The organism is Klebsiella sp. GG_Kp175 (genome assembly GCF_040062325.1).
Taxonomy (GTDB): domain Bacteria; phylum Pseudomonadota; class Gammaproteobacteria; order Enterobacterales; family Enterobacteriaceae; genus Klebsiella; species Klebsiella quasipneumoniae.
The window spans coordinates 279,019-334,421 of sequence record NZ_JBEAFX010000004.1 but is presented as its reverse complement, the minus strand read 5'-3'; the positions used below and the strand labels follow the sequence as shown (position 1 = coordinate 334,421).

Sequence of the window (55,403 nt, the reverse complement as noted above, 5' to 3'; positions counted from 1 at the left end):
GGCTTCAGCGGCTTCTTTGGCTTCACGATGAGATTTTGCCTCGCCATTCAGAGAGGAGATTTTCCCAACGGCCTGCACAGCATCAAAACCAACTTCCTGGCCGTCATCGTGGACGTAGACGGGTAAGCCGCTGGAATCGACTTCTGCATAGCTTTTGCCGTTAACTTCGACTGTTTTCAGTTTCATGTGGTTACCTTTTCGGTGGTCATCCGACCGTTGCACCGCTCACCATCCGGATCACGGCAATAAAAAAGGCCGCCCGGAGGCAGCCTGATTGAAGACTTAAAAAGCTTTAAAGTCTGGCGTTGCGGAACGCCTGAGCATCCAGGTTACTAAGTTGCTCCAGAGTCAGCCATTCGCCCTTGTCGTTGTAGAAGTCATCGGGCGACATGCCGCCGTCACGAATCAGCCGGGCCCGGGTTACGCCAACGATCTGGGACTGTCGAGTGAACGACTGGCGTGAGAACCAGCCCTGATAATCGGTATCCGAAGGCACCTGCCCGTCCATGCTGGCACGTGAGCTATCTGATATTTGCCCAACAGCAATACCGAGCTCATCAGACGATTTCAGGATGTAGGTTTCGACGCTGCGACAGCAGAAATGGATTTTCCCGGGTCCCTGCAGATACGGCACCTTATGGCCGATCGGCTTGTTATCCAGTGTGTACTTGAGGCGGTCGCGAATCCGACAGTCTTTTGATGTACGGTTATCCAAAGTGGATAACCACTGCTTACCCTTCAAAATGTCATCGTTCGCATCTGCAAAGCTTTTCCTGGCCGTAGAAGCAAGATGCCCCACAGCCGTTTTTGCAATACTGCCGGCATTGGTTCGGCTCATCTGCAGCGCGCCATCTTGATAACCACGGTTAGCATGACCTCGGACCTTTCTGGCGATTTGCTCATGCGTATCGCCCAGGAGAAAACCCTGCCGCACTGTATTGGAAATTCTTGCCATCCTGTCAGCTTCAAGGTTATCTGCCCACTCCGAAAGCAGGCGCCCCTGAAACGGCTGTGCCATCGTAGCTGCGTAAATGGCATCAGGTGAAATGCCCACCAGTGGATGAAGCAATAGAACATCATCAGGGATCGCAAACTGGAACAGGCTCAGCTGAAAGCCTGCTTCGTGCTGAGCGAGTTGCTGCAGCTCATCAGATAGTCCCGCGTACATTGACTGCACAGCCTCGCGATTGAGAGCTCTGACACTAACGAGCAGCGCTTCCAGTCGCGACACGGTAAAGCTGTCAGCATCCAGGCTATCCATCGCTACCAGCAATCTGGCTGTCAGTTCCGCATCGCTGTCATTCAGGATTTTTATCATCCTGTTTGCAACACTGGTGCTGTACCGCGCTATCCATATCGCATGCGCTATCGATTCATCCTGAAGCTTGTCATTCGCCGTTGCCATTTGCACCATCCGGGTTACTCAGTCCGCCGGCCAGCGTGACCTGCTGATTTCGCAGCTCGTCGATTACCTCTTCGGGCTTCGCATCCGGATCGATAAATTTTAGGGCCTGCAAAACGCGAACAGCATCGACCTGACGTATATCACCACCCTGGCGGAGCGACTGAACAGCTGTTGCAGCTGCGGCATCAAACGTCTGGGCTGAAACATCCAGTTCGGTGCGTACATCGACATTGCCGCCTTCTTTCTCGCCCAGCCATTCCGCCATAATCTGCAGGATATTATCGAGCGCATCCTCAAGCGAACTTGCCATGGTGTAGAGAGGTGAATTCTCCTGCATCCGCTCTTCGTGAGTCTGGTCTAAGGATTTAGTCGATGTGTTTTCCGCGCGCAGCAGTTTTGCGCCGGCCTGACGCATCTGGTTTTCCAGATCCTCAAGGGAAATCTTACCGGCTTCAATCGCAGCCCCGGTATGCTCGACATATTCCAGTCCCTGCCGCTGTCGGTCATCGAAACGAGTCGCAGAGGAAGAACCTATCATCAACGTTTCGCCATCAGCCAGACCGTAAGCCACCAGCAACGGCACGCGAGCGACATGAAGAATGTTGTCCTGTTCACTCTGACTCTGCCAGTGCTTGATATTCAGTAAGGCGAGATTAAGCAGTGGCGGTGAACCGCGCATAAAGCCTGTGCGTTTCGTGTAAAGCGTCACCAGGGGAATATCATCGCGACTGGTTTCCCACTCGTCGTGAATCTGCCACTGGCTTTCGCCGTTTTCACCTTTATTTCGGCGATAAATTTCAACCTTGCCCGGCATGATATGGCGTATTTGCTCAACTTTTGTTTGCCCATAATCATCCCCATCAACAATGATGACCTCTCTGATACGCAGATCGGTCAGCACCACTTTCCCTTTAACCACTTTCGATTTCCAGCCGATGACCTGGCGAGGATTAAGCATCGTGGCATACGGGCGGGATCCCGCGGCTTTTTCGTCGGCTTTAGTTTTTACTGCCTCCCGGTCAATTTTCGGGAAATCCACCAGCGCATGTACCAGACCATACTGGAATCCGATGCTGAAAAATTGCTGTGCCCAGACATCGAGCCGGTTTCCTTCCATATCAATATCTGGCGACAGCTCCCGTATTTGTTCAGGAGAATCCTCACTCAATACCGTCGGCTCAGCAAACACTCGCCCGATGTTTTGTTTAATGGCCTCTTCATAGGCAGGGAGTAACGTTGCCGAAGCCAAACGCTCCTTATAACTTTCAGGATCTTCGTTCGGCCATTTCGGGAGATACTTCTTACCCTGCCGGCGCATTTCCAGCGTACCGCCCATCAGCGCATCATTAATATCCCATGCCTCAACCATGTCGTTATAGTCGAGGTTGGGCGTTGAAATATCAGGCATGGTTTTACATCCGCAGTTGGGTGACTTTTCCAGTCGGTTTGATAATCGGGAATTGCTTCACAATGAAATACCCACCGGCATCGTTGGGGTGATCGTTATCCGCCGTTTTATCCGGCTCACCGTTTTCGCCCCAAACCTGTTGCTCAAGCGATTCGGTGTACACCGGGCACCGCTTTACATTCACTTTGTAGCGACGTTCACCGTTACCATTGCAGAACATGGCATTCATCGCGTTGATGCGGTCTTTCACTGGCGGGTTTGATGCATTAACAACCACATTGAAGCCGGCCTGCTTAAGCTGAGCGATATCCGTGGCGCTGGCATTGCTGGATTTGCGGGAATCGCCGGAAGCGTCCGGGTAAATATAGATTTCCCGCACCTTGCGATAATCGTTGCCGTCGTACAGCCAGAACCGTTCTTTGATGATGCGGATCATGTCAGGGGTGTCGTAAGCCTTCACAATTTCATTCACCGCAAACGGAAGCCCCAGACGTAACACATGAACAACCCCGGCCATCTTCCCGACGTTGAAATCCATACCGATATACAGCGGCTCACCGGGTTGTTCTTCCTCCCGGCAGTTATTCAGCTTACGGTCAAACTGATGGTAAATCGTCCCGCTGGTAAGGTTGGTGAACTGGCCACGGAGATAAGCCTTGATCAGCTCCGGCGGGTATGACTCCATCAGCGACGGGATATAGTCCGGCGGCAGATTCTTTTCGTTGTCGAACGTCGAGGCCTGCACCAGGCCGTACAGCGTTGAGAGAGAAGGCTTATCGCGTACAGCCTTTGCGAACTGCTGATAAACGAATTTAAACCCTTCCGGCGTCGTGGTGACGTCGATCCCGTTACGAAGACCGGCCACGTTGTAACGCATACGAGCAATGATTTTTCGCCAGGCTAACTGCGCCTTTTTGGCGGGCATTACGTCCAGCTCATCAATCAGCGCATTACCGATTTTAAAACCAACAATGGTTTGCGGTTTCTCCATCGAGCGGCAAATCGTCGTTCCTCGGTACTGGCGCCCGGCGTAGAAGTGAACCTCTTTGTTTCCCTCGTTGATTTTGACATTCAGCCCCCAGTCGTGGGCCACCTCCTCAACAGTGGGATAAAAGATGTCACGGATCTGCGGATACGTTGGCGCAAAGTAACCCTGGTTGATTTTGGGGTGTTCCCACATCCCTTTGCAGATACCACCACAACCGACCCACGTCTTACCGGAACCGAAGCCGGCGACATAGGCCTTAAATTTGTACTGCATCGCAAGGAATTTGGCCTGAGGGATGTTAAGCGTCGGTGCTATCGCCATCCTCTTCCCTCACTCGTGCATCGACTACGTTGATATTGATTGCAACTGGCGTTGGTTCGTCATCCTCCGGGTCAGCAGCCAGCTCTTTGCGTAATTTTTCAACCTCCAGCTGCCGGTGCTCAATTTCAATCAGCTGCAGACGCTGGGCGAACTCGCTATCAGCCAGGCCGAGCCGTTTCATCACCGCCTCGTACATGCGCTCGCGGCTAATAGCTGTAATCTCTACGCCATTCTTCCCAAGCTTCACACCTGAATAGGCAAGCGCAGCATCAGGCGCCAGTTTGCGCGTATCGGCGAAGAAAGGCTGGCCGATGCCGTCACCATTGCATCGAGGGCATTCAGAGTTAGGTGCGCTGGTGTGGTCGTAACCGTAGCCGCCATCATCCAAAGGCTCTCGACGTTTCCGCTCAAGCGCTTCGAGTCGCTTCTCTTCGTACTCAACAGCGTCACGCCATTGATACTGGTGACCGAAGCCCCAGCAGTAACGACAGCTTCCGCGACGATACTGCGATAGCTGGTTGGCATCAAAGGTGGCCAGACGCCACATCTGCTCAAGCACTTCATCAGCACTTCCAAGCGTGCGCACAATGGATGCTTTCTGCTGCTGCGCAACAGCCTGCGCAACTGAAGTTTTCTGAAGCAGCTGATAACCAATTTGTTCAGCAGTCTTCTTGCTATACCCGGCTCGAATGGCGGCCTGCGTGGCGTTGTTGTCCTTCAGGTATTCCGCGACAAATGAACGTTGTTGATCGGTGAGGCCATCATCATCCACCAACTCTTCTGCGCACTTTTCCTTTTGCGCAGTGCGCAGTTTCTTCTGCGCAGGTTTTTGCGCAGTGGGTTTCTTGATGTATCGGCGGGCGGTAGCGTAATTCAGTCCCTGCGCTTCACACCAATCCTTCGGTGATACGCCGGTTGCGGCATGATCGGACAGGAACCGTTGCTGAAGCTCGCCCCAGTCCGGTTTTGCCATGGATTATTCCTATTTAACGTGAGGGAGAAAAAGGAATTACTGATTCTCCATAAAATATTCACTTTTATGTTTTGGAATTAAGGCTCTTTAGTTCAGGAGTTATTATGAAAAGAATTATGCTTGCTGTTTTTGTGATCTGTGGTGCGCTGTCACTTTCAGGATGTATCCTTCCCCCTGGTCCCCATGGAGGCGGACATGGTGGAGATCACTTCCATGGTCCTGAGCATCGTTAATCGCCTGAGGGCTTTCATTTTACAAATGATGAAAAAGGCCGCAAAAATATGCGGCCTTTAGTTACTACCAGCTAGCGTATAAAGAATCTCTCAGGAGCCACCCGGGAGAGGTTCATCTATACGGCTAACTGACCTCTGCCGTTCTGGTGTTGGCAGGCAGAGACGTTATGAGAGTAGTGAGTATTTCAAAATTCACCGGGATAAACAGACAATGATGTCAGTTACCCCGTGTAACTGGTAATTGGTGATTGATTGAACTGTCAGCTCAGACGATTTGTCTGATGGTCATTATCACAGGCACTCTATGAACGCCTGCTGTAATGCCTTAGCTGACCTGCTCAGCGGCAGTATCAAACAGCGCCAGCGCTTCGGTCGCTTCCTGGATTGCCTTACGGGTCTTCGAGACAATCTCACTTTCCGTGAAAACACGATCGAAAGAGTCAGCGAATAGCTCAGACTTCAGATAGCTGTCGCCTACCCAGTCAATGGCTAACTTCGCCGCTGCAGTGTCGTAATTCACTTTCTTGATAATATCCAGGCGGATTTGCTCAGATGCGGTGATCTCTGACATGTCTTACCTCTTTGATAAATAATACATACAGAAAGGCCCTGTATTAACAGGGCCTTTTATCGTCAAACTTTAGGGAACCAACGCTACAAGCCAGGTAAAGTAATGACACCCTGACTTTATACTAAAAAGTGACTCATATTAGAGCTAATGGTGATCATCCATAAAACCAGCCTGCGACACCAAGGAACATAGCTGACAGAAAACAACAAATTGCAGTTTTATGCATCAATACACCGTAAAAGGCGCAAGATATCACGACAAGAAGTACAATAAGGACAGGCCACATACTAAACAAAAGAATAGCATATGACTCTGAATTATTATAAATATTATTTTGCACTAGCATCATAATCCTTCTACGGTGTTTGAAAGCATTGCAATGATGCTAATTTTAAATTCCAACAGCGAATTTATAATAAGTAGAAATCACCAAACCAACGAAAAATCACTCTTACCAAACAAAAATCATTATCAAGAAGATTCAACTACAACCCAAATATTCAACCCCTGTATATAACGCTGCACCGGAACACAAACAAATACACCTTCATTTAAACTTACTGACTTTATTATACTACCCGCAGGAGGAAAAACATCCCCACTCCCAGGCAACTTGTTAATTTGTTCAGTACCATATCGATAATACTCTGGAAGTTGTGGAAGTTTGCACTCAGTCATAATTAGCAGCTCATTTTATAAGAACTCAATGTAGCATACATGATGAACTAAAAAACCCACATTGCAAACAATATATTTCGTTAAAGTGAAAAACATTGCTTCGCGAGGAGATTTTTTTGTTCACAGCTTCTCTTACCCTCTAAATTCCCTAAGGTTTTACCTAATATCTTAATTTTGAAATGGTAGAAATATTATGAAAGTTACAGACGTACAATCCATGAAGCATACACTCGCTACGCTTGTTATATCCGAAATGTTATCTAAACTAACTTATGACTTTGCTCTGCCATGACAAAGTCCACTGTTCTACCCGTGAGCTCAGGGATGAGCCACTTCCTATAGTGTCAGACCATCCATTTTTTCTCAAAACCAGTAGAAAAACACCTCGAAATCTGACTAAACTCCGACATTGGCTGCCCCTGCAGCGCCCCGTCAATTTGTCGGATTTACTCCACGGGTTTTTTTATCACCTGAAGCTGCTGGGCAAAGGCTCCAAGAATCCAGCCCACCAGCGGTACACATTCCCAGCATCCAGAAGCAGGATACCTGAGAGATGTTATATCCTTCGAACATATGAGGAATGTATCGTAAGTAGTTCTATTCAAAGGTGAGTTCATCAAGCCTTAATGGTTTTCTTATAAAAGCCTTTTGGCATTCGATTATGAGTATCTGCCCCTCGCACAATGAGCAAAACACAGGAGAGGATTTACCGGAATCACCATTTCCACAGGTGAGCTCCTAACCCCATAAATAGTGCGCCCAACCGTGTTATCTCTGATAAATTACATAAAAGACCTTGCGTTTACTTACCCGTGGACCTCAAGGATGAAGCCATTTATTTAACTCAATGAGCAGAGGTAATGCTACGGCAGTTGGCTTGCACTGCTTTGTTGTGCGCCAGAATGTCGCGCTTGGTCTGCATATCCAGCACGTCGATATCGTGGTCGGTCAAGTAGATGACCCTCACCCAGTTGCACGCCGTATCAACGACTACCGGGGCGGGTGAAGTGCTCGCGCAGCTCCCGATCAACATTGTTATCAGGCATATGGCTAACAGTCTGCTGTACATCAATGGCCCCTTTCACAACTTCCGCCTTACGTTCTGCCGCGGCGACGGTGGCGGCGGCATTCTCTTCGGTACGCTGCAGATCGGCTTTGGCTTCTGCCTTACTGGTACCGCGAGCATGACCAATACCGAACGTGCCAGCTATAGCGCCCAGGATGACGACCACCAGCCCAGCAATAATTTCGAAGCTCATCGCTGCGGCTCCTTCAGTTCTTCGGCCTTAGCTTTCAATGCTGGCTGGCGTACGTATTGCGAAAGCACCGCCAGCACCACCAGCGCAGGGCTAATCAACGCAACAATGTTTGGAGGCAGAATGTTTTTGATATCCGGCGGCAGCATCGCCCAGGCGTGCAGCGCAGCATCCGGGAACGACTGCGCCCACATGCCAACCAGCGCACCGATAGCCCCCAGCTTTACAGACCACGTTTTCAGCAGCAGGCTGGCATGGGCAACGAACTCCAGCCGGGTATATTTGCGCAGCAGTAAGAGAACGAGCAAAGCCACCAGCACGAGCAAAGCGAAGATGATCATCTTCATAGCACGCGCTCCTTAACCCAGCCGTAGAGAAAATCCTCGTTGGCTTCGCGACCCTCCGCCAGTTCGAGGTATCTGGCGCCCTGGCTGCAGTTCAGCGCGCGTAACAGAACCTGTTCCCCCTCTTTCCCTCGGGCTGAAAGATATCCCTTAAGCGCAGTGATGGTTCGGGGGCCAATGGCGCCATCCGGGATCAGATCGGGATACAACTTCCCACGCATGTTAAGGGCAGTGAGCCAGCGCTGGAAAAACTTACTTGCAACCAATGGCCCCATGTTCACGCCAGTGTCGCAAAGCTCATCTGCCAGTAACGTAGATAAACTTGCCACCTGATCGAATCGGGGGCCGGTCCAGTAATCGCTGAGCAGAATTTGCTTTGCTGTTTCCCTGGGCAGGTTTCTCATATCACCGGTGTAACCATGTGCTCGAGCTGTGGTCTGCGTGATGCCCCAGCGGGTCGGCCCGCCTTTATCCGACGGATGATCGACATAACCACCCTCTTTGCCGAGGATCCCCTCGATAGTCTTGTCTGCTGTCATTGTGCTTTCACTCCGGTGATTCGTTCCCAGAAATACGTGAGCGCTACGGAACCCATAGCACCACTGATACCGGCAGTGGCCAATATCATGTAAATACTCAGGCCACCTTCAATGCTGATGAGCCCACCAATAACCCCGGTAAAAGCCGAAACCACAATCTGCGCAAAAGCATTTATCCAGCTCCATTTTGCTTTGCCCTGCTTTACATCCATCAGGAATCGGACAAGGCCGCCCCAACCAGCAATGATCAGCAGAGCCAGCCAGGTGATTCCGGCCATGCTCTCTTTGTCTTGCATATGCTTTGCCATAGGTTCACCTCCGGGTTAACGGGGTGCTGTGAGTTTGATAAGGATCAGGACCGGCGGGAGGAATACTCATCAATGGTGATTCCGGGTACCTGAAAGAAAAAAACCACCTGTGCGAGGTGGTTGGGAAATTCAATACGAGCTATGTATCAGTGGATAGTGTATGGTTGCGGACCATTCATCAGGAAATGTCATATGCAACAACGCAAAAACTCAAAAAACAATCGCAACTACCTCATCAAATGTACCTGCCCTAACTGCATCAACCAATCAGAACATAGTTACACCCGAGTCCAAAAAGGTTCTGCGCTGATGTGCCCCCACTGCAGTAAGATTTTCACTCAAGACAAACTCCCTCTAGCTTAGGCTTTACGTAATCATAGTATCGGTAAAGCATCCACTACCGTGCCCGTCTTGATTAGAAAAGTGAGTCCGTTAGCTAAATTCCGCCAAGACTGGTGACTGAACTTTTGACGTGCAGGGCCCCAGAAGACAGCAGGCCTACCGTAATGGAAGGCCATAAGGGGTTATGCTGCATGTGGGGTGCCAGATAACGACAGGTAATTCTTCGGTCAGTCATCATGGCTCGCGCTGAGGATTCACATCTTAGTGTTTACCCCTTCGCCAGCCAGATGAAGGTATAGCTTTTTTTGATTTTTTCTTTTAGCTGTTACGAGGAAAAAAAAGAAGCCCGCTGAGAGAGGCGGGCTGAAGTTGGCATTTCAAGGAGCAACGGTAAGAGCGCGCCTGATTGTCCGAGCTACCGATTTACCAGGATGCATTTGTTTTTACCGTTACGTTCTATAAACATAGAAGGGCAACCGCAGAAGTAAACCTTCCATAAATCTTAAATATGTTATGTGGCAGTGTGGTGCCGGGTGCCTCCCGGTGAGCATGCCCCAGTCGGCATGGCCGCGCTGCATTTACAGGTTTCTGTAACTGACTGGTCGCCCCTCCGCATAGGGGGATTCACCACATCAATACGTTATGCTGCAAACATAGCTAGCGTCAATACACTCTGCATGAGTCGCAGCTACCTTCGCAGCGAACATTGCTATCGAAGAGCGACTAATCACAGGCATAAAAAACCCGCATTTTATGCGGGCTTATGACTTCGCAGCTTAGATTATCTGAATGCTGAATTCAGAGAAACTTCAGCATCCGGTTCGTGCGTAATTCTGTTTCTCAGATCCCGGCGAATTATCTCAATGGACCAGAACCACACCAGGTGACCAAATATTTCAGAAACGTTTTCATACCATGGAAGCTCAATCAACGGTGGGGTTAGGCCCATAAGCGGAAACGAAATCATATGGACAAACAGTTGTGCGAGTGCACCTGCAAGTAAACCCTGCCACAGCTTGATTTTTGGAAACACCTCGGCAACTACACAATACCCAACCGCAAACACGATGGAGAATATGATATGCGTTACACCTACCCAGTTAAACACATGTCCGGCAAAGGTATAGACAGCCGCATTTGGATCGGCCAGCCCTAACCAATCACGCAGGAAAATATAAGGAGGGTTAAGGAAGTTTCTGGAACAATCAATTTGCCCGGCAACTCGAATTAATGACTCTGGTCCACAGGCACTGGTAAACATATCGACAGGACTACGCGGTGGTAATGGTACTTCAGCACCCCATTTAACAAATGCTGAAACCACCCCAGAAATAAGCCCGATAAACAGTGCAACACCATAATGCCGTCTGCGGGGTTCGGTTCGCACAAAAATATCTTTTAACGCCATAAAGCCATCACTTATAAAGAATATTTACAGTTCCTTAATATTCCTTAAGTTTGTCGCATGGCATTTTGATTCAGATCACACTTTATAGCCGATTTCAGGCATTTGTTTTCAAAAACACAAAACCCTGCAGAAGCAGGGTTTATATGAATGTTTTCGCTCAGGCGTTTTATTCCACGATTTAAAATATACACGACAACTTCGGACAAAATCAAGCATCGTGCGCTTAAAATGCAAAATAATGCGCCCATTTACTCAATCAGCTGTTGCTCGTTGAAACTCTTTATCTGCCCTCTCCTCTTCCTTCCAGCACAGGTCCACCAGCGCATCGCAGAAAGGTTTCCAGTTGCGTGTCCATGTTCTGATGTGCAGGTCTGGGATAAGCGTCAGAATCGCTTTATAAGCAGCAGTAGACGGCATCGCTGAAAAGCCATTCCCCGAACAGCGTTCACAGATTTTATATACCGGTGCTCCCTGCTCTTTTGTCGCTTTGCGGTCCAGAACCCGGCCAGAACCACCACAGCGGCAGCGAGCGTTTATTTTCCCCTTACCGTCACAGGCTTCACACTTAGCGCTGAAGACGGCTGTTACTTCAGTCCACTTATCCCAGTCGGAAGGACAGACAGCACGGGATTTTTTAGCCCAATATGGTGCTTTGCCCCACGGATTAGAAACTTTGCGTTCCGTGGTAGTGGTTTCAATCTTTCCGGTGCCACTGCATACCTTGCAGACTCCCGTTGTTTGCGCGGACCGGGAATACTCCGCAAAAGCAAACTGCGCTAAAATCAGGCAACAGCGCCCCAGCTCTTTACCCGCTGTTTTACGTATGTTCTTCGGTGCGGTTTCAATCGCATACCGCGCTAGCGCCTGGACGGCCAACTGCTCATCTGTCTTGCTGATGCCAGTCTTTCCAAAGAACGCTGCCAGTCCGAACCTTGCCCTGCTGCTTGTCACCCCAATACCAGCCATAACATCCGTACCGTTGAGACGGTCAGGTGATGTGCTTTTCACATCGTCGCTGATGTGCATACCCTGAGGGCTGAAATGTTTCAAGGATGCTTCGAGTTTCATACTTTCAGTAACCCCTCTTTTTTCCATATAGCCAATGTTCTGATCACGCCTTCCGCATGCATCAGGCGCAGTTCGTCGCGGGTGTAATCGGTGGTTCTCTTTCTGCCATCAATGAGATCGTGGCAAGCACTGCAGGCTATAGCGCCCTGTGTATCGTCCGGCTTGCATCCAGTTCCGCAGGTACCCGCCAGGCGGTAGTGCGCCAACACGCTGGTTTCCGGATTGCCATTGCAATACCCGGGGATCCGCACTGTGCATTCGCGGCCTCGGGCCGCTTTGCGAAGATTCGCCATACTCACCCCCACATCCTGTTGCGCCAGCGAGAGTCTGGCCGCGGCGGATATTTGTCCTCCACCAGCTGCGCGCTGACGGTCCATGTCATAAAGTCAGGGTTTAAGCTTCGTTCGACCTTTACGCCCCGCTGACGATATCTCGCCACCAATTCTTCGGCCTGCTGCGTTGTGCATTCCTGATGGTGAAACCATGAGCGTTTCATCGGCATCACCCCGCGAAGCTTAAAAGCTGGTTGGCGGCGTTCTCAGCTTCCTGCCGGCTGTTGAACGAACGAGAGAGGATCCACCGCCAGAGAACATCGAGCGATGATTTGTACAGTTCCTGAAATTCGCATTCGTCCATGCTTGCGAAAGAAATGCTGCGAGGGTGTTTTTTCAGCGTGCCGTCAGGCAGCTGTATAGCGTCATAGTGGCCGGCTTCAACGATGACCCACGCCCTGTAAGCATCGAAGGATTTGCAAATACTGATAGAGCCAGATCGCTTCTCGGCTATTCGGTCGAGATATTGCCCGGCGGCATCAAGTAACGCCGATTCACTCCCGCCATATGCAGCAAGGTATTTGGCGTAACCTGTGATAAGCCTGCGCTCATTAGACGAAATCGCCCCGCCGGTAGGTTCCCAATATTCAAAACCTAGATTGAGTAAAGCAAAGTAACGGCGGTGAAACGCCGGATTGCGGACAAGCTTAAAGTCGGCCTCCAGAACGGCGCCGAGCTTGCATTTTGATTGCAAGAAATCGCTGGTCTCCTGCGTGGCAGGGATTAGAATTCCTTGGGTATGTTTTATAAGGTGTAATTGCTGCGCCATGGGTTTCACTCCGTGGCGCTGAGATGCTCCGTTGCCGTTGTTCAGGCGGCAGGTAAATTATTGCAGCTTACTCTCGGTTTCGTCAATGCAGCCAGCTTCTTTAGCTAGCTCTTTAAACTCTTCAATCGTTAGCAAAAACTGACTTTTTCTTACCTTTTCGAGTCCGGTTATTTTCCCTCCATCACTCGAAATTAAAAACTTCCCGCCCTGCCTGATAATGTCCACCACTTCGGCGATATCGAGCTCCACTTCATCCCCCTGAGCGACATACAGACGCAAAAAATATAGTCCGGCGACAGCATCAAAGGGACACGCTTATTGCGATACTTTGGGAAATGCCAGCCACCAAAAGGTGAATCAGTAAAACCAGTCGTCCGCGCTTTCCCACGTCTCTTGCAGGATTTGCTCTACGCGTTTCTTATCGCCATCAGCGCCACCCAAAACGCTAAGGCCATCGTTGCTTGTGTGTCGAATGGTTAATTTGCAGTCATCATAAGACTGGGACAAGCGGCGCAGCAATTCTTGCTCAAGCGCAGGTATGGCACCGTCAGGAAGTTTTTTTGTTTATCAATGGTGACTTCTACTTTCATGGTTAGCACCTCACACAGAGACTGTATAAATAAACAGTATACCGGTTGCATGAAATGTTCAACCCCTCTGCAGCACTTTTTACCAACACCATGCTTATGTTTAGATTGATGTTTTTCCATATTAAAAAAACCGCCGAAGCGGGTTTTATCATGCTGCAATGTCTTTTTTCAGGCACATCTCCGGTAAATTAGCCCTCACCAGCGCTTTAGCAAAAGGCGGAGGAACCGCATTACCACTACGCGCAACCTGCTTGTCTTTAGCGCACTTCACACTGCAGGAATACATGTCGATTATCTACCGCTGCGAAAACCCCGATCCTCGTAGATTTTCATTTTAATCAACTATAAAAAAGCCCTCTCCGAAGAGAAGGCTTTTCATTTTTTTGCCCGGAAAACGGATTGGATAACGCAGTAAACAAGACCACAGATATGAGGCATTGAGCATCCCGCGAAAATCGTCAGGGCTTCATCAGATAGTCCAAGAAGCCCAAGCCCCACGCAGACAAATACTGCATTTACTACAACAACCTGAACAATCATCACGATCAGAAGGGTTATTGCATACAAATCTTTAATCCGGATGTTGTTTACTTTGTGCGCCATGTGTCCCCACTTGGCGCCGGGGTAAAGTTGTCAGTTGTCCAGACTGACTAGGTAATTATCGCCCGTCCCGGGGATAAAAGCAAAATGAGCATATACGAGAAAATGGCTATTTCTTGGCATTCTGCTCTGCCATTTCCAGATAGCGCGGGTCGCTGGCGCGCGGGAGCTGGGTGCTTTGCTCTCGATAGTAGCGGACGCGCTCCGTGAAATAATCCCGTGGATGCTCGGACTGTTACCGCATCACGACTTCGGCGACAACCGAATGATTCCGGCGATCTTTGTAGGCGTCGCTGGACGCGGCAAGGTCGACGTTAACCTTGTCCTGTTCGCCTTTCTGCTTTGATGATATATTCCAGCTAACATAGTCAATCACTTCATTTTATAAGTTTTTCCATGAACAAAAAGACAATAAGAATTATCGCCTGCTGTGTTATCGTATGCATGTTTGTAGTGGTGCCAACGTCCTTAGTTCATGGTGATTCTAACTTTGGTTTTGCCTATCAATTTATCTGGAATGTTGGTTTTGATGATAATAGTGTTTTCCCTTCTGCAGTTGAGCCATTGTACTTGATGGTGCAGATAATCGGCGTCCTTGCCATTACCTGGCTGCTTACAAAAGACAGTAAGTGATGTAATTACCTATCACTTATCAGAGAAGTGAGGCTTTACGTTCTGCGAGGGATTTAGGCGACGCCATTCTCCCGCGGGGCTACTACTTCCCTGTAACGCTTCATATAATGAGAATAACTACCTCCTGTGCTATCTGTAGCAGAAAGTAGCCCAAACTCACAATTTCGAATCTCGCGGGTCACCCCACCAACAATCGGTTAGCTATTCTCAGCAGAATTTTCCAGCTTAGCCGTTTAGTAAACGTAAAAAAGCCGAGCTTAAGCTCGGCCTTTTTCACCTTATATACCACCTAAACAATTGGAGGTAGTATCTGAAATAATTCTTGAATTACCTGCACAAGGTTAGTTACCGCCTCGATCAGGGTAGTCGCGAACTGTATATAATGAAGAACATTTACCATATCCACTTACCTTATAAAAGAAGTTACGGGTAGTGGAGGAGAGCCCGTTGCTGCCCTTTAAATCTTCCTCAAGCAACGGCTATCTGCACGCCAAGTAAAGAAAGCACCCCTCCGCGAAGGTATCTGAACAGCTCCACCCGTTTCAGATAAGGACTATGAATAATCTAGCCCGTCTTGAATGCAAAATCACGCAAGTAATGCGTTGCTCACGACTGATTTCAATGACATATCAATAATATTTTTCATCTCTAATCTTCTAAGAAATGAAATATTCCATTGAAAAGAGAGAAATTCCGACCTATCATTTTTGGGCCAAGTAAAGAAAACATCTCTCTCACAACCAGACTTCCAATCTGCTGTGAGCACCAAAACCCGGCACTAATTGCCGGGTTTTATATTCTTTTCCAAGTGCTTATGCGGCCTCCCTCGCCCTACACATCTCGGGCAAGTTAGCTTTCACCAGTGCTTCTGCAAACGGCGGCGGAACGGCGTTACCACAGCGCGCGACCTGCTTATCCTTCGCATACTTCACCCCGCGGTAATCCTGATCGATGATGTACCATTCTGGGAAGCCCTGCGCGCGGTAGAGCTCATGCGGCTGAAGCATACGCATGCCGATATCAATAATGCGGTAAGTTACCCCGGCGATTTCCACCAGACCGGTGCATTCCTCTCCACAGTATTCCTGCAGGAACGCCAGCACCTGCTGCGCGCGCTCTTCGTCGTAGTCCTCGACCGCCAGCGTGGTTTTGACCTCCCCCACGTGCTGGCCACCAGCTGTGACTGTCGGCATAGGTTCATCAGTACGCTGACCATCACGGCAAGAGCCACGTAGTTTCACGAGGTGAGAAGCAACCACGGCATGGTGATCGACAGTTGTTACTGAATGCGCAGGCTCATCCAGCCCCACGCCGGGCCCGGTGTAGTTGCCGCCGTAGTGTTTTGCCAGAAATGCACTCACCGTCGCGAATTTATTGCCGCCGGCGGTAACAGTACCCAGCGGGTTGTCCAGTTGCAGCACGCGCGGTTCCTGCCCCGGTCGTTCGCCGTAACCCATCTGAATCAGCGTTGGCGTCACGAGTTGCGATTTCCCGCCGCCGCCCGCGGTGATTGTTGCGCTTGGTTCGTCGGCACGGTGGCCGACACTGGCACCGAATTGCCGGGCGATAACCGGAGTGACGACACAGGCGCGCGACTCTTTCAGGATTGTGTGGGCGGGTTTATCAAGCGGGCGCGGTTTAGCCTGGTATTCGCTGCCACCGTTGCCAGCGAGGAACGGGACAAGGCCCGCCTCAACAATCCCCAGCGCATGACCATTGCCGCCCGGGCGTTTTGACGTACCGGCGGTCACCGTGGGTACCGGTTCGGTGACTGGCTGCCCGGTGGCGCCGGTGCGAAACTTGGTTAGGTGTGGTACCGCGACGGCAAAACCGTGGGTTTTCGTAATCGTCTGCAGCGGCCCAGTCATCGACTGCCCGCGAAAACAATCGTACTGCCCTTTCGTCGTTGTGTGGTTGCACTTCACGATGAACGGCTCGGCACTGTCGATAACGAAGCGCTGGATTCCCCGGGCAATGCGCCGGAGTGTGTTTTCCGCCAGCGGCTTTTTGCGGCCAAAAATTGACGGGGCTGGGATGGACCAGTCGATGCATTCTGCAGCTGTGCGCCACGGCGCCAGCTTGCCTGCCTGCACCGCGGGCGATTTAGGATCCCCGTGCGTGGCTTCGGGCCAGACTATCGGCTGCCCGTCCCGGCGCATGACCATGAAAAATCGTTTTCGAATTGTTGGCGCGCCATAATCGCAGGCGCGCAGTTCCCGATACTCAACGGTATAACCCAGACCATTTACCAGCCGTGTGGCTTCCTCGCTATCCAGCGAAATATTCAGAAATTCGCAGCATTCAGCCAGAGCTGGATGGTTCGCCGGGATCCCGGTTGTCAGCATGTCGACAAATGCCCGGAATGTTTCGCCGACGCGCGCCGGATCCGGACGGCTGTAGCCAGGGTAAACGGGACCAATAAAACTACCAATCATTTCATGAGGTAAATCTGGCTTCGGAGGGATTTCAATAAGCGGACCCCACGTTTTAAATTCTTCAACGTTTTCCAGCATCATCACGCGAGGGTCAACATCCAGCCCCCAGCGAAGAGTAACCCACGCCAGCCCACGAATTGCCTTTTCTACCGGCTTAGCTCCTTTCGCCTTTGAAAAGTGACGGCAATCTGGTGAAAACCACGCCAGCGCTACCGGGCGGCCAGCGGTCGCGACCTTTGGCCTGACTTCGTAAACCGATTCGCAATAGTGCAGCGTGTCCGGGTGATTGGTGGTATGCATAGCTACAGCGTTCGGGTCATGGTTAATCGCAATATCCACACTGCGCCCAATCGCCAGCTCGATGCCCGTTGAGGCGCCGCCGCCACCAGCAAAGTTATCAACGATGATTTCGCTATCTTTCACGCATATTTCTCCATGGCACAGGCCAGCGAACCAGCCGCGGCGATAATTGACGGTACCGGCATTTTTTCCAGCCACATACGGTTGATATGGTGCTGCAGTCGGCGCTGGTGGTGCGCCGGAAGTGTCCCGGCTTTTTCAATCTGAGCGAAGACCATGCTGACTTCCGCTGGCCATACTGTTTCAGGCACATCCACCAGCAGTAGGCTTTCCAGTTCCTGCAGGCGTTTGCAGGCGTATTCCAGTGAAGAGTCCATCACTCAGCCTCCACCTTGATGCCAGCGGCAGCAGCTGTACGCGCATAAACGATCACGCCGTCCTCGGGGCGCTTGCGCGGCAAAAAGATACCAGGGCGCGGCCACAACGCAATAAAGCGACATTCGCTGTTTTCAAGACGGTGAAATGCTTTCTCGCTCATCACACCTACCGGGCGAAGTTGCTCCTGTTCGCGCTCTAGCTCGGCGATGCGCGCCTGCAACTCCTCGCAGTGGTCTGTTATCCCCCGGCATTGAGTTTTCCAGTAGGCTTCCATCCCCTGCGCCTTCTCCAGCGCCTCTATGAGCTGATCCGTGTAATGCTCAACTTCAACAGCCATTTGCCGCAATTCGTCGTTAGATGCGTAGGCAATGAGTCTGGACAAACGGTGAATATTTGCGTTTTTTTGTATGCTAGTCAGTTCGGTGTTATTAGTCATGAATAGCCTCCTGAACATCTAAAACTCGCTGAAAAACAGGACTGCCAAGCAGGCTGTAATTCATCCCAACAGCAACTTTCGGCACCAGGCCAAAACGCTTCATGTCAAAGTCGATGACGGCCCGCTGATCGCGGAACAGCCCCAAACGACCATGCCGGACAACCTCGCCAGTCGCTTCTGCTTCGGAAAAATACCGCTGGACAGTAGCGCGGCTCAGCCCCAGTTTTTTCATTGCCTCGGTGGTCGTAAGGCGCCCCTGATGCCTCGTGATCCGAATCACTGCGCGGACGTACTCTCTGCGCTCAACTGCTGACAATGCTCTAGCCATACATACCTCACTTAACGACACGCAAATGGCGCACGTTTTTGCGATAGCTGTCCCATTCAAAATTCACCCACATACCGCCGTCCATCTGGAGACGGTCAAGGATCCGCATACCCAGTGTTTCCTTCAGCGATTCATAGTTCAGGTTGGTTAGGATGCCGACAGGTCGCATGGAGGACAGCCGGCGATCGATAACCTGATTCAGGATGACTTTTTCACCGCTGCTTCCGCGCTGAATACCCACCTCATCCAGAATAAGCAGGTCCACATGGCACAAGTCGTCCAGCAAGGACGCCTCTGACTGCCCGCCGTCATAACATTCCCGAACACGCAGCATAAGATCCGGAATGGTTACCACCAGCACAGAGCGGCCACCAGCCAGCAGGTGATTTCCGATTGCTGCCGCCAGATGGTTTTTCCCGGTGCCCGGCGCTCCGCTGAATACGAAACTCGCAAACCCAGAGCCGAAATGCTGCGCATAACTTTTCGCCATCGAGAGCGCACGACGCTGGCCTTCCGACTCAACCTGATAGTTCGCGAATGTGCAGCCGCGGTGCAGATCCTGAATTCCTGCACGTCCAAAGATTTTCTCTGCACGTGCGCGCTGGTTTTGTTTTTCCAGTTCCTCGCAGCACTTACGGCCTTCTTCGGCTTGCCAGGCACGCCATTCATCAACGCTGCCGAATTTAGGCTGAACGCCAGGGGGAATGAGTTTTTTTAATCGCTCCAGTGCATTCCCGGTACGAACAAAGTTTTTCATCGCTACCCCCTGAATCCCGCTGGGATGGTTTTGTCAGGTTCCGAAATCTGATTGGGATCTCGAGTTCCTGGCGCCTGCTGAATCGCCCACGGTTCGCTGAAATGCATACCGGGACCAAAAAATGTTTTCGCCTGTTTCACGTACTGCGTGTTCAGGATTCCCTCGGCTTTAACGAAAGCAGCGTAACGCTCCACACCTGCGAGGATTTCCGCCGTAGTGGTTCCATCCCTGATTCGGGCATTCCAGGCTTTGAAGGCATCGGATTTGCTGTTACCCCCTGCCCGCTTGGGATAAACCGACCAGACCTGCTCGAACTCATTCGGGTATATTTTTTGAGGTTCAGGTTTATCGCCTTCGTCCTGGTTCTGATCGTCAGGGGGTGTGGCGGAGCCATGCCCCGAACTATCTTCCTCCTGATCCTGTTCCTGCTCCTGATCCTGTTCCTGGTTAAGGAACGGTTCGAGAACCCTTTCGGAACCCTTTAGTTTTGCGATACCAATGTGGGATATTGCCGAGGCTAAAACCCGCGCCAGCTCTGGCTTCACCGTAGATTTGTCCGGGACCTGATCAAACAAACGAAGTGCTGCAATTCCCTGGTTTGGGTTTTCAACTGAATTCCAGGTCAGAAAGTTACGAATTAGCACCCATTTCGATGACGAATCACGCGTTGCGAAACCGTTAGCCGATAGCTCATCAAACCCTTTCGAAACCCTTTCAGGAGTCCAGGCAAGGTCTTCCGAAACGTATCCATCAGGCAGTCGGAAACACCCGATCATGTTTGTGTGTTGCCCGGTGAGCAGGTACAGCGCCAGCAACCTGGCATCATCCGATACCCGGCGCATTCCATCGCTTATCCAAAATGATGTATGCACCTTGCCGTAATCACGCATAGAGACCCCGTTGTTGCTTAAACTGGTGTGTTTTCATCACCAAGCACCCACCGCAAAGCCGCTGCGTATTCGCCGCTGGCGGTTTGAAGTTGCTGGGTAATTTCCTTACGGGATTTGAGACGCGGCTTTGTGTCACCGAGAACAGCGCGCTGGCGGCGAGCTTTCTCGTGGCCAGTTACACCCTCTGCCACTGCCTCTAATTGTTTGACCGTTTCCCGTTGCTTTTCCGGTGGCATATCGACCAGTTGACGCGCTTGAGTGACAGTGACTTTTCCAGCCTCAACCGCCGCCTGGACGGCCTGCGTAGCATCCAGTAGAGCCACGGTTGCCTGGACCGTTTTTACGCTGCAGCCAAAAAGCAGGGCAATGTCATTTTCGTCATGACCATATTCCATCTGCTGAACCATTTTTTTGGCCCGGCCCAGTGGGGTATCTGGTTGGGTTATCTCGTTTTCGCTGACCATGTATTTGGCCATTTGAATTGCTGTGCCGCGCTTAGCTATACCGGGTACAGGCCAAGGTTCCAGCCCTGCCCGCTTTCTCCTGGCGTTTGCTTCCTTAGCGTTCTTTACGCGCTGCCGACCTGCCACCACGCAGGTTTTCCCTGTCTCCGGGTCCTTCCACACGATAATCGGTTCGAGTACCCCAAGTTCCATGATGTTGAGGATCACAGCTTCATTAAGCGGTAGGTGTACTCGTTCGTCGTAAAGCGGGTGTGTTGTATCGATCACCAGATGCAGGTTTTCCGGTTCGAAAAACAGGACGTTGCTTTTACCGCTGGCGCCGTACGCGTCGATCGAGTTTTTAGCCATGGGCGCCCCCGTTATTGAAATTCAGTTGGTTCGTGTTCATAATTTCCCCTGTGAATTGATCCAGTTAATTCGCAACGAAAGCCGTAGGTGTTGCAGCACCGCGGCTTTCACCTTTCTGAATTCCAGCATCACGTCACTCCCAGCATTGAAGTGACAATGGCCATCAGCGGCGCCGTTAACTCAGGGTCTATCCGGAACATCTCGACAATTCCCTCACTCAGTTCTTTCAGCTTCTGATGGCGTGGAGCCCCCACAGCAACGGAAATCTTTGCTTCGCTGGTTTCTTTTTCCAGACGAGCCAGACGGGACATAAAATTGTCTTCGGGCATCAGGCGATGGCGGAACTCCAGCGGAAGAACGGCCATGATTGCCGGGGTAAGAAGGCGAACGTACTCGCGATAGCGCTCAGAATCGGCCGGGTTGTCCAGGTAGCGAAAAAGCTTCTGCCGGGCACGGCTGATGTCATCAGGAAACGTGATCTCCTCGCCTCCCTGCTGTCGCCACTCATCGATGATGTGTGCCGACACAACGTCCTGCCCTTCAGCTGCAGCCCAGGCACGAACGGCAGAGCGAATTGCGTCGTTATCCGCCTCTCTCTGTTGATTACGCTTTATCAGAGCGCCGGTGTTGAATCCGGTATTTTGTTGAAAGGGAAGTGTTTGCATGTTTATACCCTCTGCTCCTGCGGCAAACCGTCGGTAGGGTTCGGGTACAAATCGGGGCGCAATTCGTGTGGCGTCACTCCGGTTGCTTTGAAGATAGTGAGAACGCGGCTTTGCGGTACCACGCCGTAATTTCTATTTTTCCAGTGACTAACCGTCATAGCTGAAACATCTAAACTTTCAGCTAGCTTGCTGGCATTCCCTGCAATGTTTATGGCTTTGTCGAGAGCTTTCATAGATGACTCCTGTGAAGAAACACGATAATTAAACAACAGGTTTAAATAACAGTCAAAGAAATTTCAACATATAGTTTATTTCGGGTGTTAAACGATTTGTTTATAATCTTGATATGAGAGAAAAAAACATCAAACCGCCAATGCTTTCTGACCGCCTTACCAAGGTGCTTAAAACCAGGAAGATGAGTAAGTCAGAATTAGCTAGAAGGGTTGGCGTGACTCCGCAAGCTGTGAATAACTGGTTCTCCAGGGGAGAGCTGGGGAGAGAGTCTGCTCAGCAGATTGCGGACGTCCTTAAAATCTCAATCGACTGGCTTTTGAATGGTGATCCGAATGACATTTTGACTATTGAACAAGTCAGAATGAAAAGGCTAAAACAATATGTCGAGAACGGCTCGCTTAAGATAGAAGATGATCCATTCTTTGAAGAAATCCTTTCAGGAAAGAAACCAATCAATGACAATGTCGCAAGGCGTATTGAACGCGACTTCAGTCTCCCTTTCGGCTCTCTTGATTACGATCCAGAGCGAGCACCATCTAATCTAGTTGGGGACTTATCTTCGACTGAGATCGAACTTGTACATCTTTTCCGTCAGATGCCAAAATCGGCGCAAAAGGAAATGCTGTTACTTTTTAACAGCAGAGTGAGTGAGTACTCGTCTCTTTTTAGAGAATTACTTGAACTGAAAGAACAGAAGTAGACCTAGCCCCTTGCGTAGGAGCAGAAACCGGCACTTGCCGGTTTTTTTGTGCCCATCGATCAAAATTAAACTACAAGTTGAAAATGCCCTTGACGCAAATTTAAACCTGCTGTTTAATTCATTCATCAACAACGCGCTGCGTTGCTCCGATAAACGTTCCGCTGGCCACGTAATGGCTGAGGTTGAAATGAGTAAGCACGGCATCAGAGCCATGGTCATTTCGGCAGTAATTGGGCTCTTCATCTGGATTGCGCTTATCAGCGCACTGAGGGGATTGTTTCTATGAATGATTTCGCACGCAAACCCGCTCGTCAGCAGGCTGTTCGTTTAAGTCCGCTGTCAGCTTTCATCCGCCGGGTGTGCTACATGCTCGCGCAAAAAGGAGACCCTTCATGAGCACGATGTTTGCCCTGGTTCTCACCGTCAGCATGCTGACGGGCGGTAATCAGGATGTGCTGCTCGGCGTTTACGACACTGAGAATGACTGCAAGGCAGCCGCAGAAGAGCAACACGTGAAAGCTGAATGCTATCCACTGAAAGGCGTACTGGACGAGCATCCGGCCGGGTTCACGGTGCAAATGTAGGGGGAAGAATGCAGAAGAAATGCGGTTACTGCCGTAAAGCGATCGAGGGAAAACCAGTGGTGAGCACCCTGTTGTACCTCCAGGGGAACCAGCTCGCACGGAAAGAAAAAGAGTACTGCTCTGAACGTTGCGCCTCTTACGACCAGATGGCGCACGAGGGCTAACGTAAACCCGCCGAAGCGGGCTGTACGTCCGGTGCCACCGACCAAAGTTACACCGGAAATTACCAAAACCAATGACCACCCTAAATGGGCGCTACCAATGGCCCGGGGGATTCTACATCCAAAATAGAGGCTATCACATGGAATATTTTTATCTGATAAAAGCGACTCAAAAATCGGGTAAAGCTGATGCCGTAATCTGGCGTACCAATAAATCAGAAGCTCGCGCCCTTCTGCAGCTGGACGTCGATCTGGAAGACGCTGGGATCGAAACAGGCCGCGGCAAAGACTATCAAAAACCAATTCGCACCGATTTCCCGGTATTCAATGACCTTCCGGCGGAAGGTGTTCTCGATTACTCATGGTGCCAACGCTACCAGCTCGGCGACGATGGTCGCACCTGGGCTCTGAAGCCAGGTCAGGCGCCTGCGGAGCATCACATCAATGATGCCGGAGTATCCGCTGAGCCCGTTAGTGGCGAGCTGGTTGATGCCAATACTAATGGCGACGCGGCACAAGGTGAGACCGTGGAAACTTTCGGTAGTGACGAATACCAGGACGATTCCAGCGCGCTTTTTAACGTGGCCGAGCTCCCCTTTCGCGCTCAGCTGCTGGCGCAGTACATGGCCGAAGAACGTCACGTTTATCATATCAGCATGCCTCACCGGCAGGAGCTGTCAGCTCTTGAAATGGACACTGATAACACAGCCGTCCAGGATCTGATTCTGGCCGCCGAGAATGTCCCTGAAATCAAAAAATACGATATGCCGGCGCTCTGGAAATTCACCAGCGCCAATAAAAAAGTCTTCCCGGAAGGGAAACGGCATGAGCTCGGTAAGCGTATCCAGTTTGCTAAGCTGTGGTTCGCCACGAACGCGATCGACCGCGGCATTCTCACCAGGGAATGGGCTGCCGGTAACTGCATTTCTTCGGTATTCAAAACCGATGCAGGTACGAATGCTGGCGGCGGTAATAAAACCGATCGTAACCCTGACTACACCCATACCCTTGATACGCTCGATGTAGAAATAGCCCTGGCCACAATGCCAATGGATTTCGATATCTACAATTTCCCGGCATCAATTCACCGCCGGGCCAAAGAGATCGTTCAGAAGAAAGAAAGTCCGTTCAAAGAATGGTCTGCAGCGCTGCGCAAGGTCGCAGGCATCCTGGATTATTCACGCGCAGCCATTTTTGCCCTTATTCGTGGCGCCACCAGCGATATTCATCATTTCCCGGTAAGTCTGCAGACCTATATCAATGCGAACCTGACTGAGCATAAGCATGACACCCCTTCTGCTGAGACGCTTGAGAAAGCTGGTCATGTTTCATCTGCCGCTGTCACTCTGGACGCTGTGAAAAAGGATATCGATGGAGATGAAGGTGTGCCTGACCTGGAAACTCTCTCCACTGACTTTCAGGTAATTGGCACCGAACTGGTGAAAGAAGCTCAAAAGAAACGTCCTGACGCTAATCAGGTTCTGGCCGCCGAACGTGGTGAATATGTCGAAGGCATCAGTGACCCCACGGATCCGAAGTGGATAACCGAAGACCTGACCAAACCCAGGGCCCCGGAAATTGCCAATCTTGGCGGCGGAATGTTTTCAATTGAAGGCCTTATGACTTCACCGGCTACTAATGCTACCGAAGAAGGAACCACCAGCGATGTGCAGATGGAAACGGCTCAGCCGGTCGAAGACGAAAATGATAATGCGGTATCAGCAGGCGAAGGCGCTGATGAGCCTCCTGCGCAAACAACTGCCGTGAACATGAGAGAAATACTGGCTGAACGCTGCCCGGATCTTACCGCCGAAGTGCTGAAAAGCCAGGTTTCCGAGAGTGCTCATAGCGATGAAGAGGAAGTGGCTGAACAAGCAGCGCCAGCATGGCCGGAGTATTTCGAGCCTGGTCGATATGAAGGCGTGCCAAATGAGATCTACCACGCCGCTAACGGTATCAGCTCCACGATGGTTAAAGATGCACGGGTATCGCTGATGTATTTCGAGGCACGCCACGTATCTAAAACCATCCAGAAGGTACGCTCCCCTGTTCTGGATATGGGAAATCTGGTGCATGCACTGGCGCTGCAGCCTGAGCAGCTGGAAACAGAGTTCAGCATCGAGCCGGAAATCCCGGAAGGCGCCTTCACCACGACTGCGACGATCCGCGCGTTTATCGACGAATACAACAACGGGCTTCCGGTTTTGCTCAGCGCAGATGACATCAAGAGATTCTTGGAGGAATACAACGCGACCCTGCCCGCCCAGGTTCCTTTGGGTACATCAGTTGAAGAAACCGGCCAGGGTTATATGTCTTTGCCTGCTGAGTTCCAGCGCATTGAAGACGGTCAAAAGCAAACCGCTACCGCAATGAAGGCATGCATCAAGGAATATAACGCTACTCTGCCCGCCCAGGTGAAAACCAGCGGCAGCCGCGATGCCTTACTGGAACAGCTGGCAATCATTAACCCTGACCTGGTTGCTCAGGAAGCACAGAAGGCGCAGCCGCTGAAAGTCTCTGGCACAAAGGCCGATCTGATTCAGGCCGTGAAATCGGTTAAACCGGATGCCGTGTTTGCCGATGAGCTGCTGGATGCATGGCACGAAAACCCTGAAGGAAAAGTGCTGGTTACCCATCAGCAGCTAAGTACTGCGCTGGCCATTCAGAAAGCACTCCTGAATCACCCGACCGCCGGCAAGTTATTGACGCACCCGAGCCGTGCCGTCGAGGTGAGCTATTTCGGCATTGATGAGGAAACCGGGCTGGAAGTTCGCGTGCGTCCTGACCTTGAGATAGACATGGGCGGCCTGCGCATCGGTGCGGACCTTAAAACCATCAGCATGTGGAACATCAAGCAGGAAGGCCTGCGCGCCAAATTGCACCGGGAAATCATCGAGCGCGACTACCACCTGAGCGCGGCTATGTACTGCGAAACCGCAGCCCTTGACCAGTTCTTCTGGATATTCGTTAACAAAGACGAGAACTACCACTGGATCGCCATCATCGAGGCATCCGAAGAACTGCTGGAACTCGGCATGCTGGAATATCGCAAAGCAATGCGTGCCATCGCGAACGGTTTCGACACTGGCGAATGGCCGGCGCCAATCACTGAGGATTACGCCGAAGAACTCAACGATTTTGATGTGCGCCGTCTCGAAGCGCTGCGCGTACAGGCATAAGGGGATATGACGATGGAAAACACCAATATTGTTACCACTGAGCAACAGGCTCCAAATACCATTTCTGCCAGTAACGCCATCTTCAACGTGCAGGCGCTCGGCCAGCTAACGGCATTTGCAAACCTGATGGCAGATTCTCAGGTGACGGTACCTGCACACCTCGCGGGTAAACCAGCCGATTGCATGGCGATCGTTATGCAGGCAATGCAATGGGGCATGAATCCCTACGCAGTAGCGCAAAAAACGCATCTGGTAAACGGTGTGCTTGGGTATGAAGCCCAATTGGTCAATGCGGTAATCGCCAGCTCAAGCGCCATTCATGGCCGCTTTCACTATCGTTACGGCGGCGACTGGGAGCGCTGCACCAGGACTCAAGAGGTCACCCGGGAAAAGCACGGCAAAAACGGGAAATACAATGTCACCGAGCGTGTACGAGGTTGGACAGATGAGGACGAAATCGGGTTATTCGTCCAGGTCGGCGCGATTCTGCGCGGTGAATCAGAAATCACTTGGGGGGAGCCACTTTATCTCTCTGGAGTCGTCACACGTAATTCTCCTTTGTGGGTTTCTAACCCGAAACAGCAAATCGCTTATCTGGGCGTCAAATACTGGGCTCGCCTGTACTGCCCGGAAGTCATCCTGGGCGTTTACAGCCCGGATGAAGTTGAACAAAGACCCGAGCGAGAAATAAACCCGGCGCCGGCGCAAAGAATGTCTGTGGCAGAGATCACCAGCGGAACAGACATCACCACCAGCACGCAGGATGCAGCTCTCAATATTTCCCTGGCAGATGATTTCCGTGACCGCATTGAGCGCGCCGAATCGGTCGATGCAGCAAAAGCCATCAGGGCGGATCTGGATAAAGAGAAAGCTGTGCTGGGCACTGTTCTCTTCACCGAGCTGAAAGGTAAAGCCGTGCAGCGTTATTTCATGGTTGACGCCAGAAACAAAGTTGAGGCCGCGATCAACTCTCTACCCAATCCCGGAGAACCGGAAGCCGTCGAACTGTTCGCTAAAGCTGAAGGCATTCTCAACGGCGCGAAACGCCACCTCGGCGATGAACTGTATGACCAGTTCCGCATCACCCTGGACGACATGAAACCGGAATACGTGGGCTAACCAGATCGGGAGAGGAAACTCTCCCGATAAAGGAATGTATATGCGATTGATTAACCGAAGCAGACACTCCCCTCTGGGCCGCCAGGCGTGCGATGCCGCGCTGGCAAAACACGTTGAGCTTTATGGAGCTTACGGGCGACAGAAAACGAAGAGAACTTATACGGTGGTGGTTCAAGGCTCAAAGATCACTGTAGAAGTTGTTAATAGAAAAAGTAGCTATGTGGCCACAGCCATGAGCTGCGCGCGCCGGCTACACCATCTGCCTGGACAATGTAACTAAGGGGTTTTTATGACTAATACATCTCATAAATCAGATGAAATTTTGATAACCGATGACGTTCTGTCCAGATACAAAATATCGCGCAGCACACTCTATTTCTGGAGCACCCCATCCCGGATGCCCTCTTACTTTGCTCAGCCATTCCCGCAGCCTAAAATAAATGGCAGCCCTAAAAGGTGGAGACTTTCAGACTTGCTGGCCTGGGAAGATAACGTGGGGATCAAACCAGAGGCTGACCAACCAGCTTCTCAAGGTGATCCTGCCAAACAGCAAGCCAGTGACGCTGATCATCCAGATAATCATGCAGGTTATAACGTGCCATGACACCTGCCATATGATGGCCAAGCAGTTTTTCCACAACATGTGGCGGCGCACCTAATTCAGAAAGGCGTGTCGCCACTGTTCGCCTGAGGTCATGGAGAGACCAGGGTTTCATGCCTGTTTTAGCTATAATCTGAGCAGAAAACAGAGCGACGTTTGGTTGTTGTGGCGGTCTGTCATCTTCTGGCCCTCTGTAACGTGACAGCGTCACAACGTGTTTTGAAACTGACGTTTCCTTCTCTGCTAACATCATTCTTACTACTGCCTCGGGGAGTGCCCTTCTGACCGATTTCCCGGTTTTATAATCGCTTGCCGGAATGGTCCACGTTTGCTCATGGAAATCGAACCACTCCCATCTTGCTGTCCTAATCTCTGTACTCCGGCAGCCAGTCATTATGAGAAACTTCATTATCAGCTGTTGTCTGTACTTCAATTCAGGAAGGATGTTCCAAACTGTTTTGATTTCCTCATCACTCAATCTGCGATCTTTTACGGATGCTGTGAGACCTACGTCAGAGCGCCTAAGGCTCTCAATTGGGTTCACATTAATTACCCCTCGATTGGAGCAGAAACGGAACGTACGCTGCATCAGCCCCAGCATCTGACCAGTGACAACTCTTCGCCCCATGCCATCAAAAAGGTTAAGCCAGTGCGCTTTAGTGGTCTGATCAACAATCATGTCCCCCAGCACAGGCGCTATATGGTTATTGAAGTCCCGCCGGTTAACCTTGATTTTCACAAGACCTTCAGGGATGCAGTAATACTTTTCCCAGTAATCGAAAGCCTCTTTAACGGTGAGTGCTTCGACTTTTTTCTGTTTCTCCAGAACTGTTTGCCGTCTCGGATCGAGTCCTTCTGTCAACCAGGCCCTGAACTGCTGTCTACGTTCGCGAGCTTGAGATAAGGAGGTGGTTGGATAATCGCCAATCGTTAGCTGAGCGGCTTTCCCGTTCCATCTGTAGCGGTAAAAGAATGTTATACTGCCGGAAGTAGACAACCGGACATTCAGACCATGAGCGTCCGAAATGACCTCGATCTGGTCTCTCTTTTTGCCAAGAGCTTTTCTTAATTTTGTGTCGGTAAGCAATGTGTACACTCCGGAAGACGATATACACATCAGTGTACACATTTTACTTAAATTGATAACCTTCAAATCAATGCAGAACACACAAAATTAAAGCACTCTATGCTGGCAAGATGTTGTTATTAGCGGGATTTTTTAAAAGACTTAAAGCATGACTAACAAACTTAAAACGGATTCATATGCCCTACGATAGCGTTTATCTGGAAAAGCGTCCGCCCGGCGCGCTGCGCACCGTATGGCGTAAATTCTATGGCGACACCACGGCGATGATCGGCCTGTACGGCTGCGCAGGGCTGCTGCTGCTCTGCGTCTTCGGCGGCTGGTTCGCCCCCTACGGCATCGACCAGCAGTTCCTCGGCTACCAGCTGCTGCCGCCATCGTGGTCGCGCTATGGCGAAGTCTCTTTCTTCCTCGGGACCGATGACCTGGGGCGCGATGTGCTCAGCCGGCTGCTGAGCGGCGCGGCGCCGACCGTCGGCGGCGCTTTTGTCGTCACCCTCGGCGCCACGCTGTTTGGCCTGGTGCTGGGCGTCATTGCCGGGTCGACCCACGGCCTGCGCTCGGCGGTGATGAACCATATCCTCGATACCCTGCTCTCCATCCCCTCGCTACTGCTGGCCATCATCGTCGTCGCCTTTGCCGGGCCGCACCTCAGCCATGCGATGTTTGCCGTCTGGCTGGCGCTGCTGCCGCGGATGGTGCGTTCCGTCTACAGCATGGTCCACGATGAGCTGGAGAAAGAGTACATCATCGCCGCCCGCCTCGACGGGGCGTCGACGCTGAATATTCTGTTGTTCGCCATTCTGCCCAATATCGCCTCCGGCCTGGTGACCGAGATCACCCGCGCCCTGTCGATGGCTATTCTGGATATCGCCGCGCTGGGCTTTCTTGACCTCGGCGCTCAGCTGCCTTCGCCGGAATGGGGAGCGATGCTGGGCGATGCGCTGGAGCTTATCTATGTTGCGCCGTGGACCGTGATGCTGCCCGGGGCCGCGATTATGCTCAGCGTACTGCTGGTCAACCTGCTGGGCGACGGTATTCGCCGGGCGATCATTGCCGGGGTAGAATAATGCCGTTACTCGATATTCGTCACTTAACCATCGAATTTAAAACCAACGAAGGCTGGGTGAAAGCCGTCGATCGCGTCAGCCTGACCCTGACCGAAGGCGAAATCCGTGGCCTGGTCGGGGAATCCGGCTCCGGAAAGAGCCTGATCGCCAAAGCTATCTGCGGCGTGACAAAGGACAACTGGCGGGTCACGGCCGACCGCATGCGCTTCGACGACATCGACCTGCTGCGGCTGTCGAACCGCGAGCGCCGAAAGCTGATCGGCCACAACGTGTCAATGATATTCCAGGAGCCGCAGTCGTGCCTCGATCCCTCTGAGCGCATCGGCCAGCAGCTGATCCAGAGTATCCCCGGCTGGACCTACAAAGGGCGCTGGTGGCAGCGGCTGGGCTGGCGCAAGCGTCGGGCCATCGAGCTGTTGCACCGCGTCGGAATTAAAGATCACAAAGACGCCATGCGCAGCTTCCCCTATCAGCTGACCGAAGGCGAGTGCCAGAAGGTGATGATTGCCATCGCCCTGGCCAACCAGCCGCGCCTGCTGATCGCCGATGAACCGACCAACGCCATGGAGCCAACGACTCAGGCGCAGATTATCCGCCTGCTGACGCGGCTCAACCAGAACAACAACACCACCATTTTGCTGATCAGCCACGACCTGCAGATGCTCAGCAAATGGGCGGATAAAATCAACGTCATGTACTGCGGGCAGACGGTGGAGAGCGGGCCCAGCGAAGAGCTGATCACCCTGCCGCATCACCCCTACACCCAGGCGTTAATCCGCGCGATCCCGGATTTTGGCAGCGCCATGCCGCATAAAAGCCGCCTCAACACCCTGCCGGGGGCGATCCCGCTGCTGGAGCAGCTGCCCATCGGCTGCCGGCTGGGGCCCCGCTGCCCGTACGCCCAGCGCGAGTGTATTGAAACGCCGCGTCTTACCGGGGTGCGCAATCACCTGTACGCCTGTCATTTCCCGCTGAACATGGAGAAAGAGTGAAATGGTCGAAACATTGCTGGAAGTGCGCCAACTCAGTAAGACCTTTCGCTACCGCACCGGCTGGTTTCACCGCCAGACGGTGGAGGCGGTTAAGCCGCTGAGTTTTACCCTGCGCGAACGGCAGACGCTGGCGATTATCGGCGAGAATGGCTCCGGAAAATCCACCCTCGCGAAGATGCTGGCGGGCATGGTGGAGCCCACCAGCGGCGAGGTGCTGATCGACGACCATCCGTTGACCTTCGGGGATTACTCCTACCGCAGCCAGAAAATTCGCATGATCTTTCAGGATCCGTCGACGTCGCTAAACCCGCGCCAGCGCATCTCGCAGATCCTCGATTTTCCGCTGCGGCTGAATACCGATCTCGACGCCGAAGCGCGACAGAAGCAGATCATCGACACCCTGCGCATGGTCGGCCTGCTGCCGGACCACGTCAGCTACTATCCCCATATGCTGGCCCCGGGTCAGAAGCAGCGTCTTGGCCTCGCCCGGGCGCTGATCCTGCGCCCGAAGGTCATCGTCTGCGATGAGGCGCTGGCCTCGCTGGATATGTCGATGCGCTCCCAGCTCATCAACCTGATGCTGGAGCTGCAGGAGAAACAGGGCATCTCCTACATCTATGTCACCCAGCACCTGGGCATGATGAAGCACATCAGCGATCAGGTGCTGGTGATGCATAACGGGGAAGTGGTTGAGCGCGGCAGCACCGCCGATGTGCTGGCCTCACCGCTGCACGACCTGACCCGACGTCTGATTGCCGGCCATTTCGGTGAGGCTCTCACCGCCGACGCCTGGCGCAAAGACGGCAAATAGCGTCGTCTCATTCACCTCGCCCGCTGACCTCACGCCGGCGCGTGGCCAGCGGTTCGCTTAAGGATGGCCACCGCGCTGGCAATGTCCGGCGCCAGCCAACGATCGTCCTCCCAGCCAGGCACGCTTTCGCGCAGCAGGTCTCGCGCCCGGCGCGTGCCCGCGGCCAGCTTCTGCGGCTCGTGAAAATCGAGCCCCTGGGCAGCGAGTAAATATTCGATGCCGAGGATCTGATAGAGGTTGCCCAGCAGGCGCTGCAGTTTCAGCGCAGCGCTGGTGCCCAGACTTAAATGATCCTCCTGCAACGCCGAGGTAACAAAATTATCCAGCACCGCTGGCTGCGCCAGCTGCTTGTTTTCCGCGCACAACGACGCGGCGACGTACTGGGCAATCATCATCCCTGAATTCACGCCCGGTCGGGCGACCAGGAACGCCGGCAGCCCGCTCACCAGAGGATTCACCAGCCGGTCAAGGCGTCGTTCAGCGATAGCACCCAGCTCTGCCATGGCAATGGCCAGCAAATCGCAGGCCATTGCCACTGATTCGCCGTGCGGATGCGCCTGGGAGACCACCCGCCACTGCTCAACGGTCCCCAGGATCAGCGGATTATCGGTACAGGCGTTGAGTTCGATATTTATCTGCGTCTGCGCGTGGCTAAACTGATCGCGGCAAGCGCCATGCACCTGAGGCATCGAGCGAAGGCTTAGCGCATCCTGGGTGCGAAGTCCTTGACTTTCGGCCAGCAGAGGGCTGTCCGCCAGCAGCTCACGCAGCCGCTGGCCGCTGGTCTGGATACCGGGGCTGGCTTTCAGCGCCAGGATCTCGGCATCGAATGCCACAAGCTGGCCGCGCAGCGCTTCAAAGCTCATCGCGCCGGTTACATCGGCCCAGTCCATTAAGCGCTCGGCGTCGTCTAACGCCAGACAGGCCAGACCGGTCATGCACGGCGTACCGTTGACCAGACTCAGCCCCTCTTTCGCTCCCGGCGCGATGGGCTGCAGATTCAGCTGCGACAGGACCTCTGCCGCAGGCCACGTTCGCCCCTGCCACAGCACATCGCCAACCCCCATCAGGGCCAGGCCAATATGCGCCATATGCGTCAAATAGCCAACTGACCCCTGGGAGGGCACCTGAGGGGTGACGCCATGCTGCAAAAACGCCAACAGCTGCTGCACTATCCCGGCGGAGATCCCGGATTTACCGTGGCTGAAATTGGCCACCGCGGCGCACATAATTGCCCGGGTTGGGGCGACCTCCAGCAACGGTCCCACCCCGCAGGCATGGCTGAGCAACGTATTGCGCGACAGCTGGTGCAGCTGTGCTTCCGGCAGCGTAATATTGCACAGCGCCCCCAGCCCGGTATTGATCCCATAGGCTACCTGGCCGGCTTTAACGATATGCTGGACGATCGCCCGTCCTTGCGCGATACGCGCCCAGGCGCTGTCGCTGAGGCTCAAGGTCGCCTCGCCCCGGGCGACGCAAGCCACCTCCTGCCAGCGTATCGGCGCATCGCCCCACTGGATCATTTTCATACGACCTGTCCTGGCTGTTGATGGCTGGAGATAAATTGCTTAAAGCGCGCGGATCCCTGGCTGCCAAACAGCGCCTCAGGCGCGCCGTCGCAGTCAATCGTCCCCTGGTGCATAAAGACCACCCGGTTGGAGACATGGCGGGCGAATCCCAGCTCGTGGGTGACCACCAGCATCGTCCGTCCCTCCTCCGCCAGGCTGCGCATCACCTTTAGCACCTCGCCGACCAGTTCAGGATCCAGCGCTGAGGTGGGTTCATCAAAGAGCATGACGTCCGGCTCCATCGCCAGCGCGCGGGCTATCGCCACGCGCTGCTGCTGGCCGCCGGAGAGCTGCGCCGGATAAAAATCCTTTCGGTTCAACATCCCCACCCGCTCCAGCAGCTGCTCGGCCTGTTCAATGCAGGTCCGTTTATCGCGTTTGAGCACATAATGCGGCCCCTCAATGACATTCTGCAGGACCGTCATATGCGACCACAGGTTAAAACTTTGGAAGACCATCCCCAGCCGCGAGCGCAGGCGTTCTATCTGCCGGGGATTTGCCGCCAGCCGATGCCCGCGAGCGTGGTGTTTCATTTCAATCGTCTCCCCGCCGACGCTGACCACTCCGGCATCGGGCGTTTCCAGCAGGTTAATGCAGCGCAGCAGCGTACTTTTACCGGAGCCGCTGGCGCCAAGGATCGAAATAACATCGCCCTGCTGCGCCTGGATGGTGATCCCCTTCAGAACATCCAGGGAGCCAAAGGACTTATGAATATCGCTGACCGATAAGGTCACCGGACGTGAATCGAGCATCTTACTCTCCTTTGGTTATCGGCTTGAGCGACACGGTCGCCGGATTTGGCCGGGTATGCGGGGTTAAACGCCGTTCAAGCAGGGCGTACAACTGCACAATGATGAAATTGAGCAGCAGGTAGATGGCCGCCGCGCAGAGAAATACCTCCATCGTCCGGTAGGTACGCTGAATAATCTGTTGGGCCACCCCCGTGACGTCCCAGACGGTCACCAGGCTTGCCAGCGCCGTCGACTTGACCAACAAAATGGCCTCCGTGGAGTAGGCTGGCAGCGCATAGCGCAGCATCACCGGGGCAATGATCCGCCGCAGCAGCAGCCAGCGCGACATACCGCAAGCCTGGCCGGCTTCAATCTGACCCGGCGGTATCGCCAGCAACCCGCCGCGCAGAATTTCCGCGGTATAGGCCGCCGTACAGAGCGCCAGCGCCAGAACGGCGCAGATGAAGGGTTCGCGCAGCAGCGGCCACAGGAAACTGTGGCGGATCACCCCAAACTGACCCAGCCCGTAATAAATGAGAAACAACTGGATCAGCAATGGCGAGCCGCGAAAGATCAGGATATAGCCTTTGGCGAAGCCGCTTGCCAGCGGCCAGCGGCTCATTCGCAGCGCCAGAACGCCAAGGGCCAGCACGCCGCCAAGCATAAAAGAGCAGATAAAGAGCCCCAGCGTCACCGGCAGCGCCGCGCCGAGCTTCAACAACGTCTCACCGAGGAAGGCAAAATCGATAATCATACGGGCTCCTTACGCCTACGCGGCGCTGCGACGCAGCCAGGCGCGGTTCAGATGGCTCTCCGCCCGGGTAAACGCGCGGTTAGAGAGCAGCGTCAGGATCAAATAGCAACCGCCGCCGATGAGATAGAACAGGAAATAATCGCGGGTAGAGCCAGCGGCAATCTGGCTGGCGCGCATCAATTCAACCATCCCGGTCACTGATACCAGCGCCGAATCTTTGAGGCTCATCTGCCAGACGTTGGACAACCCCGGCAGCGAATAACGGACAATCTGCGGCAGCAGGATGCGCTGCAGGATCCGCCAGCGCGGCATGCCAATGGCGGTAGCTGCCTCCACTTCACCGGGCATCAACGCCAGGCGAGCAGCACGGTAGACTTCCGCCTGATACGAGGAGGAGATCAAACCAATCGCCAGGGCGCCAATCAGAAATGGCGGCACCTCAATAAAGCCGTCTGCGCCAAACAGGCGACCCAGCCATGAAATCATCCCTGAGCCGCCAAAATAGAACAGATAGATCACCAGTAATTCAGGGATACCGCGGAATACCACCGACCAGGCGGCGCCGAACCAGCGCGCTGGCGCGTGCCGGGACAATTTCGCGGCGGCGATGACGCCGCCCACGCCCGCACCGACGGCCAGCGCTGCAAGCGACAGCAGCAACGTGGTCAGCGTTGCGCTGAGGATCAGCGTCCCCCACCCGTTTTCACCCAAACTCAGAAGATTTAACATGGTTGCCTCGCTCAGGGAGTCACGTCGCTTTTAAACCATTTCTCACTCAGTTTTTTTACCGTCCCATCGGCCAGCGCCGCCTGAATGGCGCTATCCAGTTTCGCTTTGAGATCGGTATCGGTAATGCGCACGCCCATCGCCTCACCGCCTCCCCAGATTGGGCCGCTCATCAGCGGACCGCTCAATGCCAGATTGCTATTCTCCGGACGCGACAGGGTGGTGTTGGCAAAGGTAATATCATCAAACACCGCATCGATGCGTTCAGCCTGCAGGTCGAGGATCGCATCCGCTGAGTTGTTATATTCCCGGACGTCAGCGATATCCTTGAAATACTTATCAATAAACGGGGTGTAGACGGTGCCGGAAGCGATGCCGATGGTTTTCCCTTTCAACGCCGCGCGCAGAGGCGCAATCGCCGCCTGAATCTCTTTCTCATCATCATGAAGTTTGACCGCCGGGGACGGCGGTAGCAGCGACCCTTTTACCGCAATGAAAGAGGCCGGCGTGGCAGCGTATGCCTGGGTAAAGGCCACTACTTTCGAACGCTCTGGGGTGACGACGATAGCATCCATGATCACGTCATATTTTCCGGCGTTAAGTCCGGCAATCATGCCATCCCAGTTCTGCACCACCAGTTTGCATTCGATCTGCATTCGCTGGCATAAATTCGCCATTAGCTCGGGCTCGAAGCCGCTGAGTTTCCCTCCGGGAAGCGTCAGATTCCAGGGCTCATAGCCGCCTTCCGTAGCGATGGTGATCGATTTCCACTCTTTAGCGTATGTTGAGCCACCAGACAGCAGTAGCCCCGAAAACAGGGTGACCAGGCAGGCCTGGCGGAAAGTAATACGCTGTTGCATTTTCATTCTCCCGATCGCGTTTTGTCATGATGGCTCTGGTCACGGCGATAAGATAATTCGCAGATGACTGCTCATGTATATACAAGCATTGACAAACCCGCACACGCGCTCAATGATGGATTTGTGAGCCCTGTTGTAAATAATTTGTAAGCACATTGAGACAAGCGTGTAACAAATACTATCCACTCCAGATTTCCGCCGAGCAAACTATGATCACGTATTTTGATTACGCTACTTTACCCGTCACGCCGTGGAAGAACGGTGCCGGCGCCACGCGCGAAATTATCGCCGTTCCTTCCGTAGATGCCCCTTTTCTCTGGCGCGCGAGCATTGCCACCCTGCAGGCCGATGGCCCTTTCTCCCCCTTCCCCGGGGTCGACCGGACGATCGTCTTGCTGGCGGGGCGACCGCTACGGCTGCGCGGGGAGGAGATCGACCATCCGCTGGCGCTCTGGCAGCCGTGGGCATTCCCCGGCGAGTGCGTGCTGTCCAGCGTCGGGATCGTTGAGCCTGGACTGGACTTTAATGTCATGACCCAGCGGGGTCGAGCCTCAGCGAAGGTTGAAGTGGTGAGCGACCGGCAGCGAGCGGCCACCGAAGGCGTCGCTTATGTGCTGCAGGGGGAGTGGGATCTGGCCGGGCGGCGCTGCGCCGCCGGCAGCGGTCTCTGCTGGCGCGGCAACGCCCCGGGCGAGCTGCGGCCTCCCGGTGCCGATGGGCGCCTCCTGCTGGCAACGATTGCGCTCAAATAATCAGCTGAGAAAAGGGTATACTTGAGCCATCACGATCGGCTTTTGCCCCGCGCGGCGCGGGCCGGCTGAAAAATATCGTGACACAAGGGGTCGTCAGTGGGATATAATTCCTGGCTAAATTTGAGTTATTTTGAAATAACAATGTTAACGTTATGATTGTTAAAGTAAAAATAAGCAATAACGATAAGGATTAAAGCTATGGGTTTTCTTTCCGGTAAGCGCATTTTGATCACTGGCGTCGCCAGCAAACTGTCCATCGCCTACGGTATTGCGCAGGCAATGCACCGCGAAGGCGCGGAACTGGCATTCACCTATCAGAATGAAAAACTGAAAGGTCGCGTTGAAGAGTTTGCTGCCGCGCTGGGTTCTGACATTGTGCTGCCGTGCGACGTTGCTGAAGACGAGAGCATCACCGCGCTGTTCACCGAGCTGGAAAAAGTCTGGCCAAAATTCGATGGTTTCGTCCACTCTATCGGTTATGCCCCGGCTGACCAGTTAGACGGCGACTACGTCAACGCGGTCACCCGCGAAGGTTTCAAAATCGCGCACGACATCAGCGCCTACAGCTTCGTGGCGATGGCCAAAGCCTGCCGCACAATGCTGAACCCGGGCTCTGCTCTGCTGACGCTCTCCTACCTGGGCGCCGAGCGCGCGATCCCGAACTACAACGTCATGGGTCTGGCGAAAGCCTCTCTGGAAGCTAACGTGCGCTATATGGCGAACGCGATGGGTCCGGAAGGCGTTCGCGTCAACGCTATCTCCGCCGGTCCGATCCGTACCCTGGCCGCGTCCGGTATCAAAGATTTCCGTAAAATGCTGGCGCACTGCGAAGCGGTCACCCCGATCCGTCGCACCGTCACCATTGAAGACGTGGGTAACAGCGCAGCCTTCCTGTGCTCCAACCTGTCTGCGGGTATCTCCGGTGAAGTCGTTCACGTTGATGGCGGGTTCAGCATCGCCGCCATGAACGAGCTGGAACTGAAATAAGTTCCTTACCCTCCTCGCCCCGGTGAGGAGGGCTCTCCCTTCCGAGGCCTTGTGCACCCCCTGTTATTCCAATCGGCTATTTGTTAGCACGTATCAATATTTTCTCCTGCTTCCGGGTTACGCCAGGATAGTTCTGCATAAACGATCCGCGGAACGGCGGTTCGCCACATACCGAACAAGGAAAGCCCATGGAGCCACGCCGCGTGAATGGCAAAAACCACTGGTATCACGAAACCCAGTCAACAATCTGCCCGGTGGATGTCCTGCCGCTCGTCCCTGAAGCCGCCCATGTTGAAGACCGCTTTTTGCTGGACCTGACGCTGCCGGACGCCTGGCTACACGCCCACGCAGGCTGGCTACGCCCCGCGCGCCAGCTGGCCGAGCGGCTGTTTCCCGACCAGGTGGCGGTGAGCCGCCTGCAAACCTTTACCGCCTACGATCGCCTGAGCACTGCGCTCACCGTCGCCCAGGTCTACGGCGTCCAGCGGCTGTGTAACCACTATGCCGCCCGCCTGGCGCCCCTGCCGGGGCCCGACTCTTCGCGCGAGAGCAACCGTCGTCTGGCGCAGATCACCCAATACGCTCGTCAGCTCGCCGGTTCACCCTCCGTCATTAACGCCCTTTCCCGCAGACAGCTGGACGAAGTGGGCCTGACCAGTCGGGATATTATCCTGATCAACCAGATTATCGGTTTCGTCGGCTTCCAGGCGCGGGCGATTGCCGTGCTGCAGGCGGCCCAGGGCTTCCCGGTGCGCTGGATCCCCGGTATGCCGCAGCAAGAGGAGGCGCCCGCCGACCTGTTCGTCAACCCACCAGGAGAGTGGGTAACCGACATTGAGGATCCCGATCTGCAGTATGCCGATGACGAGCGCCAGCGGCGTATCGCCAGCTGGCAGTCACTGCCCGGCCTGGGCCCGCTGGCTCCGTTGCTGGCCTGCGACCCGCAGCTGATGGCGCCTCTGGAGACGCTGTTACGCCAGCTCAGCGGCAACGGTACCTTTGGCCCGCAGGTCGCCTTACTCACCGCGCGCACCAATGGCAGCGCCACCTGTTTTGACGCCTGGCTCTCCCACTGGCACGGTGAAGAAGCGTTCGGCAGCCATTTGCGCGAGGGCGATCAGGCTCTCCATCGCTGGCTTGGGCAGCATCCGCGGTCGCGCGCGCTCGTTACCGCGGTACAGTTGTTAACCCGCTCCCCGGACCGGTTTAGCGCCGCCCAGTTAACACCCCTCGGCGAATATGGACTCTCAGCGGAACAGGCGATCGATCTGTTAACCTGGAGCGGACTATGCGGCTGGATGAATCGTCTGAAAATCGCCCTCGGCTATGTGCGTCAGCAGACGTAAATTGCTGAAACAGCGCTTGCTGCGACAGGCATAATCGCGTAAAAATGTCAGCCGCTCTTTTAGCCACGAAAATACCTAATTATGTTTCAGGATAACCCGCTGCTAGCGCAGCTTAAACAGCAACTGCATTCCCAGACGCCGCGCGCGGAAGGGGTCGTTAAGGGCACGGAAAAGGGCTTTGGCTTCCTCGAAGTGGACGCTCAGAAGAGCTACTTCATTCCGCCGCCGCAGATGAAAAAAGTGATGCATGGCGACCGTATCGTTGCGGTGATCCATTCTGAAAAAGAACGCGAAAGCGCCGAACCGGAATCGCTGGTTGAGCCCTTCCTGACCCGTTTCGTCGGTAAAGTCCAGAAGAAAGACGATCGCCTCGCTATCGTTCCTGACCATCCGCTGCTGAAAGACGCCATTCCCTGCCGCGCCGCCCGTGGCGTTGAGCATGATTTCAAACAGGGTGACTGGGCCGTCGCAGAAATGCGCCGTCATCCATTAAAAGGCGACCGCGGATTTTACGCGGAGCTGACCCAGTTCATCACCTTCAGCGACGATCACTTCGTCCCGTGGTGGGTGACGCTGGCGCGCCATAATCTTGAGAAAGAGGCACCGGACGGCGTCGCCACCGAGATGCTTGACGAAGGGCTGACTCGCCGCGATTTGACCGCCCTCGACTTCGTCACCATTGACAGCGCCAGTACCGAAGATATGGACGATGCGCTGTATGTCGAATCTGGCGCCGACGGCAAACTGTTGCTGACGGTGGCGATCGCTGACCCGACCGCGTGGATTGCCGAAGGCAGCAAGCTGGATAACGCCGCAAAAGTACGCGCCTTTACCAACTATCTGCCGGGCTTCAACATCCCGATGCTGCCGCGCGAACTGTCAGACGACCTGTGTTCCCTGCGTGCCAATGAAGTGCGCCCGGTGCTGGCCTGCCGGATGACTCTGGCGGCCGATGGCACCATCGAAGACAATATCGAGTTCTTTGCCGCTACCATCGAATCAAAAGCCAAACTGGCCTATGACGATGTCTCTGACTGGCTGGAAGGCCGCGGCAGCTGGCAGCCGGGCAGCGAGGCGATCGCGCAGCAAATTACGCTGCTGAAGGACGTGTGTCAGCGCCGCAGCGAATGGCGTCAGACCCACGCGCTGGTGTTTAAAGACCGCCCGGATTACCGTTTCGTCCTCGGCGAAAAAGGCGAAGTGCTGGACATCGTCGCGGAGCCGCGTCGTATTGCCAACCGTATTGTCGAAGAGTCGATGATCGCCGCCAACATCTGTGCCGCCCGCGTGCTGCGCGACAAGCTTGGCTTCGGCGTTTATAACGTCCACACCGGCTTCGACCCGGCGAATACCGAACAGCTGGCGGCCCTGCTGAAGACCCACGACGTACACGTTGATCCAACGGAAGTGCTCACCCTGGAAGGTTTCTGCAAGCTGCGCCGCGAACTGGACGCTCAGCCGACCGGTTTCCTCGACAGCCGCATACGTCGTTTCCAGTCGTTTGCTGAAATCAGCACCGAGCCGGGCCCCCACTTTGGTCTTGGTCTTGAGGCCTACGCCACCTGGACCTCGCCGATTCGTAAGTATGGCGACATGATCAATCACCGTCTGCTGAAGGCCATCATCAAAGGCGAAACCATTGCGCGCCCACAGGATGAAGCCACCGTGCAGATGGCGGAGCGCCGTCGTCTCAACCGCATGGCCGAACGCGATGTCGCCGACTGGCTGTATGCCCGTTTCCTCAACGATAAAGCCGGTACCGACACCCGCTTTGCGGCGGAGATCATCGACATCAGCCGCGGTGGAATGCGCGTACGTCTGGTGGACAATGGCGCGGTCGCCTTTATTCCGGCCCCGTTCCTCCACGCCGTGCGCGACGAACTGGTCTGCAGCCAGGAAAACGGCACCGTGCAGATCAAGGGAGAAGTGGTCTACAAAGTGACCGATGTTATCGATGTCACTATCGCTGAAGTCCGCATGGAAACGCGTAGCATCATTGCTCGTCCGGCAGCCTGACGTCTCTTCACAGCGGTTCCTTCGGGAACCGCTCCTTCTTTCCTCCCTGTCCCGTCATTTCCGTCGCAACGATTAAGGTTGTGCGTTTTTTTCGCTTCTCTTTTTCACCCATTTTTAGCATCATTGATTTCATTCGTTTTTGTTACCAGGATAATGCCATGTCAGATGTGAATGCCCACCTGCTCGCCCAACGTATCGATACCGTGCTGGATATTCTGGTTGCCGGTGATTACCACTCTGCGATCCATAATCTGGAGATCCTCAAAGCGGAACTGCTGGCGCTGGCGGCAGACGACGCCGAGCAAAACAAACCACCCAAAGCGCCCTGGGAAATCTGATTATCGCCCACATGCCGCAACCGGCGATGCTGACCGGTTGCTCGCCGTATAGCCCCCTAACAGTGATGTTGCTATGAACGCCCGACAACAAAGTATTTTGCAAGTGGTCATCGATAAAGGCCGCATGAGCGTCGCCGATCTGGCGAAGATGACCGGTGTCTCAGAGGTCACCATCCGTCAGGATCTAAACCTGCTGGAGAAGCAGAGCTATCTGCGCCGCACCCATGGCTACGCCGTCCCATTGGACAGTGAAGATGTCGAAACCCGCATGATGACCCATTTCGCCATTAAGCGTGAACTGGCCAGCCGCGCCGCGGCGCTGGTGAATGCCGGCGAAACGGTATTTATCGAAAACGGCAGCAGCAACGCCCTGCTGGCGCGCACCCTGGCTGAACGCGGCGATATCACCATCATCACCGTCAGCAGCTATATCGCCCATCTGCTGAAAGAGACGCCGGGAGAGGTGATCCTGCTGGGCGGGATTTACCAGAAACGCAGTGAAAGTATGGTTGGCCCACTGACCCGCCAGTTCATTCAACAGGTGCATTTCAGTAAGGCCTTCATCGGGATCGATGGCTGGCAGGCGGAAACCGGCTTTACCGGCCGCGATATGATGCGTGCGGACGTGGTTAACGCCGTTCTGGAGAAGCACTGCGAAGCGATTATCCTCAGCGACAGCTCAAAATTCAGCGCGGTGCACCCCTATCCGCTTGGCCCAGCCGGCCGCTTTAATCGCGTTATCACCGACGATCGTCTGCCGAACGACTGCCGTGAGCAGTTGTTGCGCAGCGGCCTGACCGTCGATATTGTGCCGTACATCTGATATTCCACCCGCCCCGTGCCCTGCCACCGCGCCGAACGGGGCGAAATTACGCTCTGAGAGTATTCCGAGCCGGTAATTAAGATTTTTTACCTGACGATAAATTTAAAAAAAAGTAGAATTATTATTAGCGATATAACAGGAAGTGACTATCACCTGCGTGATTTTCGTGATACCTGCGCACCCTAACTTCATGGAATTGCCCTAAAGCTGCTTTATCAGGCTATGCTTAAAGGAGCGCTGTAATCCATGAATAGATTATTCAGGAGAAAAAAATGATGACTTCAACGAGCAAAAAAATGGCTGCTGTTGTTCTGGCTGTCACTGTAGCAATGTCTCTGAGCGCTTGCTCTAACATGTCTAAACGCGATCGTAACACTGCAATCGGTGCAGGCGCCGGCGCCATCGGCGGTGCGGTGTTAACTGACGGTAGCGCACTCGGTACCCTGGGTGGCGCAGCAGTCGGTGGTATTATTGGTCACCAGGTCGGCAAATAATATAATTACCTGACGAAATAAAAGAATAATTCATACGAATTGACTTACGCACGTTAAATCATTCAAGGCCGCGGCATTCACCGCGGCCTTGTTATTTCACCTGGCCATTAATTAGGGTTAAAAAACGATTAGCCGCCAGCTAACTTCACTTTCATCCCTTTCGCCTCTAGCAGCGCCTTAAGTAAATCCCGTTTGTCGCCCTGGATCTCAATCACACCCTCTTTCACCGCGCCGCCGCAGCCGCATTTCTTCTTCAGCTCCGCCGCCAGGGCAGTGAGTGCCGCATCGTCGGCATCAATCCCGCTAATCAGACAGACGCCCTTGCCCTTGCGGCCGCTGGTCTGGCGCTGGATCCGCACTATGCCGTCGCCTTTCGGGCGCACCGGCGCCGGTTTCGCCTCGTCGATACGCCCGGTTTCGGTGGAGTAGACCAGGCGGCTGTTGGAATCGCTCATTATGCCCCCTTGCGCAGAGAATCGTTGATCGCCCGCAGCGTCGCGGCAGGATCGATCGACTGGGTAACCGGGCGGCCAATGACCATATAGTCCACCCCTGACGCCTGAGCCTGCTCAGGCGTCATGATCCGCCGCTGATCGCCAGCGTCGCTGCCCTGCGGACGGATACCCGGGGTGACCAGCTTAAACGCCTGTCCCAGCTCATGCTTAAAGCGTACCGCCTCCTGAGCTGAACACACCACCCCGTCGAGGCCGCAGCGTTGGGTCAGCGCCGCCAGCTTCGCCGCGTAATCAGCCGGAGATAAGGTAATGCCCAGATCCTGCAGATCGCTGGACTCCATGCTGGTAAGGACGGTGACGGCGATGAGCAGCGGCGCGTCTTGACCAAAAGGCAGCAGCGCTTCGCGTGCCGCGGTCATCATCCGCGCGCCGCCGGAGGCATGGACATTCACCATCCATACGCCAAGCTCGGCCGCCGCCGCCACCGCGCGGGCGGTGGTGTTGGGAATATCGTGAAACTTAAGGTCCAGGAACACCTCAAACCCACGCTGATGCAGATCGCGGACAAACTGCGGTCCCAGCAGGGTGAACATCTCTTTGCCCACCTTCAGGCGGCAGTCGCGCGGGTCGATGCGGTCGACAAATGCCAGCGCTTTATCGCGATTATCATAGTCAAGCGCAACCACAACGGGAGAGGAAGTGACAGCGCGGGAAGATGGGATAGCTGTTGACGTCATGACCAGACCTTAGTGTTGATGGGCGCCAGAGGGCGCAAAAAAGGTAAACGGGCAGCATTCTACCTGTGAAGCTAACAAAATAACAGGCTGCTGTTTTGCCCTGCGCGGACGACGGCGATGCCGGGGCTGCAGACGGCGACGGGAAAGAAATGATAAGTATGTTGTAACTAAAGAGTCTGTTTTTTTGACCTTACTGGCCGTCGAGGCCGCGAATAGGTTTGATGGTCGCCCAGGAGCGGCAGGACGGACAATGCCAGTAGAGAGTATGAGCGGTAAAGCCGCATTTCTGGCAACGGTAGCGCGGTTTGCTACGCACCTGTTCGCCGACCATGTTTCGCAGCACCCCAAGACTTTCTTTCGCCCGTCCTTCTTCCGCTTCATTGAGATGGTAGTCCATCAGCTTATGGAAGACGCGCATGGTGGGATGGCGTTCCAGCTGCCGGGTGACGTAGTTTTGCGCCGCTTCGACCCCTTCCCGCTGCTCAAGGATCTGCGCCAGCATCAGTTCGGCGGTCGCCCCGGCGTTCTCCTCCACGCAGCGGCGCAGGAAAACTTCCCATTCATCGGCTTTGCCGAGCTGCTGATAGCAGGTCTGCAGCATCTCCAGCGTCTCACCCACCAGCTCTTTATCCTGATCGATAACCCGCTCGAGGCTTTCCACCGCTTTGGCGTAGTCGCCCTTCTCCATCCACACCCGACCCATCATGATCGACACCCGGGCGCTGTTGCGGTCCGCGGCGGCGCCTTTCTTCAACAGCGCCATCGCCTTATCCAGATCGTTGGCCGCCATCTGCTGCAGGGCCAGTTCGCACCAGAAGTTGGCGATTTCGCCACGATGCTTCTCTTTGCCCAGCTTCACCAGCCGCTCAGCCACCTCGATAGCCGACTGCCAGTCGCTGGTCGCCTGGTAGATCTGCAACAGTTGCTGCAGCGCGCCGAGGCGAAAATCAGTCTCATCCACCAGCTGTTTGAACATGTCTTCCGCACGGTCATACAGCCCGGCGGCCATATAGTCGCGCCCCAGCTGCTGGACGGCCAACAGGCGCTGATCGTAGGTTAACGATGCGCTTTCCATCAGACTCTGGTGGATACGGATCGCGCGGTCGACCTCACCGCGCGAGCGGAACAGGTTGCCGAGCGTCAGGTGGGCCTCAACGGTACCGGTATCCTCTTTCAGCATATCAAGGAACAGATCGACGGCTTTATCCTGCTGGTTGCTAAGCAGGAAGTTCACCCCCGCCACGTAATCCCGTGACAGGCGGCTCGCGTCGTCCTGTTTGGACTGTTGTGCACTTCTGCGCCCCATGTACCAGCCGTAGGCGGCGGCAACGGGTAAAAGCAGAAACAACAACTCCAGCATAAGAGGTTATTCCTTCACCGCAGGCACGCCTGCGTCGACAGCCGCCGGGCTGACAGGGGCAATCTGGTGCTCAAGGCGCTTAATTTTCCGCTCCGCGCGCGCCAGCGAGACGCGCACCCGCAGCCAGAACAGGCCGCAGATCAGCCAGCCGATGGCAAAGCCTGCGGCAAACAGCACCGCCAGTAGCGTCGAAATGCGGAATTCACCCTGAGCGAGCAAATAGTTGAAAGTGACCTGTTGGTCATTCTGCGCCCCCAGCGTCACTGAAATGACGAAGATTGCTAACACCAGTAAGAAAATGAGTAAATATTTCACATGACTTCCCGTTCTGTGGGTTGCGCGAAAAAAGCCCGCTTTCAGCCCTATAAAGTATCATTTTCGCCGCAGCGGTGGAACGAAAAAGCACGGCAACTCTACAGGATATGCGGTCGGATGCCGCTAAAATCAACATTATTCCGCTTCAGGCATCCGTTTTTTAATATCCTGCGCCTCTTCCCCCGGCGGCGAGAGCGGCCCGCAAAGACGCTGCGTCAGCCAGCAGGCCACCGTGACCAGCACCCAGGAAATCAACGTAGCGACAATAAGATCCAGCGGCCAGTGCATGCCGAGCGCCAGGCGACTGCCCATCACTGCCGTCGCCCACGCCAGCAGCACCGCGATCGTGCCCCAGCGCCGACGCGGCCACAACAGCCCGGCAGCGAGCAGCGCCCAGCTGGCGGCGAACATCGTATGGCCTGACGGGAAGGCAAACCCGGTCTCTTTCTGCCAGTGTTTGCGTAAAAACGGCGGGATGTCCTGCGCCTGCGCCAGCTGCTCATGCACCAGTTTAGCGCGTTCTTTGCGCTTTAACGCGTAGAATTGCGTCACCGGCACCTGCCTTGTGTTTTCCAGCCAGATGACAAACGGTCTCGGCTCCTGAACCCGCGCCTTGACCCAGGATTTGGCCCCCTGTCCCACCAGGATGGCGGCGGCAAGAATGAGGAACAGAATCAGCGCCGCGCGCAGGCGAAAGCGCAAGCACCAGAGAAACCAGGCGCACAGCACAACATGGGTGATGATTCCCCACGGCTGGGTCACCGTTTCCGTCACCCACCAGAGGCTTTTCAGCCATGCCACCGGTAGTCCTGGCTGCCACAGCCAACCAGACAGCCAGACCGTGAGGGGCATGACCAGCAGCAGCGCCGCCGCAAGAGCGGTTCGTCGGGCAATCAACAGCATTTTCTCTCCTTCTCCTTTTAGATGAACATCATAGCGGAAAGTAGATCGTTTGTGCGCTTTCCGCGCGGCTAACCGTTCGCGATTAGGAGAACGTCCCGGCGTTGTGGCAAAATAGCGGTAAACAGAAAGCACATTCAGGTGCTGACAGAATCTGGAGAATCACATGCAGCTTAAACGTGTGGCAGAAGCCAAACTGCCAACCCCCTGGGGCGATTTCCTGATGGTGGGTTTTGAAGAACTGGCAACCGGACAGGATCATGTCGCGCTGGTGTACGGCGATATCTCAGGGCAGGCGCCGGTGCTCGCCCGCGTTCATTCAGAGTGTCTGACGGGCGATGCCCTGTTTAGCCTGCGCTGTGATTGCGGCTTTCAGCTGGAGGCGGCCCTGTCGCATATCGCCGAAGAAGGCCGGGGGATCCTGCTCTATCATCGTCAGGAAGGTCGCAACATTGGTTTATTGAATAAGATCCGCGCCTACGCGCTGCAGGATCAGGGGTATGACACTGTCGAAGCGAACCATCAGCTTGGCTTCGCCGCCGATGAGCGCGACTTCACCCTGTGCGCCGATATGTTCAAACTGCTCAACGTAGAGCAGGTGCGACTGTTAACCAATAACCCGAAAAAAGTGGAAATCCTCAGCGAAGCCGGGATTAACATTGTGGAGCGCGTGCCGCTGATCGTCGGACGCAACCCGAAAAACGCCCATTATCTCGACACTAAAGCCGCCAAGATGGGCCACCTGCTCAACAGCAAGCCGGCGGAATAATACCGGCGACAGAGTAAAGAGAGGGCCAGCGATGCTGGCCCTTCGTTTTACAGCATATTGCGGATGACGTAGTGCAAGATGCCGTCGTTGCGGTAGTAGGTGAGCTCGGTCGCCGTGTCGATACGGCACCGGCAGGCGATCACCTCCTGCGAGCCGTCAGCGCGGGTGAGGGTCACCGGCACCGTGGCGCCAGGCTGTAGCGACTGCAGATTACTGACATCAATCCGCTCTTCACCGGTCAACTGTAGCGTTTTACGGGTGACGCCCTGCGGGAACTCCAGCGGCAGAATACCCATCCCGATCAGGTTGGAGCGGTGAATACGTTCGAAGGACTCGGCGATCACTACCCGGATCCCCAGCAGGCGCGGCCCCTTCGCCGCCCAGTCGCGGCTGGAACCCGAGCCATACTCCTTACCGGCAATCACCGCCAGCGGTATCCCCTCGGCTTTATACAGCATCGCCGCATCGTATATCGCCACCGGTTCGCGGTCCGGCAGATGGCGGGTCATCCCCCCTTCCACCCCCGGCACCATTTCGTTGCGGATGCGGATATTGGCGAAGGTGCCGCGCATCATCACCTCATGGTTACCGCGACGGGAGCCGTAGGAGTTAAAGTCGCGCCGGGCAACCCCATGCTCCTGCAGATAGCGGCCTGCCGGACTATCGGCTTTGATGCTTCCTGCCGGCGAAATGTGGTCAGTGGTCACTGAATCGCCCAGCATGGCGAGGATCCGCGCGCCGTGAATATCCTCCACCGGCAGCGGCTCGACGCCCATCTCGTCAAAGAACGGCGACAGGCGAATGTAGGTTGAATCTTCCTGCCAGTCGTAGGTATCTGACGCCTCCACCTTGATCGCCTTCCACTCCTCAGTGCCGGAAAACACTTCCGCGTACTCTTTGCGGAACATCTCCGTGGAGACCTGTTCCACCGCCCGGGCAATCTCCTCCCCGCTCGGCCAGATATCTTTCAGATAGACCGGCTCACCGTCGCTGCCCTGCCCCAGCGGCTCGCGGGTGAGATCGATGTTCATGTTCCCCGCCAGCGCGTAAGCGACCACCAGCGGCGGCGAGGCCAGCCAGTTGGTTTTCACCAGCGGGTGGATACGCCCTTCGAAGTTACGGTTACCGGAGAGCACCGCCCCGACGGTGAGGTCGCCTTTTTTGATTGCTTCTTCAATCGGTTCCGGCAGCGGACCGGAGTTACCGATACAGGTGGTACAGCCATACCCCACCAGATTGAAGCCGAGCTGGTCGAGGTAAGGCGTCAGGCCGGCATGGGCCAGATAATCCGACACCACTTTCGAGCCTGGGGCCAGGGAAGCTTTCACCCACGGCTGCGGCTGCAGGCCGCGTTCGACGGCTTTTTTCGCCAGTAGGCCAGCGGCCATCAGCACGCTGGGGTTGGAGGTGTTGGTACAGGAGGTGATCGCCGCAATGGCCACCGCGCCATCCGGCAGCGAATAGTGATGCCCGTTCAGCGTATACGCCACCGGCTGGCGCTGACGCTGAAGGTGGTTAACCTCCAGCTCACCGCTGGCGGCAAAGGCTTTCGGCACATCGCCGAGCGCCACGCGATCCTGCGGCCGCTTCGGCCCGGCGAGGCTCGCTTCAACGCTGCCCATATCCAGCGCCAGGGTACTGGTAAAGACCGGCTCATCGCCCGGGTAGCGCCACATGCCCTGCGCTTTGGCATAGGCTTCCACCAGCGCTACCTGTTCTTCGCTACGTCCGCTGAGACGCATATAGCTGAGCGTCACGTCATCGATCGGGAAGAAACCGCAGGTGGCGCCATACTCTGGCGCCATATTGGCGATGGTGGCGCGATCGGCCAGGGGCAAAGTATCCAGACCGTCACCGTAGAACTCGACAAATTTTCCGACCACGCCGTGCTGGCGCAGCATCTGGGTGACCGTCAGCACCAGGTCAGTAGCGGTAATGCCTTCGCGCAATTTACCGCTGAGCTTAAAGCCGACCACGTCCGGGATCAGCATCGACACCGGCTGGCCGAGCATGGCGGCTTCCGCTTCAATCCCGCCCACGCCCCAGCCCAGCACGCCGAGCCCGTTAATCATGGTGGTATGGGAGTCGGTGCCCACCAGGGTATCCGGCCACGCCATCCACTTCCCGTTCACCTCTTCGCTCCACACCGCCCGTCCGAGATATTCCAGGTTGACCTGGTGGCAAATCCCGGTGCCCGGCGGCACCACGCTGAAGCGGCTGAAGGCCTGCTGCCCCCAGCGCAAAAATGCGTAGCGTTCGTGGTTCCGCTCCATTTCCAGGCGGACGTTGTCTTCGAAGGCCTCGTCATCGCCGAAGCGGTCGACGGTCACCGAGTGGTCGATCACCAGGTCGACCGGCGAAAGCGGGTTCACCTTCGAGGTATCCCCGCCCAGGCGTTTCACCGCCTCGCGCATGGCGGCCAGATCCACTACCGCCGGCACGCCGGTAAAGTCCTGCATCAGCACGCGGGCCGGACGATAAGCAATCTCCCGGTCGGCATGGGCCTGCTGCAGCCAACCGGCAAGGGCGCGAATATCTTCTTCAGTTACCGAGTCACCGTCCTGCCAGCGCAGCAGGTTCTCCATCAGCACCTTCAGCGACTTGGGCAGTCGACTGATATCGCCCAGCTGCTTCTCCGCCAACGGCAGACTGTAGTAATGCCAGGTTTTCTCATTGACCTGCAGCGTGTCCTTACTGGCTTCTCGTAGGGTTGACGACATAGCTCCTCCTTTATCTCAGGGATGGCATACCCCGATTCTCCTCAGGGTCTCCATTAAAGATAACACATGCTGGGCATAACACTTTGATAACAACCCAAATTGCTAAATGCGATAGGACGGAGAGGGATAAAAAGGCAATTATCAGAGCGCAGAGGAAATAGCACCAAAATAGTGCAGAGGAGTCGTTTAAGCGATATTGTATTAGTACACGAGGACAAAAAAAGAGCTAATCATTGCCTGTTGGCTGATTAGCTCTTGTGATTGATTTCAGGTTGGATGAATCCCACGGCAAAATATATTCTCCCTGTATTGCCGGTCACTGATTTTATATTACAGTTTCCTTTCACTGTCATAAAAATGACATGTATCTACAACGATGACCTACAGCTTTAGCTGACAATCCAGATGTTGCAGATGGTGAGCGCGATGATACTCCAGAACATCGCCAGCCCTACCAACACTACGCCCCATACGCGACTACGCAGAACGGGATCGATTTCGGTTTTGTCATTTTCGTATGACATCGCCAGTTTCATGTAATCGAGATTACTTATCATATTGTCACCACCAATTGCTCAAATCATCAGGTACAGATAAATCTTAATTATGGATAAAAGATTAATCCAGCTAAATTAGGTCTGATGGAATATATTTAACCGGTTATTTGATCGCGGTGGGCATAATGACAAACGTGTTGCGAGAAATTATTAATTTTGTGATTGGTTCGAGGTTTAAGTTGTTAAATAAAGACCATGCTAGTTAATGGCACTCCCCACAGGGAATGCCATTATTTTTTACAGGGTTATTTTTCCGGTAGTTTTATATCTTTGAACATCGCTTCAATATCTTCATTCGACCGCAAGGCCACCGCGGTATCCACCACATCCCGGGTCAAATGGGGTGCAAAACGTTGAATAAAATCATACATGTAGCTTCGTAAGAAAGTGCTACGGCGGAAGCCTATTTTAGTGGTGCTGTGGCTGAAGATACCGTTCGCATCCAGCTTCACCAGGTCCGGATCGGAGACCGGATCCACCGCCATACTGGCAATCACCCCTACCCCGAGTCCCAGGCGAACATAGGTTTTGATGACATCGGCATCGGTGGCGGTAAAGACAATGCGCGGCGTCAGGCCCGCACGGTTAAACGCGGTATCCAGTTCCGAACGGCCGGTGAAGCCAAAGGTATAGGTTACCAGCGGATACTGCGCCAGCTCTTCAATTGACACCGAGCCCCTGGAGGCCAGAGGATGCTCCGGCGTCACCACGATCGACCGGTTCCAGTGATAGCATGGCAGCATCACCAAATCGTCATACAGATGCAGCGCTTCAGTAGCAATAGCGAAGTCGGCGTTGCCTTTCGACACGGCTTCGGCGATCTGGGTTGGCGAACCCTGATGCATATGCAGCGACACCCGCGGATAGCGTTCAATAAAGCCCTTGATCACCCCCGGCAAGGCATAGCGCGCCTGGGTATGGGTGGTCGCCACATACAGCGACCCCTTGTCCGGCCAGGTATGCTCCCCGGCGACAGATTTGATGGCATCGACTTTTGACAACACCTCGCGGGCAATACGGATGATCTCCTGCCCGGCAGGGGTCACCTGAGTCAAATGCTTGCCGCTGCGGGCAAAGATCTGGATGCCGAGCTCATCTTCCAGCATACGCACCTGCTTACTGATGCCTGGCTGGGAGGTATAAAGCCCTTCGGCGGTGGATGAAACATTCAGGTTATGGTTAACCACCTCAACGATGTAGCGAAGCTGTTGTAGTTTCATGCTGATATCCGTTTGCGCGTAAAATGAAGCCGCTTAATACACTTTACGTTCAGGCAACTTGTCGCCTGTGAAGGCCAGGCCTCCCGGCAGTTGGCCATAGTGGCGCCGCAACGCATCCTGAAAGCGATGATGTATAAGACGTTTTAATAATAAAAAAGGCATTAACTATAACCACTATATCATTTATACCAACAGTGTATAGCCGGTAACGAAAAATAATATAGGTGGTTATAAGGGGGCGGAAAGCGCGGAGAGAAAGGAAAACGACACGGCAGAGGCATCCATGGCCCCTGCCGGCCGCCAGAGCAGGAAAAGCGCCCTTTTCCTGCCTGATAATGGTCAGTTACTTTTTAGCTTCCGTCCATTTGCCGTCGATAAAGAAGGCTGACCAGCCGGTCGCTTTGCCCTCTTTTTCGGACGCCACATACTGCTGCTTCGTTTTACGGCTAAAGCGCACCAGCGTTTTATTGCCTTCCGGATCCTGCTGCGGCGCATCGGCGAGATAACGCAGTTTTTCCGGCAGACGGTCGCGGAAGCGGTACAGCTCTTCCACCAGCGGCGCACGCGTTTCCCGTGATTTCGGGAAAGTGTTTGCCGCCAGGAAGACGCCCGCGGCCCCGTCACGCAGCACGAAATAGGCGTCAGACTTCTCGCACGGCAGCTCCGGGAGCGGCACCGGATCTTCCTTCGGCGGCGCCACTTCGCCATTGCGCAGGATCTTACGCGTATTCTTACACTCGTCGTTGGTACAAGCCATGTACTTCCCAAAACGCCCCATCTTCAGGTGCATCTCGGAGCCGCACTTCTCGCACTCCACTACCGGACCGTCATAGCCCTTGATGCGGAACTCGCCCTCTTCAATCTCATAGCCATCGCAGGTCGGGTTGTTACCGCAGACGTGCAGTTTACGCTTGGGATCGATAAGGTAGCTGTCCATCGCCGTACCGCACTTCTGGCAGCGGCGTTTGGCGCGCAGCGCGTTAGTTTCGGCGTCATCGCCTTCCAGCACGTTGAGGACTTCGTTTTCCGGCACCAGGTTAATGGTGGTTTTGCAGCGCTCTTTCGGCGACAGGGCATAGCCCGAACAGCCGAGGAAAACGCCGGTGCTGGCGGTACGGATGCCCATTTTACGGCCGCAGGTCGGACAGTCGATACTGGTGAGCACCATCGGGTTCGGCTGCATGCCGCCCTCTTCCGGATCTTTCTCCGCCGTCTCCAGCTGGGCGGTAAAATCGCCAAAGAAGTGGTTCAGCACTTCTTTCCACTCGGCCTGGTGGTTAGCCACCTGATCGAGACGATCTTCCATCTGCGCGGTGAAGTCGTAGTTCATTAAATCGCGGAAGTTCTCTTCCAGTCGGTCGGTGACGATCTCGCCCATTTTCTCCGCGTAGAAACGACGGTTTTCCACTCGCACGTAACCACGATCCTGAATGGTGGAGATAATCGAGGCATAGGTGGACGGACGACCGATACCGCGTTTTTCCAGCTCTTTAACCAGCGAGGCTTCGCTGAAGCGAGCCGGCGGTTTGGTAAAGTGCTGGGCAGGCGTCAGCTCGACCAGGCTCAGCTGGTCGCCCTGTTTGACCAGCGGCAGAGTCCGGTCCTCATCGCCCTTGCGCAGGGCCGGCATCACTTTGGTCCAGCCGTCAAAGCGTAAGGTACGACCGCGCGCTTTCAGTTTGTAATCGCCCGCCGCCACGGTCAGCGTCGTGGAGTCGTACTGCGCCGGCGTCATCTGACAGGCGACAAACTGGCGCCAGATCAGCTGATACAGCTTCTGCGCATCCGCTTCCATATCTTTCAGCGTTTCCGCCAGCACGTTCACATCAGACGGACGAATCGCTTCGTGTGCTTCTTGTGAGTTTTCTTTGCTGGCGTACTGATTCGCGCTTTCCGGCAGATATTTTTTACCAAACTTGTCGCTGATGTAGCCGCGAACCATGTTCAGCGCATCCTGACTCAGGTTGGTGGAGTCGGTACGCATATAGGTGATGTGCCCCGCCTCATAGAGGCGCTGAGCCATCATCATGGTCTTTTTCACGCCGAAGCCGAGACGGGTGCTGGCCGCCTGCTGCAGGGTGGAGGTGATGAACGGCGCGCCCGGCTTGCTGCTGGTCGGCTTGTCTTCCCGCTCCAGTACGCTGTAGCTGGCTTTTTCCAGTAGCGATACCGCCGCCATGGTCTCATCGCGGCTGACCGGACGGAACGGCTTATCGTCCTTATGGGTCACCTGCAGCGGCAGCGCGTCGCCGCCCGGCGTGGTGGTGCTGGCATCAACTTCCCAGTACTCTTCCGGGACGAATGCTTTGATTTCACGCTCACGCTCCACCACCAGGCGGACCGCGACGGACTGTACGCGCCCGGCAGAAAGACCACGGGCGATTTTTTTCCACAGCAGCGGCGAAACCATATAACCCACCACGCGGTCCATAAAGCGACGCGCCTGCTGGGCGTTAACCCGATCGATATTCAGTTCGCCCGGCTTTTCGAAAGCCTGACGAATGGCGTTTTTGGTGATCTCATTGAACACCACGCGGCTGTAACGCTGTTCATCGCCGCCGATAACTTCCCGCAGGTGCCAGGCAATGGCTTCCCCTTCGCGGTCAAGGTCGGTTGCGAGATAGATGTGGTCAGCTTTTTCCGCCAACTGTTTGAGTTCTGAAACTACCTTTT

The 55,403-nt window shown here is 54.4% G+C and carries 60 protein-coding genes and 3 pseudogenes (2 of these 63 only partly in view); 19 read left to right on the top strand and 44 right to left on the bottom strand.

The window, feature by feature from the left end; translation table 11 throughout:
• The 11 genes from ABLU73_RS10400 to ABLU73_RS10350 all read right to left on the bottom strand — a co-directional run.
• Positions 1-186, bottom strand: the 5' portion of a protein-coding gene (locus ABLU73_RS10400) for a DUF6651 domain-containing protein (protein WP_024359389.1). Its footprint begins 579 nt before the window's first position; 186 of the gene's 765 nt are visible here — the first part of the coding sequence; its start codon is at positions 184-186; its stop codon lies beyond the left edge, outside the window.
• 106 nt (positions 187-292) lie between these two features.
• Positions 293-1,405, bottom strand: coding sequence for a phage minor head protein (locus ABLU73_RS10395; protein ID WP_348850179.1), 1,113 nt, complete (start codon positions 1,403-1,405; stop codon positions 293-295).
• Positions 1,389-2,813: a DUF4055 domain-containing protein gene (locus ABLU73_RS10390; protein ID WP_348850178.1), complete on the bottom strand. Its 1,425-nt coding sequence runs from the start codon at positions 2,811-2,813 to the stop codon at positions 1,389-1,391. The genes ABLU73_RS10395 and ABLU73_RS10390 overlap by 17 nt, the downstream gene beginning before the upstream one ends.
• Before the next feature lie 4 nt (positions 2,814-2,817).
• The gene (locus ABLU73_RS10385) at positions 2,818-4,122 is read right to left on the bottom strand and encodes a terminase family protein (protein ID WP_012967901.1); all 1,305 of its coding nucleotides are present in this window, start codon (positions 4,120-4,122) and stop codon (positions 2,818-2,820) included.
• A complete protein-coding gene (locus ABLU73_RS10380) occupies positions 4,100-5,095 on the bottom strand; it encodes a terminase small subunit (protein WP_348850177.1) in 996 nt (331 codons plus the stop codon). The genes ABLU73_RS10385 and ABLU73_RS10380 overlap by 23 nt, the downstream gene beginning before the upstream one ends.
• Before the next feature lie 558 nt (positions 5,096-5,653).
• Entirely contained in the window at positions 5,654-5,899 is a 246-nt protein-coding gene (locus tag ABLU73_RS10375; protein ID WP_004184480.1) for a DUF2560 family protein, read from the bottom strand.
• A 1,522-nt stretch (positions 5,900-7,421) separates the two neighbouring features.
• Entirely contained in the window at positions 7,422-7,610 is a 189-nt protein-coding gene (locus tag ABLU73_RS10370; RefSeq protein WP_071787613.1) for a hypothetical protein, read from the bottom strand.
• Positions 7,561-7,836 carry a hypothetical protein gene (locus tag ABLU73_RS10365; protein ID WP_094917888.1) on the bottom strand — a complete coding sequence of 92 codons (276 nt, stop codon included), beginning with the start codon at positions 7,834-7,836 and terminating at the stop codon, positions 7,561-7,563. Before ABLU73_RS10365 ends, ABLU73_RS10370 begins: the two co-directional genes overlap by 50 nt.
• Positions 7,833-8,180, bottom strand: coding sequence for a hypothetical protein (locus ABLU73_RS10360; protein WP_110226414.1), 348 nt, complete (start codon positions 8,178-8,180; stop codon positions 7,833-7,835). Before ABLU73_RS10360 ends, ABLU73_RS10365 begins: the two co-directional genes overlap by 4 nt.
• Positions 8,177-8,716: a putative peptidoglycan-binding domain-containing protein gene (locus ABLU73_RS10355; RefSeq protein ID WP_040146384.1), complete on the bottom strand. Its 540-nt coding sequence runs from the start codon at positions 8,714-8,716 to the stop codon at positions 8,177-8,179. The genes ABLU73_RS10360 and ABLU73_RS10355 overlap by 4 nt, the downstream gene beginning before the upstream one ends.
• Complete coding sequence (locus tag ABLU73_RS10350) at positions 8,713-9,012, bottom strand: phage holin family protein (protein WP_024176410.1); 300 nt, start codon at positions 9,010-9,012, stop codon at positions 8,713-8,715. The genes ABLU73_RS10355 and ABLU73_RS10350 overlap by 4 nt, the downstream gene beginning before the upstream one ends.
• 153 nt (positions 9,013-9,165) lie before the next feature.
• Here ABLU73_RS10350 and ABLU73_RS10345 point away from each other — a divergent pair, with 153 nt between their 5' ends.
• A complete protein-coding gene (locus ABLU73_RS10345; protein ID WP_306293433.1) occupies positions 9,166-9,387 on the top strand; it encodes a YnfU family zinc-binding protein in 222 nt (73 codons plus the stop codon).
• Positions 9,388-10,147: 760 nt separating this feature from the next.
• Here ABLU73_RS10345 and ABLU73_RS10340 read toward each other — a convergent pair.
• From ABLU73_RS10340 to ABLU73_RS10300, 9 genes and pseudogenes are all read right to left on the bottom strand, one after another.
• Positions 10,148-10,774 carry a YagU family protein gene (locus ABLU73_RS10340; protein ID WP_032741138.1) on the bottom strand — a complete coding sequence of 209 codons (627 nt, stop codon included), beginning with the start codon at positions 10,772-10,774 and terminating at the stop codon, positions 10,148-10,150.
• A 252-nt stretch (positions 10,775-11,026) separates the two neighbouring features.
• Positions 11,027-11,842, bottom strand: a complete 816-nt coding sequence (locus tag ABLU73_RS10335) for an antitermination protein (RefSeq protein ID WP_048324672.1) — start codon at positions 11,840-11,842, stop codon at positions 11,027-11,029.
• Positions 11,839-12,135, bottom strand: a complete 297-nt coding sequence (locus tag ABLU73_RS10330) for a DUF1364 domain-containing protein (RefSeq protein ID WP_048324675.1) — start codon at positions 12,133-12,135, stop codon at positions 11,839-11,841. The genes ABLU73_RS10335 and ABLU73_RS10330 overlap by 4 nt, the downstream gene beginning before the upstream one ends.
• Positions 12,136-12,137: 2 nt before the next feature.
• On the bottom strand, positions 12,138-12,344 hold the full coding sequence (locus ABLU73_RS10325) for a hypothetical protein (RefSeq protein ID WP_110216892.1): 207 nt from the start codon (positions 12,342-12,344) through the stop codon (positions 12,138-12,140).
• On the bottom strand, positions 12,344-12,943 hold the full coding sequence (locus tag ABLU73_RS10320) for a DUF1367 family protein (protein ID WP_110216891.1): 600 nt from the start codon (positions 12,941-12,943) through the stop codon (positions 12,344-12,346). Before ABLU73_RS10320 ends, ABLU73_RS10325 begins: the two co-directional genes overlap by 1 nt.
• Before the next feature lie 57 nt (positions 12,944-13,000).
• On the bottom strand, positions 13,001-13,192 hold the full coding sequence (locus ABLU73_RS10315; RefSeq protein ID WP_019704502.1) for a hypothetical protein: 192 nt from the start codon (positions 13,190-13,192) through the stop codon (positions 13,001-13,003).
• 108 nt (positions 13,193-13,300) lie between these two features.
• Positions 13,301-13,533: pseudogene (locus tag ABLU73_RS10310) on the bottom strand (DinI-like family protein).
• A gap of 375 nt (positions 13,534-13,908) precedes the next feature.
• Positions 13,909-14,136 carry a hypothetical protein gene (locus ABLU73_RS10305; RefSeq protein WP_142668324.1) on the bottom strand — a complete coding sequence of 76 codons (228 nt, stop codon included), beginning with the start codon at positions 14,134-14,136 and terminating at the stop codon, positions 13,909-13,911.
• 106 nt (positions 14,137-14,242) lie between these two features.
• Positions 14,243-14,506, bottom strand: a pseudogene (locus ABLU73_RS10300) (DNA polymerase III subunit theta).
• 23 nt (positions 14,507-14,529) lie between these two features.
• Here ABLU73_RS10300 and ABLU73_RS10295 point away from each other — a divergent pair.
• Entirely contained in the window at positions 14,530-14,766 is a 237-nt protein-coding gene (locus tag ABLU73_RS10295) for a hypothetical protein (RefSeq protein ID WP_142668325.1), read from the top strand.
• 812 nt (positions 14,767-15,578) lie between these two features.
• Here the strand turns inward: ABLU73_RS10295 and ABLU73_RS10290 are convergent.
• The 9 genes from ABLU73_RS10290 to ABLU73_RS10250 form a co-directional block, all read right to left on the bottom strand.
• Positions 15,579-17,624, bottom strand: a complete 2,046-nt coding sequence (locus ABLU73_RS10290) for a DNA cytosine methyltransferase (protein WP_110216890.1) — start codon at positions 17,622-17,624, stop codon at positions 15,579-15,581.
• Positions 17,621-17,878 carry a hypothetical protein gene (locus ABLU73_RS10285; RefSeq protein ID WP_032423781.1) on the bottom strand — a complete coding sequence of 86 codons (258 nt, stop codon included), beginning with the start codon at positions 17,876-17,878 and terminating at the stop codon, positions 17,621-17,623. Before ABLU73_RS10285 ends, ABLU73_RS10290 begins: the two co-directional genes overlap by 4 nt.
• Entirely contained in the window at positions 17,878-18,315 is a 438-nt protein-coding gene (locus tag ABLU73_RS10280) for a hypothetical protein (RefSeq protein ID WP_110216889.1), read from the bottom strand. Before ABLU73_RS10280 ends, ABLU73_RS10285 begins: the two co-directional genes overlap by 1 nt.
• On the bottom strand, positions 18,308-18,643 hold the full coding sequence (locus ABLU73_RS10275) for a DUF977 family protein (RefSeq protein WP_110198011.1): 336 nt from the start codon (positions 18,641-18,643) through the stop codon (positions 18,308-18,310). The genes ABLU73_RS10280 and ABLU73_RS10275 overlap by 8 nt, the downstream gene beginning before the upstream one ends.
• A 7-nt stretch (positions 18,644-18,650) precedes the next feature.
• Positions 18,651-19,400, bottom strand: a complete 750-nt coding sequence (locus ABLU73_RS10270; RefSeq protein WP_064185508.1) for an ATP-binding protein — start codon at positions 19,398-19,400, stop codon at positions 18,651-18,653.
• Between the two features lie 2 nt (positions 19,401-19,402).
• The gene (locus ABLU73_RS10265; protein WP_170324249.1) at positions 19,403-20,290 is read right to left on the bottom strand and encodes a hypothetical protein; all 888 of its coding nucleotides are present in this window, start codon (positions 20,288-20,290) and stop codon (positions 19,403-19,405) included.
• A 17-nt stretch (positions 20,291-20,307) separates the two neighbouring features.
• Positions 20,308-21,102 carry a ParB/RepB/Spo0J family partition protein gene (locus tag ABLU73_RS10260; RefSeq protein ID WP_348850176.1) on the bottom strand — a complete coding sequence of 265 codons (795 nt, stop codon included), beginning with the start codon at positions 21,100-21,102 and terminating at the stop codon, positions 20,308-20,310.
• A gap of 128 nt (positions 21,103-21,230) precedes the next feature.
• A complete protein-coding gene (locus tag ABLU73_RS10255) occupies positions 21,231-21,767 on the bottom strand; it encodes a toxin YdaT domain-containing protein (protein WP_048324700.1) in 537 nt (178 codons plus the stop codon).
• A gap of 2 nt (positions 21,768-21,769) precedes the next feature.
• A complete protein-coding gene (locus ABLU73_RS10250; protein WP_023313094.1) occupies positions 21,770-22,000 on the bottom strand; it encodes a YdaS family helix-turn-helix protein in 231 nt (76 codons plus the stop codon).
• Positions 22,001-22,113: 113 nt separating this feature from the next.
• Here ABLU73_RS10250 and ABLU73_RS10245 point away from each other — a divergent pair, with 113 nt between their 5' ends.
• From ABLU73_RS10245 to ABLU73_RS10220, 6 genes and pseudogenes are all read left to right on the top strand, one after another.
• Positions 22,114-22,701: a helix-turn-helix domain-containing protein gene (locus tag ABLU73_RS10245; RefSeq protein ID WP_223376126.1), complete on the top strand. Its 588-nt coding sequence runs from the start codon at positions 22,114-22,116 to the stop codon at positions 22,699-22,701.
• Between the two features lie 392 nt (positions 22,702-23,093).
• A complete protein-coding gene (locus ABLU73_RS10240) occupies positions 23,094-23,285 on the top strand; it encodes a YebW family protein (RefSeq protein ID WP_004179600.1) in 192 nt (63 codons plus the stop codon).
• A gap of 8 nt (positions 23,286-23,293) precedes the next feature.
• A complete protein-coding gene (locus ABLU73_RS10235; protein ID WP_016946289.1) occupies positions 23,294-23,449 on the top strand; it encodes a YdaE family protein in 156 nt (51 codons plus the stop codon).
• 137 nt (positions 23,450-23,586) lie between these two features.
• Complete coding sequence (locus ABLU73_RS10230) at positions 23,587-26,625, top strand: RecE family exodeoxyribonuclease (protein ID WP_080892537.1); 3,039 nt, start codon at positions 23,587-23,589, stop codon at positions 26,623-26,625.
• Positions 26,588-27,744, top strand: a pseudogene (locus tag ABLU73_RS10225) (RecT family recombinase). Before ABLU73_RS10230 ends, ABLU73_RS10225 begins: the two are co-directional and overlap by 38 nt.
• 40 nt (positions 27,745-27,784) lie before the next feature.
• On the top strand, positions 27,785-28,024 hold the full coding sequence (locus tag ABLU73_RS10220) for a DUF4060 family protein (RefSeq protein WP_022631172.1): 240 nt from the start codon (positions 27,785-27,787) through the stop codon (positions 28,022-28,024).
• Between the two features lie 220 nt (positions 28,025-28,244).
• Here ABLU73_RS10220 and ABLU73_RS10215 read toward each other — a convergent pair whose 3' ends face one another.
• Positions 28,245-29,462, bottom strand: coding sequence for a site-specific integrase (locus tag ABLU73_RS10215; protein WP_080892535.1), 1,218 nt, complete (start codon positions 29,460-29,462; stop codon positions 28,245-28,247).
• A gap of 146 nt (positions 29,463-29,608) precedes the next feature.
• Here ABLU73_RS10215 and sapC point away from each other — a divergent pair, with 146 nt between their 5' ends.
• The 3 genes from sapC to sapF are packed head-to-tail and all read left to right on the top strand — an operon-like array spanning position 29,609 to position 32,302.
• Positions 29,609-30,499, top strand: coding sequence for a putrescine export ABC transporter permease SapC (gene sapC / locus ABLU73_RS10210; RefSeq protein WP_004151901.1), 891 nt, complete (start codon positions 29,609-29,611; stop codon positions 30,497-30,499).
• The gene (sapD, locus tag ABLU73_RS10205; RefSeq protein ID WP_004203899.1) at positions 30,499-31,491 is read left to right on the top strand and encodes a putrescine export ABC transporter ATP-binding protein SapD; all 993 of its coding nucleotides are present in this window, start codon (positions 30,499-30,501) and stop codon (positions 31,489-31,491) included. The genes sapC and sapD overlap by 1 nt, the downstream gene beginning before the upstream one ends.
• 1 nt (position 31,492) lies before the next feature.
• On the top strand, positions 31,493-32,302 hold the full coding sequence (sapF, locus tag ABLU73_RS10200; RefSeq protein ID WP_004203898.1) for a putrescine export ABC transporter ATP-binding protein SapF: 810 nt from the start codon (positions 31,493-31,495) through the stop codon (positions 32,300-32,302).
• 29 nt (positions 32,303-32,331) lie between these two features.
• Here sapF and hutH read toward each other — a convergent pair whose 3' ends face one another.
• From hutH to ABLU73_RS10175, 5 genes are read right to left on the bottom strand one after another with little or no spacing between them, the layout of a single operon-like run.
• Complete coding sequence (hutH, locus tag ABLU73_RS10195) at positions 32,332-33,831, bottom strand: histidine ammonia-lyase (protein WP_023318042.1); 1,500 nt, start codon at positions 33,829-33,831, stop codon at positions 32,332-32,334.
• The gene (locus ABLU73_RS10190; protein WP_017900863.1) at positions 33,828-34,622 is read right to left on the bottom strand and encodes an ATP-binding cassette domain-containing protein; all 795 of its coding nucleotides are present in this window, start codon (positions 34,620-34,622) and stop codon (positions 33,828-33,830) included. The genes hutH and ABLU73_RS10190 overlap by 4 nt, the downstream gene beginning before the upstream one ends.
• 1 nt (position 34,623) lies before the next feature.
• The gene (locus ABLU73_RS10185) at positions 34,624-35,355 is read right to left on the bottom strand and encodes an ABC transporter permease subunit (protein ID WP_004203893.1); all 732 of its coding nucleotides are present in this window, start codon (positions 35,353-35,355) and stop codon (positions 34,624-34,626) included.
• Positions 35,356-35,370: 15 nt separating this feature from the next.
• Positions 35,371-36,084 (bottom strand): ABC transporter permease subunit, encoded by a 714-nt coding sequence (locus tag ABLU73_RS10180; protein ID WP_264923529.1) that lies wholly within the window; start codon positions 36,082-36,084, stop codon positions 35,371-35,373.
• Between the two features lie 11 nt (positions 36,085-36,095).
• Entirely contained in the window at positions 36,096-36,941 is an 846-nt protein-coding gene (locus ABLU73_RS10175; RefSeq protein ID WP_264923530.1) for a transporter substrate-binding domain-containing protein, read from the bottom strand.
• Positions 36,942-37,150: 209 nt separating this feature from the next.
• Between ABLU73_RS10175 and ABLU73_RS10170 the strand changes: the two genes are divergently transcribed.
• The 7 genes from ABLU73_RS10170 to osmB all read left to right on the top strand — a co-directional run bounded on the left by ABLU73_RS10170 (position 37,151) and on the right by osmB (position 43,697).
• On the top strand, positions 37,151-37,693 hold the full coding sequence (locus ABLU73_RS10170; RefSeq protein WP_348850175.1) for a HutD family protein: 543 nt from the start codon (positions 37,151-37,153) through the stop codon (positions 37,691-37,693).
• Positions 37,694-37,891: 198 nt separating this feature from the next.
• Complete coding sequence (fabI, locus tag ABLU73_RS10165; protein ID WP_004203888.1) at positions 37,892-38,680, top strand: enoyl-ACP reductase FabI; 789 nt, start codon at positions 37,892-37,894, stop codon at positions 38,678-38,680.
• A 188-nt stretch (positions 38,681-38,868) separates the two neighbouring features.
• Entirely contained in the window at positions 38,869-40,026 is a 1,158-nt protein-coding gene (locus ABLU73_RS10160) for a carboxymuconolactone decarboxylase family protein (protein WP_264923531.1), read from the top strand.
• A gap of 81 nt (positions 40,027-40,107) precedes the next feature.
• Positions 40,108-42,042, top strand: coding sequence for an exoribonuclease II (locus ABLU73_RS10155; protein ID WP_004203886.1), 1,935 nt, complete (start codon positions 40,108-40,110; stop codon positions 42,040-42,042).
• 158 nt (positions 42,043-42,200) lie between these two features.
• A complete protein-coding gene (locus ABLU73_RS10150; RefSeq protein WP_004203883.1) occupies positions 42,201-42,380 on the top strand; it encodes a hypothetical protein in 180 nt (59 codons plus the stop codon).
• Between the two features lie 73 nt (positions 42,381-42,453).
• Positions 42,454-43,203: a DNA-binding transcriptional regulator YciT gene (locus ABLU73_RS10145; protein ID WP_004203882.1), complete on the top strand. Its 750-nt coding sequence runs from the start codon at positions 42,454-42,456 to the stop codon at positions 43,201-43,203.
• 275 nt (positions 43,204-43,478) lie between these two features.
• A complete protein-coding gene (gene osmB, locus ABLU73_RS10140; protein ID WP_002901783.1) occupies positions 43,479-43,697 on the top strand; it encodes an osmotically-inducible lipoprotein OsmB in 219 nt (72 codons plus the stop codon).
• A 128-nt stretch (positions 43,698-43,825) separates the two neighbouring features.
• Here osmB and yciH read toward each other — a convergent pair whose 3' ends face one another.
• From yciH to pgpB, 5 genes are all read right to left on the bottom strand, one after another.
• Positions 43,826-44,152: a stress response translation initiation inhibitor YciH gene (gene yciH / locus ABLU73_RS10135; protein ID WP_004203881.1), complete on the bottom strand. Its 327-nt coding sequence runs from the start codon at positions 44,150-44,152 to the stop codon at positions 43,826-43,828.
• Positions 44,152-44,889 carry an orotidine-5'-phosphate decarboxylase gene (gene pyrF, locus ABLU73_RS10130; protein WP_004203880.1) on the bottom strand — a complete coding sequence of 246 codons (738 nt, stop codon included), beginning with the start codon at positions 44,887-44,889 and terminating at the stop codon, positions 44,152-44,154. Before pyrF ends, yciH begins: the two co-directional genes overlap by 1 nt.
• 190 nt (positions 44,890-45,079) lie before the next feature.
• Positions 45,080-46,249, bottom strand: coding sequence for a lipopolysaccharide assembly protein LapB (gene lapB / locus ABLU73_RS10125; RefSeq protein ID WP_004203879.1), 1,170 nt, complete (start codon positions 46,247-46,249; stop codon positions 45,080-45,082).
• A 6-nt stretch (positions 46,250-46,255) separates the two neighbouring features.
• On the bottom strand, positions 46,256-46,564 hold the full coding sequence (locus ABLU73_RS10120) for a LapA family protein (protein ID WP_002901780.1): 309 nt from the start codon (positions 46,562-46,564) through the stop codon (positions 46,256-46,258).
• A 135-nt stretch (positions 46,565-46,699) separates the two neighbouring features.
• Positions 46,700-47,467, bottom strand: coding sequence for a phosphatidylglycerophosphatase B (gene pgpB / locus ABLU73_RS10115; RefSeq protein ID WP_004203878.1), 768 nt, complete (start codon positions 47,465-47,467; stop codon positions 46,700-46,702).
• 163 nt (positions 47,468-47,630) lie between these two features.
• Between pgpB and ribA the strand changes: the two genes are divergently transcribed.
• The gene (ribA, locus tag ABLU73_RS10110; protein ID WP_004203877.1) at positions 47,631-48,233 is read left to right on the top strand and encodes a GTP cyclohydrolase II; all 603 of its coding nucleotides are present in this window, start codon (positions 47,631-47,633) and stop codon (positions 48,231-48,233) included.
• Between the two features lie 47 nt (positions 48,234-48,280).
• On the opposite strand, the gene acnA is transcribed toward ribA, so the two are convergent.
• From acnA to topA, 4 genes are all read right to left on the bottom strand, one after another.
• Entirely contained in the window at positions 48,281-50,953 is a 2,673-nt protein-coding gene (acnA, locus tag ABLU73_RS10105; RefSeq protein ID WP_264923533.1) for an aconitate hydratase AcnA, read from the bottom strand.
• A 389-nt stretch (positions 50,954-51,342) separates the two neighbouring features.
• On the bottom strand, positions 51,343-51,510 hold the full coding sequence (locus tag ABLU73_RS10100) for a YmiA family putative membrane protein (protein ID WP_017898677.1): 168 nt from the start codon (positions 51,508-51,510) through the stop codon (positions 51,343-51,345).
• 245 nt (positions 51,511-51,755) lie between these two features.
• A complete protein-coding gene (cysB, locus tag ABLU73_RS10095; protein ID WP_004203875.1) occupies positions 51,756-52,730 on the bottom strand; it encodes an HTH-type transcriptional regulator CysB in 975 nt (324 codons plus the stop codon).
• A 343-nt stretch (positions 52,731-53,073) separates the two neighbouring features.
• Positions 53,074-55,403, bottom strand: the 3' portion of a protein-coding gene (topA, locus tag ABLU73_RS10090) for a type I DNA topoisomerase (RefSeq protein WP_043521232.1). It continues 268 nt past the right edge of the window; only the last 2,330 of its 2,598 coding nucleotides appear in the window; the start codon falls outside the window, past its right edge — the gene reads right to left on this strand; it ends in the stop codon at positions 53,074-53,076.

What these genes read in the sequence shown, in the direction of transcription:
- ABLU73_RS10395 (WP_348850179.1), bottom strand. Translation starts at nt 1,405, where the DNA reads ATGGCAACGGCGAATGACAAGCTTCAGGATGAATCGATAGCGCATGCG.
- ABLU73_RS10390 (WP_348850178.1), bottom strand. Translation starts at nt 2,813, where the DNA reads ATGCCTGATATTTCAACGCCCAACCTCGACTATAACGACATGGTTGAG.
- ABLU73_RS10385 (WP_012967901.1), bottom strand. Translation starts at nt 4,122, where the DNA reads ATGGCGATAGCACCGACGCTTAACATCCCTCAGGCCAAATTCCTTGCG.
- ABLU73_RS10380 (WP_348850177.1), bottom strand. Translation starts at nt 5,095, where the DNA reads ATGGCAAAACCGGACTGGGGCGAGCTTCAGCAACGGTTCCTGTCCGAT.
- ABLU73_RS10375 (WP_004184480.1), bottom strand. Translation starts at nt 5,899, where the DNA reads ATGTCAGAGATCACCGCATCTGAGCAAATCCGCCTGGATATTATCAAG.
- ABLU73_RS10370 (WP_071787613.1), bottom strand. Translation starts at nt 7,610, where the DNA reads ATGTTGATCGGGAGCTGCGCGAGCACTTCACCCGCCCCGGTAGTCGTT.
- ABLU73_RS10365 (WP_094917888.1), bottom strand. Translation starts at nt 7,836, where the DNA reads ATGAGCTTCGAAATTATTGCTGGGCTGGTGGTCGTCATCCTGGGCGCT.
- ABLU73_RS10360 (WP_110226414.1), bottom strand. Translation starts at nt 8,180, where the DNA reads ATGAAGATGATCATCTTCGCTTTGCTCGTGCTGGTGGCTTTGCTCGTT.
- ABLU73_RS10355 (WP_040146384.1), bottom strand. Translation starts at nt 8,716, where the DNA reads ATGACAGCAGACAAGACTATCGAGGGGATCCTCGGCAAAGAGGGTGGT.
- ABLU73_RS10350 (WP_024176410.1), bottom strand. Translation starts at nt 9,012, where the DNA reads ATGCAAGACAAAGAGAGCATGGCCGGAATCACCTGGCTGGCTCTGCTG.
- ABLU73_RS10345 (WP_306293433.1), top strand. Translation starts at nt 9,166, where the DNA reads ATGTATCAGTGGATAGTGTATGGTTGCGGACCATTCATCAGGAAATGT.
- ABLU73_RS10340 (WP_032741138.1), bottom strand. Translation starts at nt 10,774, where the DNA reads ATGGCGTTAAAAGATATTTTTGTGCGAACCGAACCCCGCAGACGGCAT.
- ABLU73_RS10335 (WP_048324672.1), bottom strand. Translation starts at nt 11,842, where the DNA reads ATGAAACTCGAAGCATCCTTGAAACATTTCAGCCCTCAGGGTATGCAC.
- ABLU73_RS10330 (WP_048324675.1), bottom strand. Translation starts at nt 12,135, where the DNA reads ATGGCGAATCTTCGCAAAGCGGCCCGAGGCCGCGAATGCACAGTGCGG.
- ABLU73_RS10325 (WP_110216892.1), bottom strand. Translation starts at nt 12,344, where the DNA reads ATGCCGATGAAACGCTCATGGTTTCACCATCAGGAATGCACAACGCAG.
- ABLU73_RS10320 (WP_110216891.1), bottom strand. Translation starts at nt 12,943, where the DNA reads ATGGCGCAGCAATTACACCTTATAAAACATACCCAAGGAATTCTAATC.
- ABLU73_RS10305 (WP_142668324.1), bottom strand. Translation starts at nt 14,136, where the DNA reads ATGGCGCACAAAGTAAACAACATCCGGATTAAAGATTTGTATGCAATA.
- ABLU73_RS10295 (WP_142668325.1), top strand. Translation starts at nt 14,530, where the DNA reads ATGAACAAAAAGACAATAAGAATTATCGCCTGCTGTGTTATCGTATGC.
- ABLU73_RS10285 (WP_032423781.1), bottom strand. Translation starts at nt 17,878, where the DNA reads ATGGACTCTTCACTGGAATACGCCTGCAAACGCCTGCAGGAACTGGAA.
- ABLU73_RS10280 (WP_110216889.1), bottom strand. Translation starts at nt 18,315, where the DNA reads ATGACTAATAACACCGAACTGACTAGCATACAAAAAAACGCAAATATT.
- ABLU73_RS10275 (WP_110198011.1), bottom strand. Translation starts at nt 18,643, where the DNA reads ATGGCTAGAGCATTGTCAGCAGTTGAGCGCAGAGAGTACGTCCGCGCA.
- ABLU73_RS10270 (WP_064185508.1), bottom strand. Translation starts at nt 19,400, where the DNA reads ATGAAAAACTTTGTTCGTACCGGGAATGCACTGGAGCGATTAAAAAAA.
- ABLU73_RS10265 (WP_170324249.1), bottom strand. Translation starts at nt 20,290, where the DNA reads ATGCGTGATTACGGCAAGGTGCATACATCATTTTGGATAAGCGATGGA.
- ABLU73_RS10260 (WP_348850176.1), bottom strand. Translation starts at nt 21,102, where the DNA reads ATGGCTAAAAACTCGATCGACGCGTACGGCGCCAGCGGTAAAAGCAAC.
- ABLU73_RS10255 (WP_048324700.1), bottom strand. Translation starts at nt 21,767, where the DNA reads ATGCAAACACTTCCCTTTCAACAAAATACCGGATTCAACACCGGCGCT.
- ABLU73_RS10250 (WP_023313094.1), bottom strand. Translation starts at nt 22,000, where the DNA reads ATGAAAGCTCTCGACAAAGCCATAAACATTGCAGGGAATGCCAGCAAG.
- ABLU73_RS10245 (WP_223376126.1), top strand. Translation starts at nt 22,114, where the DNA reads ATGAGAGAAAAAAACATCAAACCGCCAATGCTTTCTGACCGCCTTACC.
- ABLU73_RS10240 (WP_004179600.1), top strand. Translation starts at nt 23,094, where the DNA reads ATGAGCACGATGTTTGCCCTGGTTCTCACCGTCAGCATGCTGACGGGC.
- ABLU73_RS10235 (WP_016946289.1), top strand. Translation starts at nt 23,294, where the DNA reads ATGCAGAAGAAATGCGGTTACTGCCGTAAAGCGATCGAGGGAAAACCA.
- ABLU73_RS10230 (WP_080892537.1), top strand. Translation starts at nt 23,587, where the DNA reads ATGGAATATTTTTATCTGATAAAAGCGACTCAAAAATCGGGTAAAGCT.
- ABLU73_RS10220 (WP_022631172.1), top strand. Translation starts at nt 27,785, where the DNA reads ATGCGATTGATTAACCGAAGCAGACACTCCCCTCTGGGCCGCCAGGCG.
- ABLU73_RS10215 (WP_080892535.1), bottom strand. Translation starts at nt 29,462, where the DNA reads ATGTGTATATCGTCTTCCGGAGTGTACACATTGCTTACCGACACAAAA.
- sapC (WP_004151901.1), top strand. Translation starts at nt 29,609, where the DNA reads ATGCCCTACGATAGCGTTTATCTGGAAAAGCGTCCGCCCGGCGCGCTG.
- sapD (WP_004203899.1), top strand. Translation starts at nt 30,499, where the DNA reads ATGCCGTTACTCGATATTCGTCACTTAACCATCGAATTTAAAACCAAC.
- sapF (WP_004203898.1), top strand. Translation starts at nt 31,493, where the DNA reads ATGGTCGAAACATTGCTGGAAGTGCGCCAACTCAGTAAGACCTTTCGC.
- hutH (WP_023318042.1), bottom strand. Translation starts at nt 33,831, where the DNA reads ATGAAAATGATCCAGTGGGGCGATGCGCCGATACGCTGGCAGGAGGTG.
- ABLU73_RS10190 (WP_017900863.1), bottom strand. Translation starts at nt 34,622, where the DNA reads ATGCTCGATTCACGTCCGGTGACCTTATCGGTCAGCGATATTCATAAG.
- ABLU73_RS10185 (WP_004203893.1), bottom strand. Translation starts at nt 35,355, where the DNA reads ATGATTATCGATTTTGCCTTCCTCGGTGAGACGTTGTTGAAGCTCGGC.
- ABLU73_RS10180 (WP_264923529.1), bottom strand. Translation starts at nt 36,084, where the DNA reads ATGTTAAATCTTCTGAGTTTGGGTGAAAACGGGTGGGGGACGCTGATC.
- ABLU73_RS10175 (WP_264923530.1), bottom strand. Translation starts at nt 36,941, where the DNA reads ATGCAACAGCGTATTACTTTCCGCCAGGCCTGCCTGGTCACCCTGTTT.
- ABLU73_RS10170 (WP_348850175.1), top strand. Translation starts at nt 37,151, where the DNA reads ATGATCACGTATTTTGATTACGCTACTTTACCCGTCACGCCGTGGAAG.
- fabI (WP_004203888.1), top strand. Translation starts at nt 37,892, where the DNA reads ATGGGTTTTCTTTCCGGTAAGCGCATTTTGATCACTGGCGTCGCCAGC.
- ABLU73_RS10160 (WP_264923531.1), top strand. Translation starts at nt 38,869, where the DNA reads ATGGAGCCACGCCGCGTGAATGGCAAAAACCACTGGTATCACGAAACC.
- ABLU73_RS10155 (WP_004203886.1), top strand. Translation starts at nt 40,108, where the DNA reads ATGTTTCAGGATAACCCGCTGCTAGCGCAGCTTAAACAGCAACTGCAT.
- ABLU73_RS10150 (WP_004203883.1), top strand. Translation starts at nt 42,201, where the DNA reads ATGTCAGATGTGAATGCCCACCTGCTCGCCCAACGTATCGATACCGTG.
- ABLU73_RS10145 (WP_004203882.1), top strand. Translation starts at nt 42,454, where the DNA reads ATGAACGCCCGACAACAAAGTATTTTGCAAGTGGTCATCGATAAAGGC.
- osmB (WP_002901783.1), top strand. Translation starts at nt 43,479, where the DNA reads ATGACTTCAACGAGCAAAAAAATGGCTGCTGTTGTTCTGGCTGTCACT.
- yciH (WP_004203881.1), bottom strand. Translation starts at nt 44,152, where the DNA reads ATGAGCGATTCCAACAGCCGCCTGGTCTACTCCACCGAAACCGGGCGT.
- pyrF (WP_004203880.1), bottom strand. Translation starts at nt 44,889, where the DNA reads ATGACGTCAACAGCTATCCCATCTTCCCGCGCTGTCACTTCCTCTCCC.
- lapB (WP_004203879.1), bottom strand. Translation starts at nt 46,249, where the DNA reads ATGCTGGAGTTGTTGTTTCTGCTTTTACCCGTTGCCGCCGCCTACGGC.
- pgpB (WP_004203878.1), bottom strand. Translation starts at nt 47,467, where the DNA reads ATGCTGTTGATTGCCCGACGAACCGCTCTTGCGGCGGCGCTGCTGCTG.
- ribA (WP_004203877.1), top strand. Translation starts at nt 47,631, where the DNA reads ATGCAGCTTAAACGTGTGGCAGAAGCCAAACTGCCAACCCCCTGGGGC.
- acnA (WP_264923533.1), bottom strand. Translation starts at nt 50,953, where the DNA reads ATGTCGTCAACCCTACGAGAAGCCAGTAAGGACACGCTGCAGGTCAAT.
- ABLU73_RS10100 (WP_017898677.1), bottom strand. Translation starts at nt 51,510, where the DNA reads ATGATAAGTAATCTCGATTACATGAAACTGGCGATGTCATACGAAAAT.
- cysB (WP_004203875.1), bottom strand. Translation starts at nt 52,730, where the DNA reads ATGAAACTACAACAGCTTCGCTACATCGTTGAGGTGGTTAACCATAAC.